Origin of the sequence: Streptomyces sp. NPDC015139 (assembly GCF_043079785.1) — a bacterium.
GTDB classification, from domain to species: Bacteria; Actinomycetota; Actinomycetes; order Streptomycetales; family Streptomycetaceae; genus Streptomyces; species Streptomyces albidocamelliae.
Genome location: NZ_JBIBUW010000001.1, coordinates 961,075 through 1,002,853 on the forward strand (window position 1 = coordinate 961,075; position 41,779 = coordinate 1,002,853).

General features: G+C 72.5%; 46 protein-coding genes and 2 pseudogenes (1 of these 48 cut by a window edge). 23 read left to right on the forward strand and 25 right to left on the reverse strand.

Annotation, left to right across the window (positions count from 1 at the left end):
* The 4 genes from ACF08B_RS04250 to ACF08B_RS04265 form a co-directional block, all read left to right on the forward strand.
* Positions 1-534, forward strand: partial view of an MFS transporter gene (locus ACF08B_RS04250; RefSeq protein WP_392315965.1) — the 3' portion only. It extends 1,008 nt beyond the left edge of the window; the window shows 534 of its 1,542 coding nt (coding positions 1,009-1,542); its start codon lies off the left edge, out of view; it ends in the stop codon at positions 532-534.
* Between the two features lie 32 nt (positions 535-566).
* Entirely contained in the window at positions 567-1,007 is a 441-nt protein-coding gene (locus tag ACF08B_RS04255; protein ID WP_392315966.1) for an SRPBCC family protein, read from the forward strand.
* A 57-nt stretch (positions 1,008-1,064) separates the two neighbouring features.
* On the forward strand, positions 1,065-2,429 hold the full coding sequence (locus ACF08B_RS04260) for a carotenoid oxygenase family protein (protein ID WP_392315967.1): 1,365 nt from the start codon (positions 1,065-1,067) through the stop codon (positions 2,427-2,429).
* Between the two features lie 254 nt (positions 2,430-2,683).
* Positions 2,684-2,995 (forward strand): WhiB family transcriptional regulator, encoded by a 312-nt coding sequence (locus tag ACF08B_RS04265; protein WP_392315968.1) that lies wholly within the window; start codon positions 2,684-2,686, stop codon positions 2,993-2,995.
* Positions 2,996-3,031: 36 nt separating this feature from the next.
* Here the strand turns inward: ACF08B_RS04265 and ACF08B_RS04270 are convergent, their stop codons facing one another.
* Together ACF08B_RS04270 and ACF08B_RS04275 are read right to left on the reverse strand one after the other, a co-directional pair.
* Entirely contained in the window at positions 3,032-4,183 is a 1,152-nt protein-coding gene (locus ACF08B_RS04270; RefSeq protein ID WP_392315969.1) for an alpha/beta fold hydrolase, read from the reverse strand.
* A 467-nt stretch (positions 4,184-4,650) separates the two neighbouring features.
* Positions 4,651-5,187: a cysteine hydrolase family protein gene (locus ACF08B_RS04275; RefSeq protein ID WP_392315970.1), complete on the reverse strand. Its 537-nt coding sequence runs from the start codon at positions 5,185-5,187 to the stop codon at positions 4,651-4,653.
* Positions 5,188-5,413: 226 nt separating this feature from the next.
* On the opposite strand from ACF08B_RS04275, the gene ACF08B_RS04280 reads away from it, so the two are divergent.
* A complete protein-coding gene (locus ACF08B_RS04280; RefSeq protein WP_392315971.1) occupies positions 5,414-7,387 on the forward strand; it encodes an NAD-binding lipoprotein in 1,974 nt (657 codons plus the stop codon).
* 18 nt (positions 7,388-7,405) lie between these two features.
* On the opposite strand, the gene ACF08B_RS04285 is transcribed toward ACF08B_RS04280, so the two are convergent.
* Complete coding sequence (locus ACF08B_RS04285) at positions 7,406-7,588, reverse strand: hypothetical protein (protein WP_392315972.1); 183 nt, start codon at positions 7,586-7,588, stop codon at positions 7,406-7,408.
* Positions 7,589-8,088: 500 nt separating this feature from the next.
* Here ACF08B_RS04285 and ACF08B_RS04290 point away from each other — a divergent pair, with 500 nt between their 5' ends.
* From ACF08B_RS04290 to nrfD, 4 genes are all read left to right on the forward strand, one after another.
* Entirely contained in the window at positions 8,089-8,385 is a 297-nt protein-coding gene (locus ACF08B_RS04290) for a hypothetical protein (protein WP_392315973.1), read from the forward strand.
* Positions 8,386-8,535: 150 nt separating this feature from the next.
* Positions 8,536-11,829 (forward strand): formate dehydrogenase, encoded by a 3,294-nt coding sequence (fdh, locus tag ACF08B_RS04295; RefSeq protein WP_392315974.1) that lies wholly within the window; start codon positions 8,536-8,538, stop codon positions 11,827-11,829.
* A complete protein-coding gene (locus tag ACF08B_RS04300) occupies positions 11,826-12,863 on the forward strand; it encodes a 4Fe-4S dicluster domain-containing protein (RefSeq protein ID WP_392315975.1) in 1,038 nt (345 codons plus the stop codon). The genes fdh and ACF08B_RS04300 overlap by 4 nt, the downstream gene beginning before the upstream one ends.
* Entirely contained in the window at positions 12,860-13,900 is a 1,041-nt protein-coding gene (gene nrfD / locus ACF08B_RS04305) for an NrfD/PsrC family molybdoenzyme membrane anchor subunit (protein WP_392315976.1), read from the forward strand. The genes ACF08B_RS04300 and nrfD overlap by 4 nt, the downstream gene beginning before the upstream one ends.
* A 90-nt stretch (positions 13,901-13,990) precedes the next feature.
* On the opposite strand, the gene ACF08B_RS04310 is transcribed toward nrfD, so the two are convergent.
* Positions 13,991-14,482, reverse strand: coding sequence for a DUF6083 domain-containing protein (locus tag ACF08B_RS04310; protein WP_392315977.1), 492 nt, complete (start codon positions 14,480-14,482; stop codon positions 13,991-13,993).
* A gap of 109 nt (positions 14,483-14,591) precedes the next feature.
* A complete protein-coding gene (locus ACF08B_RS04315; RefSeq protein WP_392315978.1) occupies positions 14,592-14,972 on the reverse strand; it encodes a hypothetical protein in 381 nt (126 codons plus the stop codon).
* Positions 14,973-15,216: 244 nt separating this feature from the next.
* Between ACF08B_RS04315 and ACF08B_RS04320 the strand changes: the two genes are divergently transcribed.
* Both ACF08B_RS04320 and ACF08B_RS04325 read left to right on the forward strand, forming a co-directional pair.
* The gene (locus ACF08B_RS04320) at positions 15,217-15,399 is read left to right on the forward strand and encodes a hypothetical protein (RefSeq protein ID WP_392315979.1); all 183 of its coding nucleotides are present in this window, start codon (positions 15,217-15,219) and stop codon (positions 15,397-15,399) included.
* Positions 15,400-15,498: 99 nt separating this feature from the next.
* Positions 15,499-16,389 (forward strand): SDR family oxidoreductase, encoded by an 891-nt coding sequence (locus ACF08B_RS04325; RefSeq protein ID WP_392315980.1) that lies wholly within the window; start codon positions 15,499-15,501, stop codon positions 16,387-16,389.
* A gap of 7 nt (positions 16,390-16,396) precedes the next feature.
* Here ACF08B_RS04325 and ACF08B_RS04330 read toward each other — a convergent pair whose 3' ends face one another.
* Together ACF08B_RS04330 and ACF08B_RS04335 are read right to left on the reverse strand one after the other, a co-directional pair.
* A complete protein-coding gene (locus ACF08B_RS04330; protein ID WP_392315981.1) occupies positions 16,397-17,407 on the reverse strand; it encodes an aminoglycoside phosphotransferase family protein in 1,011 nt (336 codons plus the stop codon).
* A gap of 149 nt (positions 17,408-17,556) precedes the next feature.
* Positions 17,557-18,324 (reverse strand): calcium-binding protein, encoded by a 768-nt coding sequence (locus ACF08B_RS04335; RefSeq protein ID WP_392315982.1) that lies wholly within the window; start codon positions 18,322-18,324, stop codon positions 17,557-17,559.
* Positions 18,325-18,526: 202 nt separating this feature from the next.
* Here ACF08B_RS04335 and ACF08B_RS04340 point away from each other — a divergent pair, with 202 nt between their 5' ends.
* The gene (locus tag ACF08B_RS04340; RefSeq protein WP_392315983.1) at positions 18,527-19,015 is read left to right on the forward strand and encodes a GNAT family N-acetyltransferase; all 489 of its coding nucleotides are present in this window, start codon (positions 18,527-18,529) and stop codon (positions 19,013-19,015) included.
* A gap of 197 nt (positions 19,016-19,212) precedes the next feature.
* Here ACF08B_RS04340 and ACF08B_RS04345 read toward each other — a convergent pair whose 3' ends face one another.
* The gene (locus ACF08B_RS04345; RefSeq protein ID WP_392315984.1) at positions 19,213-19,986 is read right to left on the reverse strand and encodes a polysaccharide deacetylase family protein; all 774 of its coding nucleotides are present in this window, start codon (positions 19,984-19,986) and stop codon (positions 19,213-19,215) included.
* Positions 19,987-20,375: 389 nt separating this feature from the next.
* Between ACF08B_RS04345 and ACF08B_RS04350 the strand changes: the two genes are divergently transcribed.
* The gene (locus tag ACF08B_RS04350; RefSeq protein ID WP_392315985.1) at positions 20,376-21,083 is read left to right on the forward strand and encodes a GPR1/FUN34/YaaH family transporter; all 708 of its coding nucleotides are present in this window, start codon (positions 20,376-20,378) and stop codon (positions 21,081-21,083) included.
* Between the two features lie 168 nt (positions 21,084-21,251).
* A pseudogene (locus ACF08B_RS04355) lies at positions 21,252-21,860 on the forward strand (DinB family protein); the annotation flags it as partial.
* Positions 21,861-21,891: 31 nt separating this feature from the next.
* Here the strand turns inward: ACF08B_RS04355 and ACF08B_RS04360 are convergent.
* Positions 21,892-22,491 (reverse strand): TetR/AcrR family transcriptional regulator, encoded by a 600-nt coding sequence (locus tag ACF08B_RS04360; RefSeq protein ID WP_392315986.1) that lies wholly within the window; start codon positions 22,489-22,491, stop codon positions 21,892-21,894.
* A gap of 111 nt (positions 22,492-22,602) precedes the next feature.
* Between ACF08B_RS04360 and ACF08B_RS04365 the strand changes: the two genes are divergently transcribed.
* Positions 22,603-23,469, forward strand: coding sequence for an alpha/beta fold hydrolase (locus ACF08B_RS04365; protein WP_392315987.1), 867 nt, complete (start codon positions 22,603-22,605; stop codon positions 23,467-23,469).
* Between the two features lie 100 nt (positions 23,470-23,569).
* On the opposite strand, the gene ACF08B_RS04370 is transcribed toward ACF08B_RS04365, so the two are convergent.
* Positions 23,570-24,559 carry a pirin family protein gene (locus tag ACF08B_RS04370; protein ID WP_392315988.1) on the reverse strand — a complete coding sequence of 330 codons (990 nt, stop codon included), beginning with the start codon at positions 24,557-24,559 and terminating at the stop codon, positions 23,570-23,572.
* Positions 24,560-24,682: 123 nt separating this feature from the next.
* Between ACF08B_RS04370 and ACF08B_RS04375 the strand changes: the two genes are divergently transcribed.
* Entirely contained in the window at positions 24,683-25,165 is a 483-nt protein-coding gene (locus ACF08B_RS04375; RefSeq protein ID WP_392315989.1) for a carboxymuconolactone decarboxylase family protein, read from the forward strand.
* A gap of 64 nt (positions 25,166-25,229) precedes the next feature.
* Here ACF08B_RS04375 and ACF08B_RS04380 read toward each other — a convergent pair whose 3' ends face one another.
* Positions 25,230-26,438 carry a hypothetical protein gene (locus ACF08B_RS04380; RefSeq protein WP_392315990.1) on the reverse strand — a complete coding sequence of 403 codons (1,209 nt, stop codon included), beginning with the start codon at positions 26,436-26,438 and terminating at the stop codon, positions 25,230-25,232.
* A gap of 190 nt (positions 26,439-26,628) precedes the next feature.
* Positions 26,629-27,450 (reverse strand): SDR family oxidoreductase, encoded by an 822-nt coding sequence (locus ACF08B_RS04385; protein ID WP_392315991.1) that lies wholly within the window; start codon positions 27,448-27,450, stop codon positions 26,629-26,631.
* An 82-nt stretch (positions 27,451-27,532) separates the two neighbouring features.
* On the opposite strand from ACF08B_RS04385, the gene ACF08B_RS04390 reads away from it, so the two are divergent.
* The gene (locus ACF08B_RS04390; protein ID WP_392315992.1) at positions 27,533-28,144 is read left to right on the forward strand and encodes a TetR/AcrR family transcriptional regulator; all 612 of its coding nucleotides are present in this window, start codon (positions 27,533-27,535) and stop codon (positions 28,142-28,144) included.
* A gap of 67 nt (positions 28,145-28,211) precedes the next feature.
* Here the strand turns inward: ACF08B_RS04390 and ACF08B_RS04395 are convergent, their stop codons facing one another.
* On the reverse strand, positions 28,212-29,093 hold the full coding sequence (locus ACF08B_RS04395) for a DMT family transporter (RefSeq protein ID WP_392315993.1): 882 nt from the start codon (positions 29,091-29,093) through the stop codon (positions 28,212-28,214).
* A 189-nt stretch (positions 29,094-29,282) separates the two neighbouring features.
* Between ACF08B_RS04395 and ACF08B_RS04400 the strand changes: the two genes are divergently transcribed.
* Positions 29,283-29,702: a CBS domain-containing protein gene (locus tag ACF08B_RS04400; RefSeq protein ID WP_073890702.1), complete on the forward strand. Its 420-nt coding sequence runs from the start codon at positions 29,283-29,285 to the stop codon at positions 29,700-29,702.
* An 87-nt stretch (positions 29,703-29,789) separates the two neighbouring features.
* Here ACF08B_RS04400 and ACF08B_RS04405 read toward each other — a convergent pair whose 3' ends face one another.
* From ACF08B_RS04405 to ACF08B_RS04455, 11 genes and pseudogenes are all read right to left on the reverse strand, one after another.
* Complete coding sequence (locus tag ACF08B_RS04405) at positions 29,790-30,341, reverse strand: hypothetical protein (protein WP_392316039.1); 552 nt, start codon at positions 30,339-30,341, stop codon at positions 29,790-29,792.
* Positions 30,342-30,437: 96 nt separating this feature from the next.
* Positions 30,438-31,058 (reverse strand): annotated as a pseudogene (locus ACF08B_RS04410) (hypothetical protein); the annotation flags it as partial.
* A 64-nt stretch (positions 31,059-31,122) separates the two neighbouring features.
* Positions 31,123-31,863 (reverse strand): YqjF family protein, encoded by a 741-nt coding sequence (locus ACF08B_RS04415; protein ID WP_392315994.1) that lies wholly within the window; start codon positions 31,861-31,863, stop codon positions 31,123-31,125.
* A gap of 84 nt (positions 31,864-31,947) precedes the next feature.
* Entirely contained in the window at positions 31,948-32,223 is a 276-nt protein-coding gene (locus ACF08B_RS04420; protein ID WP_073890699.1) for a DUF4190 domain-containing protein, read from the reverse strand.
* Positions 32,224-32,225: 2 nt separating this feature from the next.
* On the reverse strand, positions 32,226-32,390 hold the full coding sequence (locus ACF08B_RS04425; RefSeq protein ID WP_392315995.1) for a hypothetical protein: 165 nt from the start codon (positions 32,388-32,390) through the stop codon (positions 32,226-32,228).
* A gap of 169 nt (positions 32,391-32,559) precedes the next feature.
* Positions 32,560-32,841, reverse strand: coding sequence for a hypothetical protein (locus ACF08B_RS04430; protein WP_093472286.1), 282 nt, complete (start codon positions 32,839-32,841; stop codon positions 32,560-32,562).
* Between the two features lie 96 nt (positions 32,842-32,937).
* On the reverse strand, positions 32,938-33,618 hold the full coding sequence (locus tag ACF08B_RS04435; RefSeq protein ID WP_392315996.1) for a maleylpyruvate isomerase N-terminal domain-containing protein: 681 nt from the start codon (positions 33,616-33,618) through the stop codon (positions 32,938-32,940).
* 52 nt (positions 33,619-33,670) lie between these two features.
* Positions 33,671-34,486, reverse strand: a complete 816-nt coding sequence (locus ACF08B_RS04440; protein WP_392315997.1) for an ABC transporter permease — start codon at positions 34,484-34,486, stop codon at positions 33,671-33,673.
* A 32-nt stretch (positions 34,487-34,518) separates the two neighbouring features.
* The gene (locus ACF08B_RS04445) at positions 34,519-35,412 is read right to left on the reverse strand and encodes an ABC transporter permease (RefSeq protein WP_392315998.1); all 894 of its coding nucleotides are present in this window, start codon (positions 35,410-35,412) and stop codon (positions 34,519-34,521) included.
* Positions 35,413-35,415: 3 nt separating this feature from the next.
* A complete protein-coding gene (locus ACF08B_RS04450) occupies positions 35,416-36,615 on the reverse strand; it encodes an ABC transporter substrate-binding protein (protein WP_392315999.1) in 1,200 nt (399 codons plus the stop codon).
* A 35-nt stretch (positions 36,616-36,650) separates the two neighbouring features.
* Positions 36,651-37,682 (reverse strand): ABC transporter ATP-binding protein, encoded by a 1,032-nt coding sequence (locus tag ACF08B_RS04455; RefSeq protein ID WP_392316000.1) that lies wholly within the window; start codon positions 37,680-37,682, stop codon positions 36,651-36,653.
* Positions 37,683-37,792: 110 nt separating this feature from the next.
* On the opposite strand from ACF08B_RS04455, the gene ACF08B_RS04460 reads away from it, so the two are divergent.
* From ACF08B_RS04460 to ACF08B_RS04475, 4 genes are all read left to right on the forward strand, one after another.
* Complete coding sequence (locus ACF08B_RS04460; protein WP_093699364.1) at positions 37,793-38,533, forward strand: FadR/GntR family transcriptional regulator; 741 nt, start codon at positions 37,793-37,795, stop codon at positions 38,531-38,533.
* Between the two features lie 37 nt (positions 38,534-38,570).
* On the forward strand, positions 38,571-39,332 hold the full coding sequence (locus ACF08B_RS04465) for a cache domain-containing protein (protein WP_392316001.1): 762 nt from the start codon (positions 38,571-38,573) through the stop codon (positions 39,330-39,332).
* Between the two features lie 187 nt (positions 39,333-39,519).
* Complete coding sequence (locus ACF08B_RS04470) at positions 39,520-39,921, forward strand: hypothetical protein (protein WP_392316002.1); 402 nt, start codon at positions 39,520-39,522, stop codon at positions 39,919-39,921.
* 45 nt (positions 39,922-39,966) lie between these two features.
* Complete coding sequence (locus tag ACF08B_RS04475) at positions 39,967-40,392, forward strand: hypothetical protein (RefSeq protein ID WP_392316003.1); 426 nt, start codon at positions 39,967-39,969, stop codon at positions 40,390-40,392.
* 97 nt (positions 40,393-40,489) lie between these two features.
* Here ACF08B_RS04475 and ACF08B_RS04480 read toward each other — a convergent pair whose 3' ends face one another.
* Positions 40,490-41,140 (reverse strand): FMN-dependent NADH-azoreductase, encoded by a 651-nt coding sequence (locus ACF08B_RS04480; protein WP_392316004.1) that lies wholly within the window; start codon positions 41,138-41,140, stop codon positions 40,490-40,492.
* A 133-nt stretch (positions 41,141-41,273) separates the two neighbouring features.
* Here ACF08B_RS04480 and ACF08B_RS04485 point away from each other — a divergent pair, with 133 nt between their 5' ends.
* On the forward strand, positions 41,274-41,666 hold the full coding sequence (locus tag ACF08B_RS04485) for a winged helix-turn-helix transcriptional regulator (protein WP_392316005.1): 393 nt from the start codon (positions 41,274-41,276) through the stop codon (positions 41,664-41,666).
* The last annotated feature ends 113 nt before the right edge of the window (positions 41,667-41,779 follow it).

Here is a 41,779-nt window from a genome sequence, read left to right on the forward strand (position 1 = left end):
GCCACCATGACCGTGACCGCCGCCCTGTTCGCCGAGGCCGCCGGGTTGCTGTGGCTGTCACGCCTCAGCGCCGACGGGAGCTACGCCGCCGACGTCCTCGGCCCCAGCGTCCTCGTCGGTCTCGGTCTGGGCATCGCGTTCGTTCAGCTCACCGCACTCGCCGTGGACGGTGTCCCGCCGCAGGACGCGGGCCTGGCGGGCGGCCTGGTGAACACCACCCGGCAGGTCGGTGGCGCGATCGGCCTCGCCGCGCTGGCCACCCTCGCCGGCACCGTCACCGCCCACGCCCACGAACCCCGTCCGGAGTCCCTCACGGCCGGCTACCGGGCCGCGTTCACGGTCTCGGCCGCGCTCCTCGCCGTCACCGGACTCCTCGCGACGCTCCTCACCCGCCGCACCGGCCCGAGTGCGGTGCAGGCCTCCGCCCAGCCGGCCTCCGGACCGCGAACCGGGGAGCCTCCCGGCTCGGCCGGGCCGAAGACCTCTCGACCCGACTCGGCCGAGTCGACGTACCGGACACACCCCGACACCTGACCACGAAAATCCCTGAGAAAGGAAGTACAGCCATGGTGACCATCGACGAGAACGCCCCTGTCGTCGTCCGCCTGAGCACCACGATCGACGCCCCGCTCGCGACGGTGTGGCAGCTGCACACCGACATCGCGGCCTGGCCCACCTGGAACACGGACATCGTCCGGGCCCGCCTCGACGGCCCGTTGACCCCCGGCAACTCCTTCAGCTGGCACACGCACGGCCTGGACATCACCTCCACCGTGCGAGAAGTGGTCCCGGGCGAGCGGATCGTGTGGGGCGGCCCCGCCGCCGGCATCACGGGTGTCCACGTGTGGACGTTCGAGGAGGACGGCGGCCGGGTCACCGTCCGTACCGAGGAGTCCTGGAGCGGTACCCCGGTCGAGGCCGCGACGGACCGGTTGAGCAAGGCCCTGCACGACTCCCTGGAGAACTGGCTCGCCCTCCTCAAGGCCCGCGCCGAGCAACCCGCCTGACCAGCCAACGACACGACGCCCCGCTCCCTTGCCGACCCACACCGAAAGGCGACTGCCATGACTTCCGACAAGCCGTACCTCACCGGCCACTACACCCCGCTGACCGACGAGGTCACCGCGACAGAACTCACCGTCGAGGGCGTCCTGCCCCCCGAACTGACCGGCCGACTGCTCCGCAACGGTCACAACCCCAAGCCCGGAGTCACCCCCACCCACTGGTTCAAGGGCAGTGGCATGGTCCACGGCATCCGGCTGCGCGGGGGCCGGGCCGAGTGGTACCGGAACCGCTGGGTGCGCACCCCGGCCCTGGACGGCGCTCCCTACCTGACCGAACACGGACCCGATCTGACCGCCAGCGTCGCCGGCACCCATGTCATCGAGCACGCCGGACGGCTGCTCGCGCTGTGCGAGGCCAACGTTCCCTTCGAGCTCACCCGAGACCTGGACACGGTCGGCGCCCACGACTTCGACGGCAAGCTGCGCACGGCCATGACCGCGCACCCCAAGGAGGACCCGGTGACCGGGGAACTCCACTTCTTCGGCTCCTCACCGTTCCCGCCCCACCTGGTGTACTACGTCGCCGACACCAAGGGGGAGATCGTCCACACCGCCGAGATCCGGGGAGCCACCGCCTCGCTGAAGCACGACTTCGCCCTCACCCGCCGCCACGTGGTCTTCGTCGAGGGCAACGTCACGTTCGACCCGGCCGAGCGGTCCGGCATCCCCTACGGCTGGAGCGACCGGCAGCCCTCCCGCATCGGCGTCATGCCCCGCGGGGACGACGGCGCCGGGCACATCCGCTGGCTCACCGTCGAACCGGGCAACCTGCTGCACGTGGCCAACGCCTACGAGGACGGCCGGGGCCGTATCGTCCTGGAGGGCCCGACCGTGGACCGAGAGGGGTTCCGGCTCTCCTGGAACTGGTGGGTCGGCGCCCCCGGACGCGGTACCGAACCAGCCGCCCGTTCCTACACCCGACGCTGGGTGATCGACACGGTGGCCGGAACGGTCGACGAGCAGATCATCGACGACCTGCCGGTGGAGTTCCCGACCATCAACGAGCGGTACCTGGGCGCCGAGAACCGCTACCAGTACGCCGTCTCCTTCCCCGACGAACAGGGCTACGGCGGCTACGGCGTGGTCAAGTACGACCGCACGACCGGGGCCCGCCGCATCCACCGGGCCGGCGACGGCCGCCTGCCCGGCGAAGCCGTCTTCGTGCCCGCCGACCGAGCGACCCGCGAGGACGACGGCTACCTGCTCACCGTGGTCTCCGACCTCAAGCAGGACGCCTCGCAGCTGCTGGTCCTCGACGCCTCCGGCCTCGACCGGATCGCCACCGTCCACCTGCCCCACCGGGTGACCGCCGGGATCCACGGTTCCTGGGTCCCCGACGGCGACGGGGACGACAGCGAGGCCTGAGCCACGACGAGGAGACGCCGCCCGTCCGCCGGCGGCAAGGAGGCCCCGGGAACTCACCGTCCCGGGGCCCCGAGGCGGTCCGTCGGATTTATCTCTTTAGCGTCGCCCCGTGCAGAAGGCAAATGTGGCTCACCCGAAGGTGTGATGCTGCGCAGCGGAGGAAGGAGTAATCGTCGAACGGCGTAGTGTCATATGCCCGCTGCCTTCAGCAGAGGCAACGACACGGCGGGTAGGGGAGAGGACGGCATCACGGGATGGCGGGGACCGACTGGAGTGAACTGGGGATCTGCCGGACGGCCGACCCTGACGACCTGTTCGTCGAGGGGGCCGCGCAGAACCGCGCGAAGGCACTGTGCGGCGGCTGCGGCGTCCGGACCGAGTGCCTCGCGTACGCCCTGGACCAGCGTATCGAGCACGGCATCTGGGGAGGCATGACCGAGCGGGAGCGCCGGGCCCTGCTGCGGCGCCGGCCCACCGTCACTTCCTGGCGTCGCCTGCTGGAAACGGCCCGTGCGGAACACCAGCGCACTCATGCGGCCAAGGTCGCCGACCTCAGGGCGAGTTGACCCCGGATCCGTCCGGTCGGGCCGGGTGTGCAGGTCCTACAGCACCGGTGGGACTTCCGGCTCAGGGCTGATGTCGCCGTTCAGGTCCATCTCGTAGCGGCCTTGCGTCTTGCCGGCGACCGCCAGGTGCTTGAGCCAGTAGTTCGAGAGGTTGTGGAGGTTCTTGTGCTGGATCTCCCACGGCATGGAGTGACCGGCGCACTTCACCGTGACCAGAATGTTGTGCGCTCCCGTGATGGCGTCGTAGAGCGCGGGGACATGGAAGTCGAGCGCAGGGTTGGAGCTGGGCGGTGTGGTGTTGGCCGTCTTGTCGTGCTCGCCGTGCACGATCAGTACGGGCACGCTTCCGCCGAGGACGCCGCCCTGCCCCGCGGTGGTGTTGTTCCAGCCCCACGACACGAAGTTCCGGTACCGGCTGGCCCCCACCGGACGCCCGTCCTCGATCGGTCCCCAGGTGCGGCCGAGGGGGTCGATCTCCATCAGGGCGTCCCACACGACGTCGATCATGCCTTCCTCGCGCTGGTTCGGGCACTTGGCTTCCTTGGCCCAGGCCAGATCGAGGCCGTCATGGGTGAGCACATGGGTGGGGAAGCCCGGGGCGGGCAGGGTCGGTGGGGTCGACGGTCCGAGCGGCGGGAAGATCGGCGCGAGGAGGAACAGGCTCTCCACCTTCCCCGGATTGTTGACCGCGTACGGTCCCATCGCGAACGCGGCGGCCGACCAGCCGATGAACGCGACCTTGGTGACGTGGCGTTCGTCGCGGATGTAGTCGACGACGGTGCCGAGTTCGTCCCGGTCGCTCTGCGAGTTGGTCAGGACGTACGGGTAGCTCGCCGTGCGCGTGCCCATCAGCGGGGGAGTGACGGCGCCCTGCTGCAGGGGATTGACGTTGCACGGGTCCTCCATCCGCGGACGCGGTGAGAGACCCGAGCCCTGGAGGTCCATCATGAAGACGTCGTACCCGGCCTGGGCGACGGCCTTGGCCCACCCGTACGAGGTGTGCTGGAGGTCGTAGCCCGCAAGTGCCGGAACGCTCCTGCCGTGCAGCATGAGGACGGCCTTGCGGTTCGCGGGCGGGCCGGAGGGCGTGCCGTCGTGCTCCCGCACGAACAGTTCGACCTTCTGGCCGGCCGTGGCGGGGACGGTCGACGTGTGCGGGACCGAGTGGTCGGTGGTGACGATGGCCATGAGGTGTCCCTTCGCGCCACTCGCCCATGGGCGGTGGCTGAACGCGACTGAAGGGGTGGATCGAGGCATGCGCGATCCTGCGGTCGGCCCTTTCGCCGACCCGGATCGCCCGTGGGCAAGACAACTCGCCCGAAGTACGCCCTCACCCGCGCAGGGCTCGTCGGAGCCGGCGACGGTGGTGTGAAACGGCTGGGCACCCCTTCCAGCGACCTCTGGAAAGGCTTCTCAGATCATGTGAGTGAGCGTCAGCGCCATCATCACTCCCACGTGGATCACGGGGCAACGAACCGGGCCCGATGAGAGAAAGGGCGGTAGGCACAGTGGGGGCGTCGAGTCCCTACGGTCCCAGCCTGCCGCCGCATGTCACGGCCTGCAACTCGATCAATCGCCTGCGTAATTGATTGGTCAACAGAGCATGCGTGGCGCGGTCGGCCTCAGCGGGACGGCCGGTCGCCCGGCCCTTGCCGTCACGTCCACAGGTCCTGGCTCGCGCACACGCGAGCACCCATGTTCGTCTCCATCATGCGCAGAGCGGCCTCGGCGAGGTCGTCGTGGATGTGTGCCACGGCGTCCCGGGGGACGACGACCTCGAAATGGCGGATGTGGGCGTCGAGCGCGGAGTAGAGGACACACTGCTCGGTCACCTGGCCGCACAGCACCAACTGCTGGATCCCCCGCTGCTGGAGCAGATACGTCAAGGGTGTCTCGAAGAAGACGGAGTGCCGCGCCTTGAGGACGAACAGCGAGTCGCCGTCGGGCCGCAGGGGCTCGACGAGATCCGCGTGGGGGCTCGTCAGAGCGTGCTCCAGCAGTTCGCCGTGGTGCGAGCGCCACTCCCCGAAGTTGTCGTTGACGTAGATGACCGTCGCCCCGTCCCGCCGCGCTCGGCGCAGCAGATCGGTCAGCACCGGTACGACCTGCCGCGCGGACGGGAGCAGCAGCTCGGCGTCCTGGTGATCGTAGGTGTTGATCATGTCGATGACGATCAGCGCGGTCTTGCTCATGCTGCCAGGGTTCCACCTGCGGGACGGGCGGGCCTGCGGAGCCAGGTGCGCCCCGCGCCGCCATCGCCCCCGTGGTGCCCCGGACGACTGGGAGTACGCGTCGGAACGCCTGTCGCCCCACGCCGTGTCCCGAAAGGATGAATGCCCCGGTCGGACGGCGTGTCGCAGGCGCCGGCGCAGCAGGATCCCCGTCGACAGGCGGAGAGCGGGACGGCAGGGGGCACATGTGGCCAGGCGGCGGTCGGCGTTACGGGACCGGGCACGCTACCGGTTCGACCAGACCCTGGCCCGCAGCACGGGCACCCTCCTCGGCTGGCTGGCGGCGTGCTGTCTGGCCGTGGTGGTGCCGGTCAGCACCGCGCTGGTGTGGATGGATCCCGCGGCACCCCGTTCGCTGTCCGGCCGGCTCACCGCCGTATGGCGCACCAGCGCGGAGACGCTCCGGCTCGGCGCCGTGACCGGCGCGCCCCTGCGGATGCTCCTCTCCGTCCTGCTCGGCCTGATCGCCCTGCTCTGCGTCTCGACTCTGGTGGGAGTGATCACCACCGGACTCGGGGACCGCGTCGCGGAGCTGCGCCGGGGCCGCTCCACGGTGCTGGAGAGGGGGCATGTGGTCGTTCTCGGCTGGTCGGACCAGGTGTTCACGATCGTCGGCGAACTCGCGGCCGCCCACGGCGATCGCGGCCGTACCACCATCGCCGTACTCGCCGACCGGGACTCGACCGGAATGGAGGAGGAACTGCTGGCCGTCCCCGGCGTCCGGGGCCGTGCCCGGCTCGTGTGCCGCACCGGTTCGCCCGCGGATCCCGCGGCGCTGGCCCTGGTCGGCCCGGCCACCGCCGCCTCGGTGCTGGTCCTGCCGGCGGCGGAGGGGGAGGCGGACACCGAGGTCGTGCGCGTCCTGCTCGCCCTGCGGGCCCTGACCGGGCCGGAGGGCGGACCGCCGGTGGTGTCCGCCGTACGCGACGGCCGCCGGCTGCCCGCCGCACGACTCGCGGCCGGAGCGCGCGGCACGGTGCTGGAGACGGACGGCACCACCGCACGGCTGCTCGTGCAGGCCGCGCGGCGCCCCGGACTGACGTCCGCCGTGCGCGACCTCCTCGACTTCGCCGGCGCCGAGTTCCACCTGGCCGACGCTCCGCACCTGGCCGGGCTCACCTTCCGGCAGATCGCCCTGCGCCACGACACGTCCTGTGCCGTCGGATTCCTGCGCGCCGACGGCGGTCTCCTGCTCACGCCGCCACCGGGCGCCGTGCTCACCGCCGGGGACCGGCTGGTCGTGGTCGCCCACGACGACCGGCCCGCGGCGCCCACCGACCACCGCGCGCACGTGGACCCCACGGCGATGAGCGCGGCCACGCCGGCGGCCGACGGGCCCGTGCGCGTCCTGCTGCTGGGCTGGAACCGGCGCGGGCCGCTGATCGCGGATCTCCTGCGGCGCGGCGCCCGCCCGGGATCCGTCCTCGACGTGATCGCCGGCCCGGACACCGGCCTCCTCCCGGGGCAGCAGGCCGACGAACCGGACGACGGGCGGCTCGCCGTCACCCACCGTCCGGGCGACCCCACGCGCCCCGAAGTCCTGCGCGTCCTGGACCTCTTCGGCTACGACAGTGTCATCGTGCTCGGCCCGGACACCTGCCGTACCGGCGAACGCCTCGACGACCGGGCCCTGTTGACCCTGCTCATGCTGCGCTCCTTCGAGGAGACGGCCGGCCGGCCGCTGCCCGTGGTCGCCGAACTGCACGACCACCGCACCGAGCGTCTGGCCCCGCTCGGCCCGGCCGCGGGCACGGTGGTGCGGGGCCGGCTGACCGCGCTGCTCATGGCGCAGATCACCCATCACCCGTCGCTCGTCCCGGTGTTCGACGACATCTTCGTCACGCGCGGCGGCGCGCTGGACCTGCGTCCGGCGGGGGAGTACGTCCTGCCCGGCCGTGAGGCGTCCTTCGCGACCGTGGTGGCGGCCGCACTGGACCGGGGCCAGTGCGCGATCGGCTACCACGAGCAGGGCCCGCACCCCGCGGATGTCGTGCTCTGCCCCGGCAAGAGCGACCGGCGCGTCTGGTCCGCCGAGGACAGGATCCTGGTGCTGCTCCCGGCCCCCGACGCTTCCGTCACCGCGGACCCGGCGGACGCGCACCTGCCGCACATCCGTGGACGGCGAAGCGACGACACCCCTGCCGAGGCCCCACCCGCCTGAGAGGTGGGTGTGCCTCGTCTACATGCCGGTGGGCAGGTTCCCGAGAACCTGCGGTGCCGTCGGGATGTAGTGGTTGGCGAGGTTGACGTCACGGTTGTGGCGGTGGCGATGGGCCTCCGGGTCGCCGTACTTCGCGAGACGGCTACGGCCGGAAACGGCGTCCCGGACGGCGGTCACGGCTCGGCTGAGCGGGTTCGGCATGTGTGTTCCCCCAGTTCGGTGGCCCGCCCTGTGTGCGTCGGGCCGTACGTGGTCGTGCCAGGAAGAATGCACCAGCCACGGAGGTGACCGCAGCCGCCTTGAGCGGATCTTGAGCCTGGGCGTCCAACTGGCCCGGCTGCCGGAGTCGTTCGGCTCCAGTTGCAAGTTCCGCCGAGTCCCGCGCAACGAAAGGCAAGGGGCGGGCGGGGCGCGTCTCCGTCTGGTACGGCCCGGCCTCCGGGCCGAACAGGATTGCCCGCTTCCCCCAGGCCACCGCCGGTATCGTCGACAGCGCATGTCTGGCGCCGACGGCGCGCTGCGCCTGCGCGGGTCCGCGGCCGGGGCCGGCACCCGGGGCGCCACCACAGTGGACGGAGCCATGATCCCGGGCATGCTGCAGTGACCCCTTGACCCCTGATGTCCGGGATGTTCCGGAAAGGGTGTGCGAGGCGTGGGAGTGGGTAGTCGCGCCGTCCGAGCACGTCACGGAGGAGGAAACCATGAAGTTCACGCGACGGATCGCGATCGTCGGCGCTTCCGCGGCGATGGCCGCAGGCGCGATGGCGATCGGCGGCGGTCCCGCGGTCGCGGCCACTCCTCACACCCCCGGGCACCACCCCGCCACGGCCGGCGCCGAGCGGCCGTCCGCCGGGCGCCACCATGACGCCCGGCAGCCCACGGACCCGTGGATCGAGGACCAGCTGGCGACCTTCTACCCGTCGTCCGCCAAGCGGCTCGCCGTGTTCGACCCCTGGGTCAAGGACCAGCTCGCGAAGTTCGGCGACACCACGAAGTGAGGCGACCGGGCCGGGCGGCCCACCGAGGGCCGGTGAGCAGCGGCCGTACCCGGACCGCAGCCGTCTGATCACTCCCGTACCGACTTGCGGGCGCCTGCCCGGCCGGTAGCGTCGGTGGGTGGTGGGGGCCCCGCACGAGGGAGCGATCCGATGGGCCTGAAGCGCTGGCTCGACGCCTGGCCGGTGTACCGGCAGCTGACCGGCACGGATCCGCTGGGCCGCGGCAAGGCCGCACAGTCGGCCCGCTCCTCGGCCCTGGGCTCCCGGACCGAGAGCGCCGACCGGATGGTGCACTCGGTGTGCCCGTACTGCGCGGTGGGCTGCGCCCAGCGCGTGTACGTCAAGGACGAGAAGATCATCCAGATCGAGGGCAACCCGGACAGCCCCATCTCCCGGGGCCGGCTGTGTCCCAAGGGATCCGCCAGCAAGCAGCTGGTCACCGGCCCGCAGCGCGAGGAGCGCGTCCTGTACCGGGCGCCGTACGGCACCGGCTGGCAGGAGCTGGACCTGGACACGGCCATGGACATGGTGGCCGACCGGGTGCTGGACGCCCGCCGCAGGGGCTGGCAGGAAACCGACGCGGACGGCAGGACCCTGCGGCGGACGATGGGGTTCGCCGGTCTGGGCGGGGCGACGCTGGACAACGAGGAGAACTACCTCATCAAGAAGTTGTTCACCGCTCTCGGCGCCCTGCAGATCGAGAACCAGGCCCGCATTTGACACTCCGCCACGGTTCCCGGTCTGGGAGCCTCGCTCGGCCGTGGCGGCGCCACGGACTACCAGCAGGACCTGGTCAACGCCGACTGCATCGTCATCATGGGCTCGAACATGGCCGAGGCCCATCCGGTCGGGTTCCAATGGGTCATCGAGGCCAAGGCGCGCGGCGCCAAGGTCATCCACATCGACCCGCGCTTCACCCGCACCAGCGCGCACGCGGACCAGCACGTCAGCATCCGGGCCGGCACCGACATCGCGTTCCTGGGCGGCGTGATCAACCACATCCTCACCCACGACCTGGACTTCCGGGACTACGTGCGGGCGTACACCAACGCGCCCTCCCTGGTGGACGAGAGCTTCCAGGACACCGAGGACCTGGACGGGCTGTTCAGCGGCTACGACCCGCACACCGCGGCGTACGACCCGTCGAGCTGGTCGTACGCGAGCGTCCGCGCCCAGGAGCGGCCGGGCCGTCACGCGAAGGAGACCTCCGAGCCGTACCAGCACGGCGCCCGGGGCCCGCTCGTCGAGGAGGCCGAGGGGGGAGTCGAGTCCGATCCCACCCTGGAACACCCCCGGTGCGTGTTCCAGGTGCTCAAGCGGCACTTCGCGCGCTACACCCCGGAGATGGTGGAGCGGATCTGCGGAGTGCCGCGGGAGCTGTTCCTCGACGTGTGCCGGGCCTGGACGGACAACTCCGGCCGGGAGCGGACCACCGCGCTCGTCTACAGCGTCGGCTGGACCCAGCACTCCGTCGGCGCCCAGTACATCCGGGCCGGATCGATCGTCCAGCTGCTGCTGGGCAACATCGGGCGTCCGGGCGGCGGCATCTACGCCCTGCGCGGCCACGCCAGCATCCAGGGCTCCACGGACGTGCCCACCCTGTTCAACCTGCTGCCGGGCTATCTGCCGATGCCGAGCGTCACCCACCAGAACCTGGCCGGCTATCTCGACACCGTGCGCGGCACGGGGCAGAAGGGGTTCTGGGGCGACGCCGACGCCTACATGGTCTCGCTGCTCAAGGAGTACTGGGGCGACGCGGCGACCGCCGAGAACGACTACCGCTTCGACTACCTGCCCCGCGTCAACGGCGACCACGGCACCTACCGCACCGTGATGGACATGGTCGACGGCAAGGTGTTCGGCTACTTCCTGCTCGGGCAGAACCCCGCGGTCGGCTCGGCGCACGGCCGGCTGCAGCGCCTGGGCATGGCCAACCTCGACTGGCTCGTCGTCCGCGACCTCACCATGATCGAGAGCGCGACCTTCTGGAAGGACGCGCCGGAGATCGAGACCGGGGAGATCGTCACCGAGCGCTGCCGCACGGAGGTGTTCTTCTTCCCGGCCGCGTCGCACGTGGAGAAGGCCGGCACCTTCACCCAGACGCAGCGGATGCTCCAGTGGCGGGACCAGGCCGTGGAGCCCATCGGCGACCGGCGTTCCGAGCTGTGGTTCTTCCACCGTCTCGGCCTGCTGCTCAAGGAGCGCCTCGCGGGCTCGGCCGACGAACGCGACCGCCCCGTCCTCGACCTCGCCTGGGACTACGACATGGAGGGCGAGGAGCCGTCCCCGTCGGACGTGCTGCGCCACATCAACGGCATCGACCTGAGCACCGGCCGCACCGTCGACAGCTATCTCGACCTGCGTGACGACGGCGGCACGGCGTGCGGCTGCTGGATCTACAGCGGGGTGTACGCCGGCGAGACCAACCAGGCGCGCCGCCGCACCCCCCGCTCCGAGACGGGACCGTACGACGCCGAGTGGGGCTGGACCTGGCCGCTCAACCGCCGGGTGCTGTACAACCGCGCCTCCGCCGACCCGGACGGGCGGCCCTGGAGCGAGCGGAAGAAGCTGATCTGGTGGGACGAGGGAGCCGGCGAGTGGACCGGCCGTGACACCCCCGACTTCGAGCGGACCAAACCGCCGCACTACCGGCCGCCGGAGGGCGCGTCCGGCCCGGCGGCGCTGAGCGGCGACGACGCGTTCATCATGATGAGCGACGGCAAGGCGTGGCTGTACGCGCCGGCCGGACTCGCGGACGGGCCGATGCCCACGCACTACGAGCCGCACGAGTCGCCGATGCGCAATCTGCTCTACGGCCAGCAGGGCAACCCGGTGCGCAAGGTCTACGGGCGCCCCGACAACCCGTCCAACCCCGCGCCGCCGGAGGCCCACTCCCAGGTGTTCCCCTATGTGTTCACGGCGGCCCGGCTGACCGAGCACCACACGGCGGGCGCCATGAGCCGCCAGCTGCCGTACCTGGCGGAGTTGCAGCCGGCGTTGTTCGTGGAGGTGTCCCCGGAGCTCGCGCGCGAGCGCGGACTCAGGCATCTGGACCTGGCCCATGTGATCACCAGCAGGACCGCGGTCGACGCGCGGGTGGTGGTCACCGACCGGATGGCACCGCTGCGGATCGACGGCCGTGTGGTCCACCAGGTCTGGATGCCCTACCACTGGGGCTCGACGGGCCTGACGACCGGGGACGTGGTCAACGACCTGATCGGCGTGGTCGCCGACCCCAATGTCTTCATCCAGGAGAGCAAGGTGCTGACCTGCGACGTACGGCCCGGACCGCGCCCGCGCGGCCCCGACCTGCTCGCGTACGTGGCGGACTACCGCCGCCGGGCCGGCATCACGCCTCGGACCGGCACGCGGATCGCGACGGCGGACGGCTGCGCCGAGTGCACGCACACCGAGACGGACGAACCGCCGGAGGCGCCGTCATGACCCCGGACAACAGTTTCCACGGTCCGCTGGAGGACCCCGCCGAGAACGCCGGCCACGTCGACCACCCGCCGCGCATGGGCTTCTTCACCGACACCTCCGTGTGCATCGGCTGCAAGGCGTGCGAGGTGGCGTGCAAGGAGTGGAACGACGTCCCCGAGGACGGCATCGACCTGCTGGGCATGTCCTTCGACAACACCGGGATGCTGGGCGCGAGTTCCTGGCGGCACGTGGCGTTCGTCGAGCAGCAGCGCCCGCTGGGCCGCCAGGACGCGGGACTCGCCGACCTGCCCGTGGGCCCGTCCGGCACGGAGGACACGGAGGAGGTGGTCGCGGACGCCCTGGAGTTCGCCAGACGCGGTGGCGCGGACCTCGGCACGGCCCCGGTGGACCTGGGCTTCCCCTCCTTCGAACTGCCCGGCGCGGGCACGGGAGCGGAGGCGCGCACGGAGTTCCGCTGGCTGATGTCCTCGGACGTGTGCAAGCACTGCACACACGCGGGCTGCCTCGACGTGTGCCCCACCGGGGCGCTGTTCCGCACCGAGTTCGGCACCGTGGTGGTGCAGCCCGACATCTGCAACGGCTGCGGCTACTGCGTGTCCGGCTGCCCCTACGGCGTCATCGACCGGCGGCCGGACGACGGGCGGGCCTGGAAGTGCACCATGTGCTACGACCGGCTGAAGGACGGCCTGGAACCGGCGTGCGCCCAGGCCTGCCCGACGGACTCCATCCAGTTCGGCCCGCTGGACGAACTGCGTGAGCGGGCCGACCGGCGGGTGGCGGCCCTGCACGAGGCGGGCGTGCCCGAGGCCCGGCTCTACGGCCGCGACCCCGAGGACGGGGTGGGCGGCGACGGCGCCTTCTTCCTGCTCCTCGACGAACCCGAGGTGTACGGCTTCCCACCCGATCCGGTGGTGCCGACCCGCGACCTCGCGTCGATCTGGAAGCACGTGGGCGTGGCCGCGTCGGCGCTGCTGGCCGCCTCGGCGGCCGTCTTCCTCCGCGGGCCGCGGCGATGTCCGGGGACGGGACGATGAGCGGGGACGGGGCGCTCCGGCACGGGCTGCCGGACGGCCACCGGCCCGGCCGCGACGACGACGGCAGCCGCGAGCGGTCGATGGTGCCGAAGGCGAAGTTCCGCTCCTACTACGGGCGCCCGGTCCTCAAGCCGCCCGTGTGGGAGTGGAAGATCCCCGCCTACCTCTTCACCGGCGGGCTGTCCGCCGGAGCCGCCCTGCTCGCGGCCGGCGCGGACCTGACCGAGCGCCCGGAACTGCGCCGGGCAGGCCGGATCGGCGGTTTCGCCGCCCTGTTGGCGAGCATGTACCTGCTCGTCGCGGACCTCGGCAGGCCCGAGCGCTTCCATCACATGCTGCGGGTCGCCAAGCCGAGTTCGCCCATGTCCGTCGGCACCTGGGTCCTCGTCGCGTACGGCCCGGGCAGCGCGCTGGCGGCGACGGCGGAGTTGCTGCCGGCCGGTGTCCGGGCCACGCTGCCCGGACGGCTGCTGGGCCTGACGGCACGTCCGGCGGGACTGTCGGCGGCCCTGCTGGCGCCCGGGGTCGCCTCGTACACGGCGGCACTGCTGTCCCAGACGGCGGTCCCCGCGTGGCACGAGGCGCACAAGGAGCTGCCGTTCGTCTTCACCGGCAGTGCCGCGGCCAGTGGGGCCGGGCTGGGCATGCTGCTGGCCCCGGTCGCGGAGGCCGGTCCGGCGCGGCGGCTCGGCGTCGTGGGCGCGGCGGCCGAGATCGCCGCCTCCCGCCTTGTCGACCGGCGTCCCGGGCTGGTGACGCAGGCCTACACGACCGGCCGGCCGCATCGCCTGCGCAAGGCGTCCGAGTACCTGACGCTGGGCGGCGCCCTGACGGCGCTGACCCTCGCCCGGCGCAGCCGCACGGCTGCCGCGGCGGGCGGGCTGGCGCTGCTGGCGGGCAGTGTGCTCCAGCGGTTCGGCACCTTCGAGGCGGGGGTGGTGTCCACCGAGGACCCCGCGTACGTGGTCGAACCGCAGCGAGAGCGGCTGCGGGCCCGCGAGGAGGGGGCGGACGGGGCAGGTCCCGGCCCGTCGTGACGGCTCCGGCCGCCGGTCTCACCGCACCGGGAGGCAGTGTCCGCCGGTGTCCCTCCGTCACCCGGCGTCCGGAAACCGTGGGTCTCTCCGTCACCCGGCGTCCGGAAGCCGCGTCCGCCGTACGGCCTCCTCGTCGGCCTCCCGCCGTGCCGACAGGGCGTTGTGTTCCCGCACCTCGGCGAGCCGGCTCCAGGGCCGGATCTCGTCCAGGGAGAGTCCCGGGCAGACGAGCCGGTGCGGAATCCGGCACGTCGCCCCGGGGGGCGGTTCGTCCTGGCCGCCGTTCCACGCGACGCCGTTGCCGTCGACATGCCAGCGGTGCCCGCCCGGCACGAGGTGGGCGGGCACGGGCCGGCCGGGTTGGAGGAGGACGTGCTGCCCGGTGTAGGTGGCGCGGCGCTCCCCCGCGAGCCCGCATTCGGGGCAGACCGGGGGGCCGGGCGGTTCCGGTCCGGTGGCGCCGTCGCGAGCCGCCTGGGCACGGTCGGCGGCCTCCCACGGCCGCGGGGTGCCGACGGCCGGCACGCGGACTCCGTCCGGTCCCGGTACGGAAAACGGGACGATGCTGTCGGTCTCGCCCATACCGTCGAGCGTGCGGGCTCCGGTCCGGTGCGCACAGGGCGCATCGAGGGAGCACGGGGAGCAGGGCGGCGCTGAGGTACCTGACGGTTCCTTGGGCGCCTCCCGGACCTCAGCCGTCGACTCCGCCGCCGCGTGTGGGCGGATGCCGGCGGGCCGCCCGGTAGGCGGCGATGAGCGCCGTGAGCTGCCGGTTGTAGCCCTCGGCTTCCTGAAGGGCCGCGTCCGGCAACGGGTCGTCGGCCCGGTAGCCGAGCGCGGGGTGCCCGGCGATGTGCCCGCAGAGGGCGTCCAGGTGGTCGAGGAGGGCCGCGCGGCGGGCCTGCTCGGGTGTCAGTGACCGCAGCCAGACGAGCCTCTCCACGACCGTCTCGGGACGTGGGGGCAGTGTGTGTCGGATGCTGTCGGCCCGCTGGGCGAGGGTGTTCCACACCGGCAGGCGGAGCACCTCGACCAGCGTGTCGGGGGCGGCTTCCACGGTGGTGGGCGTCATGTGTCCACAGTCGCAGGGGGCACTGACAACGCGGCCCGCGCCCCTCGCGGAGGTCAGCCGTCCGGGGTGCGCACGATGGCGCAGCCGGAGCAGACGGACCAGTCGGGCGGCTGCGCGGACCGTTCCCGGACCGGGCTCTCCCGCGAGTTTCCCAGTACCGCAAGTAACATGATCACCTTGTCTTCGGTTGCACCAGTCAGTCAACTCGGCGCTGTCTTCCGACGCGCCCGGCCCGGAGATGTCCATGCCCTCTGTCGATGACGCGTTCGAGAACGCGCGCCTCACCTACGAACAGCACATGCGGACCTGCCGTCAGTGCCATGTCGATGCCGCGCCCTGTGCCGTGGCCAAGCATCTTCTGCGGCTCTACAACATCGCCCGCAGGGACCGGATGCGCGCCATGGGACGGCACGCCCCCACGGCCTGACCCCGACCTGCGACGGTCCCCTCTGGCCGCCGGCTTTTCGGCGGTCGTGATCCGGGAACCCGGCCGGCCGTCCCGTCCCCCGAGACACAGGAGGCCGTCGTGACACACCCGCGCGCCGACCGGCCGAACCCGGTCACCCGGCACGCCCGCCCGGACTTCCCCTCCCAGGACCAGCCGCATCCGGGCTGGACCGGCCCGATGGACCCACCGCCCGACCACGGCGAGGAGTCCTACCGCGGTGCCGGCCGTCTCGACGGCCTCAAGACCGTGATCACGGGAGGGGACTCCGGCATCGGCCGGGCGGTGGCGCTCGCCTTCGCCCGGGAGGGCGCCGACGTGCTGTTCACCCATCTCCCGGAAGAGGAGGACGAGGCCCGCGAGACGTCCCGGCTGGTCGAGGACGCCGGCCGCAAGGCGGTCGCCGTGGCCTGCGACATCCGTGAGGAGGACAACTGCCGCGCTCTGATCGACCGGGCGGTGGCCGAGTTCGGCCGCATCGACGTCCTCGTCAACAACGCCGCCTATCAGATGTCCCAGCCGGACGGCATCGAGGCCATCACCACCGAGCAGTTCGACCGGGTGCTGCGGACGAACCTGTACGGCATGTTCTGGCTGACCAAGTTCGCCCTACCGCACATGCCTTCCGGCGCCTGTGTCATCAACTCCGCGTCCGTGCAGGCGTACAAGCCGAGCCCGCACCTGCTGGACTACGCGATGACGAAGGGCGCCATCGTCACCTTCACCCAGGGGCTGGCGCAGATGGCCGCCGAACGCGGCATCCGGGTCAACGCGGTCGCACCCGGGCCGGTGTGGACGCCGCTCATCCCGTCGACCCTGCCGGACACCCGGGAGTTCGGCAAGCGGAGTCCGCTCGGCCGGCCGGCGCAGCCCGCGGAACTGGCTCCGGCCTACGTCTACCTGGCCTCTGCGCAGGCCGGCTACGTCACCGCCGAGATCCTCAACGTGACGGGCGGCACGCCACTGCCCTGACGTCACCTCATGTCACGGTGCGCGGCGGATCGTTGAGGAGTTCGAGCAGCCACCGCGCGCTCTGTCCGGCTTCGGGAGCCACGCCGGAGGGATCGGGGAACATACGGCCCCAGGACGCGGCGCGGCCCAGCGCGCTCAGGCGCCAGGCGGTCCCGACCGCGTGGCGGAGGTCGGCCGCCGTGCGGCCGGTGCCGGTCCAGGGCTCCAGATAGGCGTCGACCAGCCGGGGCAGCACCCCCGGCCCGTACCGGTCGACCGCTCGCTCGGCCGGTATCCGCAGACTGCAGAACGGGTGGGAGACGGTCGCGTCGCCCCAGTCGAAGAAGGTGAACCGGCCCGGCGCCGGGCAGAACAGCTGGCCGTCGTGCAGGTCGGCGTGATCGAGTGTGTCCCCTATGCCGAGGGCGGCGAGTTCGGCGGACCACTCGGCGACCCGTGGCCGGAGCGCGTCGAGCCGCGCGCGTTCGTCCGGGCTCAGCGCGGAGGCACCGTCGAGCAGCCTGCCGAACACCTCGGAAAGGTCGCGTGTCCGGGCGGCCGGTACGCCCAGCCGCTCGATCTCCCGCGCGTAGGGCAGCAGGGCGTGCTGCATGCGCGCGTACCGGCCGAGCAGGCTCTCCCAGACCCGCGGGGCCACGGGCTCCCGGGCGAGCAGGTCGCGGAACAGTTCACCCCCGTCGGGCAGCAGCGTCCAGCCGCGCCCGGCGTCGACGGCCAGCGGCTTCAGCACGTCCTCGGGCACCCAGCGGGCCAGCGCGGCGGTCAGCGGGCCCTCGAACGCGGCGGCCGGCGGACTCGCCTTGAACCAGACCACGCTCCGCCCCTTCACGGGCACCCGCACCAGCACCGACCACGGCCGCAGCCGCACCCGAAGCCCGCCGGTCCCGCGCAGACCGTGCGCCGCGAGTCCGTCCTCCACCCAGGCGAGGGCGGAGACGCGCCAGGTCTCCCGCTCCCAGGGAGTCACCGCGTCCGGGTACGCGCCACGGTCCAGGATCATCGACTGTGCTTGCCGCATCGCGCCATTCCAGCAGCCCGGCCGACCGTGGGACCACTGATTTGCGTGCGGCGCCGACCGCGCTCGTCTCCGCCCGGCCGAGGCGGCGATCGAGGGGGCCGGCCTCCTCTCGGTGGGTCGGCCCCCTGTCAGCCGCGTCGGGAGAGGCCCTACTTCAGAGCGACCGAGTCGCCGGTCGCCGTCGCCGAGCCGGTCGTCCCCGTTCCGGCGAAGTGCCAGCGCCAGGTGCCGGAGGTGTTCGCCGTGATCGTCGCCCTGAGCCTGCCCGCGCTGTCGGTGGTCACCGTCTTGACGGTGGTGTACGCCGAGGCGCCGGACCTCTTGAACTGCAGGGCGACCGTCTGGGCGGCGAAGCCGGTGTAGGTGTTGGTGTTCCAGTCGGCCCGGGTGAGGGCGCCGGTCACCGTCAGCGTTCGGCCCTTGGCCACCGGTTCGGGCGTCGCCTGGGTGGTTGCCAGGTTGGCGAAGCGCTTGATCTTCACGGTGGCGCTGCTGTCGAGGGTGTAGAAGTCGCCGTCGTTGGCGGCGGCCTCCACATCGAGGTGCCAGGTGCCGGCCGAGCTGTTGCGGAGGTCGGCGTAGTCGGTGAGGTCGGACTCGAGGCTGTACGTCCAGGTGCACTTCATGGTCGTCGATGTGGGGTGGCTGCACGTCGACGACTTCGCGTACTGGAAGCGGCTGTCGGAGCTCACCAGTTTGAGGCCGTACATGTTCCGGATGCCGGAGTTGTCCTTGGCGGTGGCGGTGACGGTCAGCTTCTGGGGCTTGCTGGTGCCGACGTTGACGGTGGTCCTGCTGAAGGTCACCGAGGTGAAGACGGTGTCGCCCTTGTGATCGTCCGCCTGCGCGACGGGCGCGCTGAGGGTGATCAGCGCCAGGCTGCCGACGGTGGCGGCCGCGGCCGTACGGATGTGCATGGTTCTCCAGGAACGGTGAGCCGGATCTCCGCTCATGGAGTCCGGGCGTGCAGAAGACCATCCACGTGAGGGATTGGTTGTACGTGTCATCGCAGGCTCCGCGGAGCCGCCTCCTGCGCGACACCTCGGCCACGGCACAGACGCTCAGCCGAGCAGCCGACCCGTCGTATGGAGGCACCCCACGGTGCGACATACTCTCCTGATGAGTTCATCGGCTTCCCCGACCAGTCGGCCGATCACGATACGGAGGGCCGTCGCGCGAGATGCCAAACGGCTCACGCGGCTCGTACGTGGCTCAGGAGCCTACGAGGGAAAGTACGCGGCCGCAGTCGAGGGCTACCGGGTGGGCCCTGATTACATCGAGGCCCACCGCGTCTTCGTAGCCGTCGGCGCCGATGCGCAGGGAGACCGGGTCCTCGGGTTCTACTCGCTTGTCCTCGCCCCGCCGGAGCTCGACCTGCTGTTCGTCGCCGACGAAGCGCAAGGACGGGGGATCGGGCGACTGCTCGTCGCGCACATGCGGTCCGAGGCCCGTGCCGCCGGGCTCGAACGCGTCCTGGTCGTGTCGCACGTTCCCGCCGAGAACTTCTACCACCGCGTCGGCGCGCTGCGGACCGGGACCGCGCTCGCGAACCCGCCCGCCGTACCGTGGGACCGGCCCGAATTCGAGTTCCGCATCCCTTCGGAATGACGACTCCGGGAGTTCCCGGCCCGGGTCACGTCGGGCGGAGGTCGAGCCTCCCCGAAACGTTCAGGATCGGCTGTCCCGGCGGCCGAGCGGGCGCCGCCGGGACAGCCTCATCGTAGGCATCGTCCTGGGAGCGGACATCCGCCCCAGGAATGCGACGACCACGGATTCCCCCGGCATTCACCGGGACGAAGGTGTGTTCAGCGCACGGGGAAGCCGAAGGAGTACCCCTGCTGCTTCAGCCAGGGCAGCAGGGTGCGCAGGGCGGCCACGGTCTGCGAGCGGTCGCCGCCCGCGTCGTGGAAGAGGATCGTCGGCCCGTTGGTCAGTTCGGTCTTGACGGTGGTGACGATGGCGTCGGTGCCCGGCCGCTCGAAGTCCTTGGAGTCCACGTTCCAGCCCAGCGGCCGCATCCCGCGCTCGGCCGCGAGGTGCCGGCTGTAGGGGGTGAAGGCACCTCCGGGCGCGCGGTAGTACATCGGCCGCACACCACCGGACGCCTTGGTGATCTGCTGCTCGGCCTTCAGGATCTGCTGCTTCTGGTAGGCCTGGGACTTGGTGTCCATCGTGGTGTCGTGCGACACCGTGTGGTCGCACAGCCGGTGCCCGGCCGCGACCACCTTCTTGACCAGGTCCGGGTGGGCCTCGGCCTGGGTGCCGACCATGCAGAACGTGGCCTTCACACCGTTGTCGCGCAGCAGTTGGAGCACCTGCGGCGTCCACTGCGGGTCCGGGCCGTCGTCGATGGTGATGTTGACCGCGTGCGCGCCCTTGTCCGAGGAGTGGGCGATGACAGGGGAGACCGCCGCCGGCTTCGACGCGGCGGGCCGCGCCCCCGCGCTCGTTCCCGACCCGCCGCCCGTCTGCCCGGCCTGCGCGGTCCACACCGAGGTGGCGGCGGCCACCGCGGTGACCCCGACCGCCGCCGCGGCCACCCGGCCGTACCATCCCCGCCCGCCACCATGCCGCGCCATGTCCGCCCCGCCCCTGTGCCGTGTCCGTCGGTTCATTCCCGTGCATCAGTCAGGACGGGCAGAAGGGAACCGGGGATCCCTCTGTTACAGATCACGGACAATTCCGCGGCGCTTCCGCGAAGAACCCCCGGCGGGCTCGGCCTACGGGGGCCGATTGCCGGTAACAGGCGGAGCCAGGTGCTCCGTTGTGAGGAGGCGCCCGGTCCGTCGGCCCACCCGGCGAGGGGTGGCGCAGGGCCCCGGCGCAGGGCCCCGGTCTGCCGGGAGTGGGCATCGGCCCGCCGTACGTCCGCACGTGCCGACGCGGGCTTCGCCGCCATCGGGGTACCCCGTGACGTACACGACCGACGTCGGACGACGGCACGGGCCCGAGGGACGGAGTGATCCGGATGTCACCAGCAGCGCGGACGTACGGCACGGCCGGCGGGCCGCCGCGTCCCGAGGCCCTGACGAGGATCATGCTCAGGCCGCTGGCCAGCAGTCTGCCGCTGGGCTTCTTCGCCTTCGGTACCGGCAGCGTCCTGCTGAGCGCCGCGCAGCTGCACTGGGTGCCCCTGGACCAGACCCGGCCGCTGATGCTCCTGGTGCTGGTGTTCGTGGTTCCCCTCCAGCTGCTGGCCGGGACGTTCGCGTTCCTGGCCCGCGACGGCGGGGCGGCCACCGCGCTCTCCGTGCTGGGCTGCACCTGGGCGGGTACCTCGCTGGTCACCCTGTCGGGGCCGCCGGGGCAGCGGAGCCCCGCGATGGCCGTGTTCCTGCTGAGCGTGGCCCCGCTGATGCTGGTCCTCTGTGTCGCCGCGCTCCGCGGCAAACCGCTGTTCGGTGTGCTGCTGCTGATCGGGGCCGGCCGCTTCGTCCTGACCGGCGTGTACGAGGCCGGCGGCGGGGCCGTCCTGCTGACCGCGGCCGGCTGGACCGGCGTGGCGCTGGCGTCCTTCGCCCTGTACGGCGGCCTGGCCCTGCTCCTGGAGGACGGCGCCCAGCGGACCGTTCTCCCGCTGGGCCGCCGCGGCAGGGCCCGCACGTCCCTCCAGGGCGACCTGGGCCACCAGCTCGACCAGGCGGAACGGGAGGCCGGGGTGCGCCGGCAGCTGTGAGCACGCGCGGAGGGCCCCGGATTCGCCCTCGGGACGCACGGAGCGGCGCGCCGTACCGGGAAAACCGGGAGCGAGAGCAGGCTCCGGCGTGCCAGGCTGGCCGGCCGGCCGGATTCCGCCCCCGGCCCGGGACCGTCCGTCCACTCAAGGTCCACCCAGGAGCGTCCGATGACGACACCGCCCCGGCTGCTTCCGCTGCTGGCCCAGTTCGACTTCGCGCGCGAGCGGCTGGTCGGCCGGCTGAGCGGGCCCGTCATGGACAGCGGTGACGGCACCGGCACCCGGGTCGAACCGGTGACCGACGACGAGTACCTCTGGGAACCCGTGCCCGGCTGCTGGTCGGTACGGCGGCGTGCCGACGGACCGGGGCCGCGGGCGTCCTTCCTGGCCGGCGGCGGTGCGTGGGGACGCGACGCCGCTCCCTACCCGCACCCCTGGCCGCCGCCGGTGACCACCATCGCCTGGCGGCTCAGCCACCTCACCGAGATGCTGGCCCTGCGCGCCGACCACACCTCCGGCAGCCGCTCGGCGACCCGGGACGAGCACCCCGTCAGCGGGGACGCCACCGGTGCCGTCTCCGCCTTCGAGTCGGCCGCAGACGCATGGCGGCGGACGCTGCTGAGCGCCGACGACACCGCGCTGGACACCGTCGGCCACTGCGCCTACCCCTACGGCAGTGACGCCGAGGAACCCTTCCTGGACATCGTGTGGTGGGTCAACCAGGAGCTGCTGCACCACGGAGCGGAGATCGCTCTGCTCCGCGACCTCCACCGGGCGGGCAGGCAGGGCTGGCGGACTCGGCTCGGTGTCACACCCCGTCCAGTGCCGCCCGCACCACGGCGGCTGCCGCCCCGCCCGCCGCGAGTACCGGTGCGGTGCTGCGCGTGGCGCGCCCGAGCATGAAGGCGCCCTCCAGCAGGGCGATGACCGAGCTCGCCGTGTCCCGGGCGGCCGGCTCGGGGACGCCCCCTCCGGCGTAGTAGTCGGCGAGGTGGTCGATCCAGCTGCCGAAGACGTCGGCGGTGGCCTGTCGCAGCGGCTCACTGGTGCTCGCCACCTCCAGGGCGACGGTCGCGATGGGGCACGGATCGGCGAAGTCCAGCTCGGCGAGGGTGCCGGCCGCCGCGGTGAACGCCGCCGCGGTGGCCGCGACCCGGTCCGCGTACGGCGCCGTCAGCTCGGCGATCAGCTCCAGGTAGACGGCGCCCGAGGTACGGATCACCTCCTCGCCCAGCTGGGCCTTCCCGCCGGGGAAGAAGTGGTAGATCGACCCGAAGGGCGCACCGGCCGCCCCGGCGATCTGCTTCATGCCCGTGCCGGTGTACCCCGTGCGCCGGAACAGCTCGGTACCGGCGGTCACGATGCGCTGCCGGGTCTCATGGGTGCCGGCGGCTTTGCCGTCGCTCAAGGGGGACACCTCCGCGGAGCCACTGTCGCCGTAAGGCGGTCGGTGCCTATTCTGTCACTAGAACGATCTATCCAGTGGGAGTCGGGCAGCGGGACGGGGTCGGAGGCGGGCATGCCGGAGATCGAGCTGAGCGCGGGAACGATCGACTACGAGGACACCGGAGGTGACGGCCCGGTGGTGGTCCTGGCCCACGGCCTCGGCTTCGACGAGTCGGTGTGGGCCGACGTCGTAGCCGAACTGGGCGCCGGTTTCCGCGTGTTGGTGCCCGTCCTGCCGATCGGCAGTCATCGGCGCCCGATGCGCCCCGATGCCGACCTCTCCGCGCACGGCGTCGCCCGGCTGCTGGCCGAGTTCATGGACCGGCTGGAACTGAACGACGTCACCCTCGTCCAGAACGACGCGGGAACCGCCCAACTCCTGGTCGGAGTACGGGACGAGCGCATCGCGCGGCTCGTCCTCACCTCCTGTGAGGCGCTGGACAACTATCCGCCGGGTCTCCAGGGACGGCTCCTGTGCGCGGCCGGCCGGGTCCCCGGCGGGCTCTTCCTCCTCGTCCAGACCTTCCGGTTCCCGTTCCTGGCGCGAATGGAGACCTCGCTCGGCGGCATGGCGAAGCGGCCGCTGCCGAAGGAGCTGATCGCTCGCTGGTACCGCCCCCTGCTGACCAGCCGTCATATCCGGCGCGACCTGGCCAAGTTCCTCCGCTCCACCCGGAAGGACTGCTATCTGGAGGCGGCCGGCAACCTACGGGCGTTCACCCGGCCCACCCTGGTCGCCTGGGGCGCGGAGGACCGCATGATGCCGCCTGCCACCGGACGCCGGCTGGCCGGGCTCCTGCCCGACTCCCGCTACGTGGAGATCCCGGACGCGCGCACACTGGTCCAGCTGGACAACCCCGGCGCCCTCACGGCGGAGATCCGGCGCTTCGTCGAGGCTCACCCGCTGCCGGGCGAGGGGGGCGGGTACGGCGAGGAGTGAGACCGGCGGCGCACCGGACGCCTCGGGAACGGCGGCCGGCCCGGGAGTCGGCCGGGCTCGGCGCGCCGGGGGGGGGCTCAGGGGTACCCGTACGGGCCGGTCAGTGACGGGGCGGGTTGCCGCGCGGGCTCAGCGTGGCGTTCGGCAGCACGGGCGCGGGCAGCCGCTCACCCGGGTAGCCGTGCACGGCGCCGAAGCGCTCGGTGGCCTTCTCCCAGTCCTCCCGCGCCTCGACGATGTCCTCGTGCGTGCGGCCGATGAAGTTCCACCACATCACGATCTCCTCGCCGAACGGCGGGCCGCCGAGCAGAACGACGCGGGCCGGGCCGTCCGATGCGTTGGCGAGGTCGAGGGTGCCGCAGCCGTCGGGGACGTAGCCGAGCTCGGCGGGCCGCAGCGGGGTGCCGCCGACGCGGACGTCGCCCTCGTCCACGAGCACGCCGTGCTCGAAGCCGGGGTCGACCGCCAGCGTGAGCGTGGCGTGCGGCTCCAGGACGATCTCGGCACCGAGCAGCGGGGTGAAGGTGCGCACCGGCGAGACCGCGCCGGCCAGGGAGCCCAGGAACACCCGCAGTACGGCGCCGTCGAGATGTACCGGCTCGGGCACATGGTGCTGGAAGTCCCGGGCGGTGTGCCGGTGCTCCTCGGGCAGCGCCACCCACAGCTGCACGCCGTGCAGCACGGTCGTGCGAGGCGTGGACACCTCCGTGTGGGCGATGCCGTGGCCGCCGGTCATCAGGTTCAGCTCGCCGGGCCGTACGAGGGCGTGGCTGCCCAGACTGTCCCGGTGCTCGATCTCTCCGCCGAACAGCCAGCTCACCGTCTGCAGTCCGGTGTGCGGGTGCGGGGCGACGTCCATGCCGCCGCTGTGGGCGACGTCGTCGGGGCCGTAGTGGTCGGCGAAGCACCAGGCGCCGATCAGGGTGCGGGCCCGCTGCGGCAGCGTACGGCGTACCGTCATCGCGCGGGGGCCGCCGAGCGGCACGTCGCGCGGCGTGAGCACCTCGACCGGGGCGTCGGCGCCCGTCCGCTCGCGCTCGGCGGGGGAGCCGCACAGCATCTCGGCGGGCCTCGTCTCGGTGTTGCTCATTCGAGCCCACCTCCCATCCATGATAGTTTTAGTTTCAACAATTATCCGCGAGCATAACCCTTGCCCCGGCTCCGCGCATCCGCTTGCGCGGGGGGCCGGCCACGACACCCGGAGGAGTCCAGGTTGACCAGTCCCGTCCCGGCCGGCGCCACCCGGCGGATCTACATCGACAAGCAGAGCCCCAAGGCGTACCACGCGCTGGTCCAGACGTCCGAGGCGGTTCGCACGACCGCCGCCGAGGCGGGACTGGACCGCGCCCTGGTGGAGCTGGTGAACCTCCGCGTCTCCCAGATCAACGGGTGCGCCTACTGTCTGCACGTGCACACCCGCGCCGCGCTGCGGGCGGGCGAGACCCCGCAGCGTCTCGGGGTGCTCGCCGCCTGGCGGGACACCGAGGTGTTCACCCCCGCCGAGCGGGCCGCCCTCGCCCTGGCCGAGGCGACGACCGCCGCCGCGGACGCAACCGCGCAGGACGCCGCGTACGCGGCCGCGCGCGACGTGCTCACCGACGACCAGACGGCGGCGGTGATCTGGGTGGCGGTCACCATCAACGCGTTCAACCGGGTCTCGATCATGAGCCGGCATCCGGTCCGCCCGGAGGGGTGACAGGCCGTCGTTCCGGGCCGATGGCGCCGTCATCTCCCGGATGACCAGGCGCACTTCGCCTGCCTCAGGCGCGCAGGAACTCCGCCCAGCCGCCCTCCGGTTTCTGGCCGACCTCCAGGGTGCGCAGTCGTGCGAGGACGCGCGGGTTCTGGGCGTCGAGCCAGTCGACCAACTGGCGGAACGACACCAGGCGCACGTCCGGGCGGAGGGCGATCTGCCGGAGCGCCTCCTCGGCCGCGTCCATGTAGATGCCGCCGTTCCACTGCTCGAAGTGGCTGCCGATGAACAGCGGCGCCCGGTTGGTCTCGTAGGCCCGGTCGAACCCCGCCATGTAGGACTGGGTCGCCTGGGCGCGCCAGTACGGGTAGTTGTACGAGGGTGCGCGCGTCGTGCTCCTGGACTGGTTGGCCAGGACGTTGTAGTCCATGGAGAGCACCTCGAAGGAGTGCCCGGGGAACGGGATGCTCTGCAGGGGGAGGTCCCAGACGCCTCCCCGCTTCCTCGGCCACAGCTGCATCCCGCCCGGCGACGAGGCGTCGTAGCGCCAGCCCAGCTCCCGCGCGGCGGGCAGCAGGTTCTCCTGGCCGAGCAGGCACGGGGTGCGGCCGCCGATCAGTTCCCTGTCGTAGTCGAAGGGCAGCGGCGGCAGCTCGTGCCAGCCGGTGTGCGTGCGCCAGGACTTGACGAAGGACCGGGCCTGCTCGATCTCCGAACGCCACTGTCCCGGGCCCCAGTTCGCCACCGATCCCGGACCCTCGCAGAAGTGCCCGTTGAAGTGCGTGCCGATCTCGTGGCCGTCGAGCCAGGCCTCGCGCACGTACCTGAGCGTGTCCTTGAGGTGGGCGCCGGTCAGGTACCCGATGTCCGAGGCGCCGGCCGGGTTGTTCGGCGGCCGGTACAGCCGCTTCTTCTCCTCCGGCAGCAGATAGAGCCCGGACAGGAAGAAGGTCATGTGCGCCCGGTGGGTCCGGGCGAGTTCCAGGAAGCGGGGGAACAGGCCCGTGCCGATCTCGCCGGCGCCGTCCCAGGAGAACACCACGAACTGCGGTGGGGTCTCGCCGGGTTCGAGGGCCACGGGCGGGTCCGGCTGGTGCGGCTGGGGCCCGGTGTAGGAGGTCGAGCCGTCCCCGATCAGCCGGGTCGCCGCACCCGGGCCGCCCGCTCCCGCGGGGGAGTCGCCCGGTCCTCCGCAGCCGGCCCAGGCCGCGGCGGCCACGCCGATACCGGCACCGAGGCCGAGGCGTGCCAGGCCCCGGCGGCTGATTCCACTCATCGCCATCCCAACCCGCGTCCGCTGCGGACGCGTTGTGCACCCCGGCCGGTGGCCCTCTCATCGGGAACAATAAGGCCGATAAGCGTATGAATCGGATGATTGGGTCCGGCGTGGCGTGGCGAGGCCCGGGCAGGTGCCGGTCGGGGGTCAGCTGGCCGGGGCAGGGCGGGACCGGGGGGCGAGCGCCGGGTCAGCGGAATGCGGCGACGTTGCGGGCCGCCCAGGCGGCGAAGGGGGTGGCGGCGCGGCCCAGCAGGCGCTCCACGTCCTCGCTCACGGCCTGCTCCTGCGGCGTGGGCTCGCCCAGGATGGCCAGCGTGCCCTCGGCGACGGCGGGTGGCATGAAGCGGAGCAACTGTGCGTACGCCTCCTCGCGGCTCTGCTCGACGAACGTCACCGGTTCCCCGAGCGCGTCGGCCACCGCGGCGGCACGCCGGCGCGGGGTGAGGGCCTCGGGGCCGGTCAGGGTGTAGGTGGCCGTGTCGTGCCCGTCCTCGCGGAGTACGGTCGCGGCGACCGAGGCCACGTCGGCCGGGTCGACGAACGGCAGCGCCACGTCGGCGAAGGGCGCGGGCGCGACGCGCTCCCGGCGGACCGGCTCGGCCCAGGCGAGCGCGTTGGAGGCCATCCCGCCCGAGCGCAGGATCGTGAAGGACAGCCCCGAACGGGCCACGGCCGCCTCGAAGCGCGCGGCGTGCGCGTACGCCCGCGGCCGGGTGCCGACTCCCTGCGAGGACAGCAGCACCACCTTCTGGACCCCGGCCGCGGCGGCCTCGCGCAGGAGCCCGTCCGGGTCGCCGCCCGCCACCAGCAGGAACAGCGCGTCCGCGCCCTCCAGGGCGGGGGCGAGACTTTCCGGCCGCCCGAGATCGACCGCGACGGCCCGCACGCCCGGCGGAACGTCCTCGGGCGCGATCCTGCGGGCGCCTGCGGTCACCGTCCCGCCCGCGGCGATCAGCTCGGCGACCAGAGCCCGGCCGACGTTTCCCGTGGCACCCGTGACAGTGATCATGAGAGTCCTCCCGTATGAGTCAGTTGACTAACTAAGTCGAGAGGGTAGTGCCCGCCGGTGATCGGTGTCTATTGTTAGTCAGGTGACTGACTCAAAATCTCCGGCGGGGGCCGAGGCGCGATCGGGCCGGTCCGGCCGCGGCGGCAAGCGCGAGGCTCTGGTGCGGGCGGCCGTCCGGGTCTTCCACGAGCAGGGCGTGGAGAAGACCACTCTCGGCGACGTCGCCCGCACGGCCGAGGTCCCGCTCGGCAACGTCTACTACTACTTCAAGACCAAGGACCAGCTGGTCGAGGCCGCCGTGGACGCCCACCGCGAGCAGCTCCACGCGCTCACGGCCCGTCTGGACGAGCTTCCCGATCCGGCCGCCAGGCTCAAGGCCCTGGTGGCCGGCTGGGTCGACCAGCGTGAGACGGCGGCGCGGTTCGGCTGTCCCCTCGGCACCCTCGCCACCGAACTCGACAAGCGGGACGACGGGCTGGACCTGGCCGCCGCCGAGGTCATGCGGGCACTGATCGACTGGGTGGAGTCCCAGTTCGCCCGGCTCGGCCGCGCGGACGCCGCCGCGCTCGCCGTCGAACTCGTCGCGGCCTACCAGGGCATGTCGGTCCTCACCAACACCCTGCGCGACCCCGGCTTGATGGCGGCCCAGGGGGACCGGCTCCAGTCCTGGATCGACGAGATCGCGGGCGGGTAGGAAGGGCCGCCGGGCCGGGACGGGGCAGACGGGCCTGCCGCGCTCCCGCCTGAGCGCCGCACGTCACTCACGTGGCCAGGTGCCGCTCCTCCGCCGGGGCCGGCAGCACCACGATGCGCTGGACGGCCTTGCTCAGCACCAGGACGCCCGCGACGATCAGCAGCGCGCCGCAGGCCTCCGGCACCAGCCACCAGCCGGTGCGGATCCGCTCGGCGAACAGGAAGATGCCCAGGGTCAGGCTGACCACCGCGTCGCCGATGGTCAGCGCCGGCTGGGCGGCCGCGAGCGGACCGGCCTGGAGGGCGTTCTCCAGCAGGAGCACGGAGGCGACACCGGCCAGCGCGAAGCCGTACGTCTGCCAGGACCGCAGGAACGCCGTGAAGCCCTGGTCGGCGAAGGTGCCGCTGGCCGATTTCAGGAGAGCGGCGGTCATCGCGTTGCCGATGGCGGAGGCGGCCGCCAGCAGTGCCGCACGCCGAGCGGGCGGGCGCCCCCGTCCGGCGAGGAGCACGGCCGCCGCCATCGCGCCCACACACAGGCTCAGGGCCGGGATCCAGCGGACGAGCGGCGCGTGGTCGGTCGCGCCGTGCGGCGCGGCCGCGACGAGCAGGACGGCGAGGCCCGCCACGCAGCCGCCGACACCCCACCAGCCCGAACGGGGGAGGCGCCGGTGCATCAGCGGGGCGGCGACGAGCAGGGCGAACGGCAGCTCCAGGATGAACAGCGGCTGCACCAGCGCGAGCGGGCCGTTGACCAGGGCCAGGCTCTGGAAGAGCGCGGCGCAGACGACCCCGGCCATGCCGATCACCCAGAAGGGCCGGTGGACCAGCTCCACCAGCAGCCGCAGACCACCGCGGCTGCTGGCCGAGGCCGCCTTCCGCTGGAACGCGGTGCCCACGGCGTTGCTCGCCGCTCCCGCGACGGCGAACGCCGCGGCCAGTTCGATCACGACGGTCTCCTGCCTGCCGGCGGATCTCCCGGGGAGGGCTCGGGCCTCTCCAGCCTACGAAAGGCGGCGCCGCCGCGCCGGGTCCGGCCGAGCCGGGAGGGCCGCGCGGCCGCGTCGCGACGAGCGGTCCGGCCGAATCCGGGGTACCTGCCCGACGAGGGCGCCCGGGCGAGGGACGAGGAGGAGCGCATGACGCAGGCGGTCCGCGAGATCATGACCTGCAATCCGATCACGGTGACGCCGGAGACCCCGGTCTGCGAGGTCGCCGTCCGCATGCGCGACGAGGACATCGGCGCGGTCCTCGTCTGCGCGGGCGACCGGCTGCGCGGCCTGGTCACCGACCGCGACCTGACCGTGCGCATCCTCGCCGACTGCGGGGACGTCACCGGACGAACGGTGGCCGAGGCGTGCAGCAGCGAGCTGGTCACCGTCGCGCCGGACGACGACGTCGACCGTGCCGTGCAGCTCATGCGCGGCAAGGCGCTGCGCCGGCTGCCGGTGGTCGAGGACGGGAGGGTGGTCGGCATCGTCGCCCTGGGCGACGTCGCCCTGGAGTACGACCCCGAGTCCACGCTGGGCCACATCAGCGCGGCCGTACCCACGCGCTGACACCCCGCCGGTACCAGCCGGACCCGGGAGCGGCGGGCCCGCCCGCAGGACGCCCAGGGCCGCGGTGGGCGCCGGGACGGCTTCCGGTCACGGTGTCACGCGGTCCGCCGTGCGCAGGGCCGTGTCCGCCTGACGCACCCGCCACTCCTCCACCGTGTCCTGCTGGCGCCGGGCCCGTTCGAGGAGGTCGTCGAGAAGCCCGGGGTCCAGGCGGTCGTCCGTCGCGGTCAGCCGGCGCAGGGTCTGCCAGCCGGCCGCCTTGCCCTCCACGGCCATGCGCAGCGCCTCCAGCTCCAGCAAGGTGCTGAGCGGCGAGCGCCGTACCAGGCGGCCGTTGCCCTTGAGCCGGCCCGCGCGTTCGGCCGCCCAGCCCGCCCAGACCTTGTAGCGGCGTACGGAGACGTCCAGATCACGCATGATGCCGAGCAGCGCGGCCCGGTCCTCCCTGATCTCGGCGGCGACGGGAGCGACGGCGCGGCCCAGTGCGGAGCCTCGGGTGGCGCGCGCGAGATGGGCGGCCCGCTCGACGCCCGCGGTGGCCCCGGCCAGATGGTCGTTGAGATAGATGGCGAGCAGCTTCATGGCGGTGCCGCGGGCCGACTCGGACGCGAGCGTGCGGTGTGGCGACGGGCCGTTCATGACGGGTCTCCTTCGTGGGGAGGGGCGGGGGAGCCCACGCCGTGTGCCGGTGGAGGGACGGGTCAGGCGACGGGGCGCGACCGGCGCGGCCGAGGCCACCGTCGTCGTGACGCGTACCAGGCTGGGCGTACGGGGCGTCGAGCCGAATCCGAAGCGCACGGCGGGCTCGACGGGGGAGAGGCGGCCGAGGTCGCGCCCTTCGTGGACGGCGGTCGCCCCGGTGATCAGTCGCAGGTCGCGGGCGCCGTACCATTCGCGCCGTCCGCCGCCGGCGGTGCCGCGGGTGCGGGTGCCGAGCAGCACGCGGGCGAGCGGATCGGTCACCGCCGTCCAGGAGGGCCGGGCCGCGAGCGCTCCGGGCACCGCTCTGAGAAGCAGCCCGGGCAGTCCTCTGCGGCCGACGGTCAGACGCAGCCGGAACAGCGGGCCCGCGTCGACCGACCAGTGGTCACCGGTGACGTGCACCAGCACCGGTACGACCCGGACCTCGTCGAAGGCGTAGGTGCCGGCGACGAAGTCCGCGATCCGCCGGGTGGGCGCCAGCAGGGTGCGGTGGCCGTCGGGCGTCTCGACCATCACGTCGCTGAACGGGCCGAAGGGGGAGCGGGGCCAGTGGCCGAGCACCAGACGGGTGCCCGACGCCGTGCCGACACCGGCGATCCAGCCGTCGAACCGCAGCCGGGCGGCCCGGGCACCGCCGGGCCCGTGGGGGTTCATCCGCCCGGGCCGGGGTGCTTGCCCGCCACCGGTCCCACGCTCCGTGCCACGGCCCTGGGCGGGTTCACGGCCGTTCCCTTCCTGCCGCGGGGTGCGCCACGGGTGTCCTCGGTCCGGCCGGGTGCGCCCGGGCCGGCCGGATCGGATGCGAGACACCCAGGCGCACATCGCGCACCCCGTCGGAGAAGTGCGCGAGCGGTGCGGCCGTGGGCGCGGGCAGCCCGGCCGCCCGGACGAGGGACTCCTCGACGACGTCGACGTGCGCTTCGCGCAGAGGCCAGGGCGCGTGTTCGACGGGCGTCTCCCACAGCACACCGCACCTGCGGGTGTACGCCCGCCACCGCGAGGTCAGCCACACGTCCCGGCGGGTGGGCCGGATCGGCTCGCCCGGGCGGACGGCCAGGCGATAGCGCGGATGGCCGCCGCGCCGGGCACCGGTGTACTCCAGGGCCCCCGCGTGCCGGTTCAGCCGCAGGCGGCCCAGGTGGTACGGCATCCCGACCGCGCGGGCGGCCAGCATCACCGGGGAGGCGACCTCGAGGGACAGGAACCACAGCCCGTCCCGGCCGTCGGGCCCGCGCACATAGGTGCGCAGGTTGGTCTCGGCGAACGGGCGCAGTGCGGCGCGGAAGCCCGGTGGCCGCACACCGGCCATGACGAACGGCGTGAGGCTCACCCACGCCGAGCCGCCGAACGTGTCCACGGCGAGTCCGTCCGGCAGCAGGCGCTGGACCTGATCGGGGGAGTAGGCCCAGTGCACGGACGTCTGGGTCAGCCAGTCGGCCCGCAGCTCGGGAACGTACACGCGTTGTTCAGGCCCGTACGAGACCACGGGCACCGACTCCCCCGGGGGCGGCCGCCGAAACCCGGCGCGCGGGTGACCGGGTGCTCAGCCGCCCCACACCGACCAGCTCGCCGTGCCCTGTCCGGCCGCCAGGAGGGCGAGGACGACCAGGTCGGCGACGCCCAGCCCCAGCCCCAGCCAGGCGCGGAAGCGGCGCGGGGTGTCCCGGCGCAGGGCGATGACGGCCAGCACGATGGCGATGGGGCCGAGAACGATGTTGAGGACGAGCAGCCCGACGAGGCCGAGGACGAAGGAGGCCACGGCCATGCCTTCGGTGTCCTGCCGGCCCGTCCGGCGCGAGGGTGGCGCGGTCAGCCGCATGGTCAGGCCCTCCTCGTCCGGTCGCGGCGCCGCCGCTCGCGTCCCGCGAAGACGACGAGCCAGCCGGCGATGAAGCAGCCGAGTACCAGGGCGACGGGCCAGGGGAGATAGGCGGCGGCCCCCACGACGATGCCCAGCAGGAGCAGGGCGACGACAAGGAAGAGCACGGCTACCTCCCCGGGCCGGTGGCCGTGGCCACGGTCGGCGGTCGCGAGCCCGGACGGCGCGGCGCCCTCTGCGGGCACTGTGTCAACGTGTTCATGACATCGCCGGTTACCCGTGGGAAGCCTTCTCACGCAGCGGATCCGGCCGACTCCCGCTCCGGACCCGCGGGACTCAGGTGGCGCGTGTTCCGCCGCCCCGGCGGATACGGCCGAGCAGGTCCCGGTGGTAGGCCGCGAGTTGGCCCTGCGGCACCGGGGCGGGGCTGCCGCTGAGGGTGTACCAGGTGTCGCCGTCGGAGTGCTGGACGGCGACGCGCGCACTGCGGCCGTCCGACAGCAGGATCGTCGCGACGGTGAGATCGCCGGTGATGACGCCGACCTCTTCGGTCATCGCCCCGCCGGGACCCGCGGTGACCCGGTCGACGTAATTGTTGATGCTGGGAGGGTTGTTCATGGGGCGCAGGTTTCCATCTGTCCGCCCGGCATGCCCCGCACCGCGCAGATGTCGCCCGCGGGTGTCCCCGTGTTGGGTGTGTGCCGCCGGCGGGCCTCAGCCGAACAGCGGGAACCGGTCCGCCGCCGGACCGAGGGCGGCGCGCTCGGCGTCAGTGAGGGCGGCCCGCCCGGTACCGGCGCGGGCGTAGTGCGCGTCGCCCCATTCCGGCGGGGCGGGCCGGCCGAGCAGGCCGTCCAGGACGGCACGCACCGCGGCCAGTCCCTCGGCGGAGGGTCCGGGGGCGGAGGGAAGCCGCACGGTCATGTCGAGGTGGTGGACGGTCGCCTCCACCGCGAGCGTGTCGATCAGGTCCGCGGCGGTCAGCACGTGCCCCTGGGTGGCCACGTGCCGCGCGGGATCGGCCGCGTCCGCCGCGTGCACGGCCGCCGCCAGCGTGTCCAGAAACAGCCTCCGCAACTGGCCGAAGTCCAGGAACATGCTCGCGTTTACCCGCACCCACCGCCGCCCGTTCGCCGCCCCGGTGGTGTTCGGCCGCCAGTCCCGCCAGTACGTCACCGCGTCACGGTCGGTGTCGCCGTCCGCCGGCGTGTGCAGCGCCACCAGCCCGCGCTGGGCGTCCTGCAGGCAGTGGAAGACGAGATCCCGAACGGCCCATCCCCTACAGCCGGTCGGCAGCCACGACTCCTCGTCCCCGAGCCCCGCGACCACGGCGGCGGAGGCCTCGTAGGCCGCCCGCAGCGTCCGCGCCGGAGGTGTGGGGTGCGCTGTGCTCATGGGGTCCTCCCGTCGTGGCGGACGATCCGTCGTCGGCCGGTCATGGTTCCCCTCATACCCGGCTCGCCGTCGCCGTGTCGGCGGACAGACGCTGGGCGACGTAGATCGGGATCACCGACAGCAGGACCAGGACGGCGGCCACGACGTTCACCACCGGCGCCTGCTGCGGGCGGGTCATGTTGCCGAAGATCCAGATGGGGAGGGTCTCGATGCCGGGTCCCGCGGTGAAGGTCGTGACGACGATCTCGTCGAAGGACAGGGCGAAGGCGAGCAGGCCGCCCGCCAGCAGGGCGGAGCGGACCAGGGGGAAGGTCACGTCGGCGAACGCGCGGAACGTGGTCGCGCCGAGGTCCATGGCCGCCTCCTCGTAGGAGGCCGCCGTGCGCCGCAGCCGTGCCACCACGTTGTTGAACACCACGACGATGCAGAACGTGGCGTGCCCGACGATCACCGTGAACAGCCCGAGACCCACTCCGAGGGGTTCCAGCACCGTGCTGAAGGCCGAGTTGAGGGCGATGCCCGTGACGATGCCGGGCAGCGCGATCGGCAGCACGACGACGAAGGAGACGGTGCCCCGGCCGAAGAAGCGGTGGCGGGCGACGGCGAAGGCCACGAGCGTGCCCAGGACCAGCGCGATCGCGGTGGCACCCAGCCCCGCCTTCACCGAGACCCACAGGGCGTCGCGGGCACCGGAGTTGTGCAGGGCCACCGACCACCAGCGCACGGTGAGCCCCGGCGGCGGCCAGCTCGCGCTGCGGTCCGGGTTCAGGGAGTTGACGAGGACGAGCAGGAGCGGGACGTAGATCACCGCGAAACCGAGCCCGGCGCCGATGCGCAGGGCGACGCGCGCGGTACGGCTGAGATGCATGGCGCTCTTCTTCTCCAGGCGTTCGGGGCGGGCTACAGGCTGTTCAGGGCGCCCGTGCGGCGGATCGCGAGCAGGTACACGACGATCACGACCACGGGTACGGTGCCCAGCGCGGCGGCCATGGGCAGGTTCAGCTCGATGTTGGAGTACACGAGGTTGCCGATCAGCTGCGTCTTGCCGCCGACGATCTGCACGGTGATGTAGTCACCGAGGCTGAGCGAGAAGGTGAAGACCGAGCCGGCCGCCACCGAGGGCAGCACCATCGGCAGGACCACCGACCGGAAGGTCCGCCCGGCCCGCGCCCCGAGGTCGGCCGACGCGTCGAGCAGATTGGCCGGAAGCTGCTCCAGGGCGGTGTGGATCGGCAGGATCATGTACGGCAGCCACAGGTAGGTCAGTGTGAGGACCGTCGCCGGCAGTCCGAAGCCGGGACCGCCCAGTCCGAACGGGGCCAGCATCCAGTCGGCGAGCCCGCCCTCGGACAGGATCAGCCGCCACGCGTACACCTTGACCAGGTAACTCGCCCACAGCGGGGTGAGGATGGCCACCACGAGCAGGGGGCGCAGGCGCGGCCGGGCCACGCGGGCCGTGTAGAAGGCGACCGGGAAGGCGATGAGGGCGCACAACGCGGTCACCGCGAGCGCGACGCCCACACTGCGCAGGATCACCTGACGGAAGACCGGGGTGGTGAACAGCTCGTGGAAGTTGTCCGTCGACCAGACCTTGACCACCTGCGAGGTGAAGGAGTCGGTCGTCCAGAACGCCGATACGAACAGGACCGCCAGGGAGCCGAGGTAGAGCACGGCCAGCCACAGCAGTGGCGCGGTGAGCAGGAGGGTCAGCCGCAGCCGGGGCCTGCGGTGGAGCGTTCCGGCGAGCCGCCGGACGGTTCCCCGGCCGGCGGCGGTCGTCACTTCGGTCGTCACGGCTCAGCCCTTGATCTCGGTCCAGGCCTGCACCCACTTGGCGTACGGCACGCAACGGACGTCCTTGCGGCCGTCGAGGCACTGCTCGATGGGCGTGTTCCAGAAGGCGATCCGCTTCCAGTAGTTCTCGTCGGCCGCGTGGTAGACCGTGCAGAAGTTCTTGTCGCTGGTCCGCGCGCAGGCCTTGGAGTTGGCCGGGGCCTCGCCGAAGTACTCGGCTACCTGGGCGTTGACCTCGGGCGAGACGATCCAGTCGAGCCATTTGTAGGCGCAGTTGGGGTGGGCGGCCTTCGCCGAGACCATCCAGGTGTCGGACCAGCCGGTCGAACCCTCCTTCGGCACCAGCGCCTTGACCTTCGCGCCCTCGGAGGCCGCGAGGCCGGCGATGACCTGCCAGGTGGTGCCGACGACCGAGTCGCCGCTCTTGAAGGCGGAGACCTCCTTGAGGTAGTCGCTCCAGTACTCGCCGACGTCCGCGTTCTGCTGTTTGAGCAGGGCCACGGCCGCGTCGAACTGCTTCTGGTCGAGGGCGTAGGGGTTCTCGATCCTCAACTCGGGCTTGGTGGCCTTCAGGTACAGGGCCGCGTCGGCGATGTAGATGGGCGAGTCGTACGCGGTGACGTGTCCCTTGTGCTGCCCGGCGTCGTCGAACACGGCGGACCAGGAGGTGGGGGCGGGCTTCACCTTCTCGGTGTTGTACATCAGCAGGTTGGCTCCCCGGCCGTGCGGGATGCCGTACATGCGGCCCTTCACGGAGTTCCAGGCGCCGTTCTTCAACCCGCTGAAGACGTCCTTGTAGTGGGGGACGAGGGCGGTGTTGACCGGGGCCGCGTCCCCGGAGGCGATCAGCCGCAGGGAGGCGTCGCCGGAGGCGGAGACGGCGTCGTACTGGCCGGTCTTCATCAGCTTGACCATCTCGTCCGAGCTGGCGGCGACCTTGGAGTGAACCTGACACCCTGTCTGCTTCTCGAAGTCGCCGACCCAGTCGACCTTCGGGTCGTTCGAGCCGTCCTCGACGTAGCCGGCCCAGGCGATCAGATTGACCTGGCCCTCCGTCTTCCCGAGCTTCGTCGGGGCCTTGAGGTCGGGAGGGTTGAGCCCGGTGGCGGAGGACCCGCCGGAGCCGGAGGAGGAGCCGCAGGCGGCGGCGAGCAGCAGCGCGGCGGCCGCGGCGGCGGCACGCGGGACGCGGGTGAGACGCACGACGTTCTCCAGGGGGACGTAGAGGTGGGGAGGGTTCAGGAGGGCAGGGGGACGGCGTGCCGGCGGTGCCACTGCAGGCGGACCCGGGTGCCGCGATAGGCGGCGACGTCCTCGGAGGAGGTCTCCAGGTTCTGCTGCAGCGCGGTGATCCGCCCGCCGCCGTCGAGGTCGACCAGGAAGCGGGTGGCGTCGCCGAGGTAGACGACCTCGGCGACGGTGCCGGTGGCGGTCGTGTGCTCGGGCTCGTCCGCCTCGGCGGACTCCTTCAGCACGCGGATCTTCTCCGGCCGGATGTTGTAGGTGCCGGGGCTGCCGACGATCCGGTGGGCGCTCTCGCCGTCCAGCAGGTTGGAGGTGCCGACGAAGGAGGCGACGAACGGGGTCGCCGGGCGTTCGTAGATCTCCGCGGGGGTGCCGACCTGGGCGATGCGGCCCTGGTCGAAGACGGCGATGCGGTCGCTCATCGTCAGGGCCTCCTCCTGGTCGTGGGTGACGAAGACGAAGGTGATCCCCACCTCCCGCTGGATGGCCTTGAGTTCGACCTGCATCTGCTCGCGCAGCTTGAGGTCGAGGGCGCCGAGCGGCTCGTCCAGCAGCAGCACGCGGGGCCGGCCGACCAGGGCGCGGGCGAGCGCGACGCGCTGACGCTGCCCGCCGGAGAGCTGGGCGGGCCGCCGCTGGCCGTAGCCCTCGAGGCGGACCTCCGCGAGCGCCTTGCGGGCTCGGACGAGGCGTTCGGCCTTCGGCACCTTGCGGATCCTGAGTCCGTAGGCGACGTTCTGCTCGACCGTCATGTGCGGGAAGAGGGCGTAGTCCTGGAAGACGGTGTGCACGTCCCGTTCGAACGGGGCGAGGCCGGTGACCTCCTGTCCGGCGAGTTCTATCCGGCCCTGGTCGGGCGACTCGAACCCGGCGACGAGCCGCAGGACCGTCGTCTTCCCGGAGCCGGACGGGCCGAGCATCGAGAAGAACTCCCCGTCCCGGATCTCCAGGTCGACCCCGGCCACCGCGGTCGTCCCGCCGAAGGACTTCCGCAGGTCCCGCAGCCGGATCGCAATTCCCTCCATGGGGGAACCTTTCTGGCGCGCTGTACGTTGACAGTAAACATATGAAGTCATAGTTCAAAGCTCAAGGGCCCCTTAGGGTAAAGCTTGAGTCAACGCACGAGGTGGTGACCGTGAGGCAGCACGAGATCGACGGCGGCGCCCGCAAGGCCGTCTTCAGCCCGGTGGACAACCGGGCCCGCGTGGACGCCGTCGTCCGCCGCATCGGCGACGCCATCGAGCTGGGCCTCCTGGCCGACGGCGAGCAGCTCCCGGGCGAGACCGAACTCGCCGGACAGCTCGGGGTCTCCACCGTGACCCTGCGCGAGGCGCTCATGGCCCTGCGGCAGCAGGGCCTCGTCACCACCCGCCGGGGCCGGGGCGGCGGCAGCTTCGTCTCCCTGCCCGAAGTCCCTGCCGACGACCGCCTCAAGGCGCGGCTGCGCGGCTGGAGCACCGAGGAACTGCGCGACCTGGGCGACCACTGGGCCGCCCTGTCCGGTGCCGCGGCCCGCCTCGCCGCCCAGCGCACCGAACCCGAGGAACTGGACCCCCTGCGCCGTACCGCCGAGGACCTGGCACACGCCGGGGACGCGGGCGCGCGCAGCCGGCTGTACGGCCGCTTCCACGTCGAACTCGCCGCGGCGGCCCAGTCCGCCCGGCTCACCCGTGAACAGGTCGCGCTGCAGAGCGAGGTGGGGGCGCTGCTCTGCCTCGTCCTCGCCGACGACGCATATCGTGAAGAAGTTGCGGAACGTCACCGCACCGTGATCTCCGCCGTGCAGGATGGGGCCCACGAATCGGCCGGCACGCTGGCCGAGCGGTGCGTCAGGGACGCCACGGCGCGACTCGTCGCCGTACGCCTGTCCCTCTGACCGCGCCGCGTCCGGTTCCCGTGCGCTGGAGGACACCATGGGCGTCAGCTCCGGGCCGGCCACCCTCGGCGCGGACACCGAGACGTGGGTGGCCGCACAGGTGGGCGGTGCGCTGGAGGCGGTCTTCGACGCCGTCGCGGCGACCCGCGCGGACACGGCGGCCCTGCTCGGCCGGGCGACCACCGACGGCCGCCGCCCCACCAGCGCCGACCTCGCCGCCCTCCGCCCGGGACTGCACCTGCGCCTGACCCGCGAGGAACTCGTCTCCGGCACCGGATTCGTCGTCGCGCCGGGCCTGTTGGCCGACGTGCCCGCCTGGCTCGAGTGGTGGCAGTCGAACGCCGACGGCGAGGTGCGCCCGCTCGTCCTGGACCTCGACCCGGGCCACTCCGCGTACTCCGACTACACCCACTGGGACTGGTTCGCGCTGCCCCGCGACACCGGCCGCCGGGCCGTGGCCGGACCGTACGTCGACTACCTCTGCTCCGACGAGTACAGCCTCACCCTGTCCGAACCGGTGTGTGTCCAGGGACGGTTCGCCGGAGTGGCCGCGGCCGACGTCTACCTGCGGCACTTCGAGGCCGCCGTCCTGCCCCTGCTGCGGCGCCTGGGCCGGCCGGCCCGCCTGGTCAACGCCCGCGGCCGAGTCGCCGCCTCCACCGACCCCGCCCAGCTGGCCGGCTCCCTCACCAAGGGTCCCGACTTCGGCGAACTCCTCGCCGAGGGGCGGCCCGGCACGCACGACGGCATGCGCCTGGTGCCGTGCCGCGGCATCCCCCTGGTGCTCGTCCTGGCGTGAGGCGCCGGTTCCCCGCCCCCTGAGAAGGGCCCCGGCCCGTTCCCGCCCGCCGTCGGCACGCCCGGGAGAAGTCGTGGACGCCGCAGTCATACGGCAGGGCCGCCCGGGGGGTCCTTCCGGCGACAGTGCCCCGCCGCGCCCCCGGGTCCCCGCGTCCCGCCGAGGAGCGCCCCGGAACAGGAGAGCCATGACGACCAGCCTTCGTACGACCGGACGCGCCCTGCGCGGCACGCTGTCGGCCGGTGCCGTCGCCGCCGCCGCTGTGGTGCCCCTGCTGTGTGCGGCACCGGCGCAGGCGGCCACGAGCGACACCAGCGTGTACGTGTGGGCGACGGGCGTGAACGTCCGGGCCTGCCCGCAGGTGTCCTCCGCGTGCCCGCCGATCAGCCACGCGCAGATCGGGAAGCGGTGGGTCACGGCCTTCTGCCAGCGCACCGGCAGTGAGGTGACGGACGGCCCGTACCGCAACAACTGGTGGGTCCAGGTCGACGCGGGCGGACCCATCGGCTGGATCAGCGCGGTCTACGTGCGCGGCGGCGGCAACGACGAACCGGTTCCCGGGCTGCCGACGGACAGTGACTGTCGCTGACCGTGTCGACCGCCGGCCATGTGTGTGAAGGAAAGGACATCCGCGGTGACCTCGAAGATCACGACCCGCTCGTTCGTGTCACGGCTCCCCGTGCGCGCCCTGCTCGCCGCCCTGCTCGGCATGGCCGCCCTGCTGGGCGTCGCGCCGGGCCCGGCCCGGGCCGCGGCCTCGGGCGGCACGGTGCACATCTGGGGAAGTCAGGTGAGGGTGCGCCAGTGCGCGAGCACCACCTGCGGTCTGGCGAGCAGTGAGCGGCTGACGAACGTCCAGGTGTACGCCTACTGCCAGCGCTGGGGCGACCGGGTGACCGACGGGCCCTACTACAACCACTACTGGGTGGAGATCGTCACTCCGCAGGGCTGGCTCGGCTGGGTGAGCGCCGTCTACGTCAGCGGAGGCTCCAACGACGGTCCGGTCCCGGGTGTTCCGACCGAGACCGACAGCAGCCCCGTCTCCTGCGAATACCCGTAGGCGGGAACCCGGACGCGGCCTAGCCGCGAGCCCCGCGCCGCGGACACGCCACCGGCCCGGGCACCGCGACCGCCGCGGTGCCCGGGCCGGCCGGCGGTCAGGCCGCGGTGCGCCCGGCGAGCGCCTTCGCCTTCGCGGCAGCCTCCTCGAAGGCGCGGTCGCGGGAGGCCTCGAACAGCGGGACCAGCTCGGCCATCGCCGGGTTGAGCGGGGCCATGGTCAGCTCCGGGACGATGAAGTCGACGTCGAGACCGAGAGCGGTGCCGAGGACGGCGGACAGGTAGTTCTGCACGTACTCGAACGGCTCACGCGGGGTGCCCGGCGCGTAGGAGCCGCCCCGGCTGGCGACGACCGTCACCGGGGTGCCCTTGGCGGACTGCGCCTCGCCCGCCGTACGGCCCATCAGGATCACGTTGTCCAGCCAGGCCTTGAGGGTCGAGGGGATCGAGAAGTTGTACATCGGGGCGCCGATCAGCACGGCGTCCGCCCGCTCCAGTTCCTCGATCAGCTTGACGCGCTCGGCGAAGGCGGCGGCCTGTCCGGGGGTGTGGGCGGCCGGGTCGGCGAACCCGGCGAAGTGCGCGTCCGCGGTGATGTGTGCGACGGGCTGCGCGGCCAGGTCGTGGTAGACGACCGTGCCTTCCGGGTGCTGCTCCTGCCAGTGCGCGCGGAAGGCCGCCGTGACGGCGCGCGAGGAGGAGGCCTCGCCGGAGGACACGGAGGAGTCGATGTGCAGCAGGGTGGCCATGGGGATCTCCAGAAAGCGGGAAGGGGCAGCCCGGCGCCTCGACGACAATGGGCTGAAGTTTCGTACTCGACTATGTCTAGCACAGGGACTTACTTTTTTTCATCCCCCTACCTCGGGGTAGTACCCTGACCCCATGGCGACGGACCAGAACCACGACAGCGCGGCGTGCAAGCGGGTGGACGAGGGCATCACCCGCGTCTTCCAGCTGCTCGGAAAACGATGGAGCGGCCCGATCGTGGCGGTCCTGGTCGAACAGCCCGCGCACTTCGCCGACCTGCGCCGGGCCGTCCCCGGCATCAGCGAACGCATGCTGTCCGACCGCCTGGCGGAGCTCGGTGCCGCCGGTCTCGTCCTGCGCGAGGTCGACGAGGGCCCGCCGCTGCGCGTCTCCTACCGGCTGACCGGCGCCGGGGCCGCCCTGGGACCCGCGCTCAAGGAGCTCGCCGAGTGGGCGAAGGTCCATCTGCCGGACGCCGGACCGTGTACCGGCCTGGACCGGGAGCGGCCGGCCGGCGCGACGGCCTAGGGCCTGTCGTTTGGATCGTGCCCGCGTCGCGGGGCGTGGCACGCACATCCGCGGCGTTGTCGTCGGTTGTCGACGCTCCGCGTCGCCGCCCTCCTCCGCCTTGCGGCTGCACG

Excerpts from the sequence above, each read along its gene's own strand:
- ACF08B_RS04255 (WP_392315966.1), top strand. The coding sequence starts at position 567 with ATGGTGACCATCGACGAGAACGCCCCTGTCGTCGTCCGCCTGAGCACC.
- ACF08B_RS04260 (WP_392315967.1), top strand. The coding sequence starts at position 1,065 with ATGACTTCCGACAAGCCGTACCTCACCGGCCACTACACCCCGCTGACC.
- ACF08B_RS04265 (WP_392315968.1), top strand. The coding sequence starts at position 2,684 with ATGGCGGGGACCGACTGGAGTGAACTGGGGATCTGCCGGACGGCCGAC.
- ACF08B_RS04270 (WP_392315969.1), bottom strand. The coding sequence starts at position 4,183 with ATGGCCATCGTCACCACCGACCACTCGGTCCCGCACACGTCGACCGTC.
- ACF08B_RS04275 (WP_392315970.1), bottom strand. The coding sequence starts at position 5,187 with ATGAGCAAGACCGCGCTGATCGTCATCGACATGATCAACACCTACGAT.
- ACF08B_RS04285 (WP_392315972.1), bottom strand. The coding sequence starts at position 7,588 with ATGCCGAACCCGCTCAGCCGAGCCGTGACCGCCGTCCGGGACGCCGTT.
- ACF08B_RS04290 (WP_392315973.1), top strand. The coding sequence starts at position 8,089 with ATGAAGTTCACGCGACGGATCGCGATCGTCGGCGCTTCCGCGGCGATG.
- ACF08B_RS04300 (WP_392315975.1), top strand. The coding sequence starts at position 11,826 with ATGACCCCGGACAACAGTTTCCACGGTCCGCTGGAGGACCCCGCCGAG.
- nrfD (WP_392315976.1), top strand. The coding sequence starts at position 12,860 with ATGAGCGGGGACGGGGCGCTCCGGCACGGGCTGCCGGACGGCCACCGG.
- ACF08B_RS04310 (WP_392315977.1), bottom strand. The coding sequence starts at position 14,482 with ATGGGCGAGACCGACAGCATCGTCCCGTTTTCCGTACCGGGACCGGAC.
- ACF08B_RS04315 (WP_392315978.1), bottom strand. The coding sequence starts at position 14,972 with ATGACGCCCACCACCGTGGAAGCCGCCCCCGACACGCTGGTCGAGGTG.
- ACF08B_RS04320 (WP_392315979.1), top strand. The coding sequence starts at position 15,217 with ATGCCCTCTGTCGATGACGCGTTCGAGAACGCGCGCCTCACCTACGAA.
- ACF08B_RS04330 (WP_392315981.1), bottom strand. The coding sequence starts at position 17,407 with ATGCGGCAAGCACAGTCGATGATCCTGGACCGTGGCGCGTACCCGGAC.
- ACF08B_RS04335 (WP_392315982.1), bottom strand. The coding sequence starts at position 18,324 with ATGCACATCCGTACGGCCGCGGCCGCCACCGTCGGCAGCCTGGCGCTG.
- ACF08B_RS04340 (WP_392315983.1), top strand. The coding sequence starts at position 18,527 with ATGAGTTCATCGGCTTCCCCGACCAGTCGGCCGATCACGATACGGAGG.
- ACF08B_RS04345 (WP_392315984.1), bottom strand. The coding sequence starts at position 19,986 with ATGGCGCGGCATGGTGGCGGGCGGGGATGGTACGGCCGGGTGGCCGCG.
- ACF08B_RS04350 (WP_392315985.1), top strand. The coding sequence starts at position 20,376 with ATGTCACCAGCAGCGCGGACGTACGGCACGGCCGGCGGGCCGCCGCGT.
- ACF08B_RS04365 (WP_392315987.1), top strand. The coding sequence starts at position 22,603 with ATGCCGGAGATCGAGCTGAGCGCGGGAACGATCGACTACGAGGACACC.
- ACF08B_RS04370 (WP_392315988.1), bottom strand. The coding sequence starts at position 24,559 with ATGAGCAACACCGAGACGAGGCCCGCCGAGATGCTGTGCGGCTCCCCC.
- ACF08B_RS04380 (WP_392315990.1), bottom strand. The coding sequence starts at position 26,438 with ATGAGTGGAATCAGCCGCCGGGGCCTGGCACGCCTCGGCCTCGGTGCC.
- ACF08B_RS04385 (WP_392315991.1), bottom strand. The coding sequence starts at position 27,450 with ATGATCACTGTCACGGGTGCCACGGGAAACGTCGGCCGGGCTCTGGTC.
- ACF08B_RS04400 (WP_073890702.1), top strand. The coding sequence starts at position 29,283 with ATGACGCAGGCGGTCCGCGAGATCATGACCTGCAATCCGATCACGGTG.
- ACF08B_RS04405 (WP_392316039.1), bottom strand. The coding sequence starts at position 30,341 with ATGAACGGCCCGTCGCCACACCGCACGCTCGCGTCCGAGTCGGCCCGC.
- ACF08B_RS04420 (WP_073890699.1), bottom strand. The coding sequence starts at position 32,223 with ATGCGGCTGACCGCGCCACCCTCGCGCCGGACGGGCCGGCAGGACACC.
- ACF08B_RS04430 (WP_093472286.1), bottom strand. The coding sequence starts at position 32,841 with ATGAACAACCCTCCCAGCATCAACAATTACGTCGACCGGGTCACCGCG.
- ACF08B_RS04435 (WP_392315996.1), bottom strand. The coding sequence starts at position 33,618 with ATGAGCACAGCGCACCCCACACCTCCGGCGCGGACGCTGCGGGCGGCC.
- ACF08B_RS04440 (WP_392315997.1), bottom strand. The coding sequence starts at position 34,486 with ATGCATCTCAGCCGTACCGCGCGCGTCGCCCTGCGCATCGGCGCCGGG.
- ACF08B_RS04455 (WP_392316000.1), bottom strand. The coding sequence starts at position 37,682 with ATGGAGGGAATTGCGATCCGGCTGCGGGACCTGCGGAAGTCCTTCGGC.
- ACF08B_RS04465 (WP_392316001.1), top strand. The coding sequence starts at position 38,571 with ATGGGCGTCAGCTCCGGGCCGGCCACCCTCGGCGCGGACACCGAGACG.
- ACF08B_RS04470 (WP_392316002.1), top strand. The coding sequence starts at position 39,520 with ATGACGACCAGCCTTCGTACGACCGGACGCGCCCTGCGCGGCACGCTG.
- ACF08B_RS04480 (WP_392316004.1), bottom strand. The coding sequence starts at position 41,140 with ATGGCCACCCTGCTGCACATCGACTCCTCCGTGTCCTCCGGCGAGGCC.
- ACF08B_RS04485 (WP_392316005.1), top strand. The coding sequence starts at position 41,274 with ATGGCGACGGACCAGAACCACGACAGCGCGGCGTGCAAGCGGGTGGAC.